Here is a 55148-nt window from a genome sequence, read left to right on the forward strand (position 1 = left end):
GTCGGGACCCGCAGCCGGCCGGGGACCCCGCGGCCAAGGCCGCCGCCCCCGACCGGCTGCGGGTCCCGACGCTGATCGTGCACGGGCCCGACGACGTGGTCGCGCCCTGGGGCGCCTCCCGCCGCCTCGCGGGCCGCCGCCCCGACCTCGTCACCCTGCACACCGTGGCGGGCGCCCCGCACGGCGCCATGTGGAACGCCGACCCCGCCGCCTACGAGGAGGCGCTGCGCCGCTTCCTGACCCCGCTGATGTGAGAGCGCCCCGCGGCCGGACCGCCCGGAGCGGCCGCAAGGGTTCCGTTTAAGGCCGTACCACTGGCCAGAAGGCGCCGCCTCCCCCTCGATCCACCCCGAGCGCCGGCCGGTCCAGCGGCCCGCCGTGGCATTCCGTTTGGGTTTTCGGACCGTCAACCGGAAGACTGCACCCGTGACGTCCCGTATCCCGCGCGACTCCAGGCTTCGACTCGTCCGCCCGCGACCCCTGGCCGCCGCCCCCTCAGCTGTGAACGAGCGGCGCCCGCGCCGCCCCGCACCCCGCCCGCCGGAGGGCACCCCGGCGCCCGCGGAGCTGGCCAGAATGGCGCGCTCCGGACTGGCCGCCGCGGCCCGCGTCGCCCGCTGGGCCGACAATGCCCTCGGCCCCGGCCGAGACGCCGCGACCACCGACGGCAAGGCCACGCTCTCCGAAGCGACCGCGCAGCGGGCTGCCGCCGATCTGGGTCTGACCACCGACCGGATCCGCGCCGACTGGGACACCGCCCGGCTCGCCGGCCTCGTCGAGGTGCACGGCGACAGCGCGCGCCCCGGCTGGCGTCTGCGTGCCTGGAACCGCGACGACAGCGCCGTCCTGCGCGGCTGGGTCGCCCTGTTCGACGCCTGGTCCCTGGCCTCCCCGGAACCGGAGGACCAGGAGCCCGGCGCGGTCGCCGAGGTCGTCTCGGCCATGCCCCAGGTGCTGTCCTTCCTCCAACTGTCCGCCGGGCCCGTCCCCGTCGAGCAGTTGCTGGACCTGCTGCGCCAGCGCGTCACCGAACTGCGCACCGAGCGCTGCGAAGTCCCTTACAGCGCCGGTTCCGAGCCCGTGACGCCGCTCGCCCCGGTCACCTCCGCCGACGTCGAGCCGGCCGAGCCCGCCCAGGACGCCGAACTCGCTCCCCTTCTCGACTGGGCCCTGCACGCCCTCGCCTCCGTGGGCGCCCTCACCTACGGCGACGCACACGCCACCCTCACCCCGCTGGGCAGCTGGGCGGTCTGGGTCAAGCTGGAGCAGATCTGCGTCGCCGCGCAGAGCCCCGCCGGGAACATCGAGCAGTCGGCCGAGGCCATGCTCCGCGGCTGCGCGCAGCTGCGCCCCAACGCGGCCCGCGCCGAGTACCGCGCCTGGCTCGCCGCCCGCACCGTCGGCAGCGCCGTCAGCGAACTGCTGCTGGCCGCCCGCGGGGACGACGCCCTGCTGCGCGGCCTCGCCTTCGAGGCGCTGCGCGTCGTGGGCGCTCCGGCCGAACCCGACGTCCGCGCGGTCGTGGACGAGCCCGCCCTGCGGCCGTACGCCCTGCTGTGGCTCGCCGAGCACGACGGCGTCGACCCCGAGGACGCCCACGAGGTGCTCACCCGGCAGGAGGCCACCTGGCTGTGGGTGGACACCGCCGCGGCCGTCGCCGACCACGGCGAGGCGCCGATGCTCGTACGCCATCTGGAGTCCGCGCTGCAGCCGACCGTGCCGGCGCTGCTGACCGAGGTGCGGGCCGTCGGGCATCCGCGCACCGTGCAGGTGCTGGTGGCGCTGGCCGCCGCGCACCCCGACCCTGCGCTGGCCAAGGCCGTGCGCCGGGCCGCCTTCCAGGTGCACACCGGAGGCAGCTGACCCGGCTGCGGGAGCGGCCGACGGGCGGGGGGACGACGGACGGGCCGGGCGGGGGCCGCTCAGCCCGGTATCTCCGGCGCGTACGTGCCGAAGCTCCAGAGGTTGCCCTCGAGGTCGCGGGCCATGTAGTCCCGCGAGCCGTACTCCTGGTCCGTCGGGGGCATCAGGATCTCCGCGCCGTGCTCCACGGCTCGCCGGTGATGTGCGTCGACGTCGTCCACCACGACGTACACGCCGGTCGGGCCCGCGCCCTTCATCGCCGTGTCGAAGACGCCGCCGCGGCCCTTGGAGCCCAGCATCACCGCGCCGTTGCCCTGGGCCAGCTCGGCGTGCATGACCGAGCCGTCCTCCCCCTCGTACACGGACAGCTCCGTGAAGCCCAGGGCCTCGGTGAGCTGCCGGATCGCCGCCTTCGCGTCGGCGTACAACACCGTCGGGAAGAGGCTGGGACGCCCGCCGTTCGTAGCCGCCATGCCGATCCACTCCCTTGTGATCCGAGCCGGATTCCTGACTCGTCTCCCAGTCTGGCACCCGGCACCGACAACGCCCCCGGACCGGGGACCCGCCGCAGGCGGGGGAGTGCGGGACCGGAGAACGGCGGCGCCTGGGGGCCGCGGAAAACACGGCGACTCGGCGAGATCGAACACCTGGACCCAGAAAAAGTGCTTGCACGGTCCCGTTAGACTGGCGTCATGGCCATTCTCCTCGCGCATTAGACGGCGGGAACGTCCTCAGCCGCCCATCCCGCCAACGACCCCCGCTCTGGAGTCTGTCCGTGATCTCCGCCTCCGGCATCGAGCTGCGCGCCGGTGCCCGCATCCTCATCGAGAACGCCTCCTTCCGTGTGGCCAAGGGCGACCGCATCGGTCTGGTCGGGCGCAACGGCGCCGGCAAGACCACCCTGACCAAGATCCTGGCCGGTGAGGGCATCCCGGCCGCCGGTCAGGTCACCCGCTCCGGCGAGGTCGGCTACCTCCCGCAGGATCCCCGCACCGGCGACCTCGACGTCCTCGCGCGCGACCGCATCCTCTCCGCGCGCGGCCTGGACGTCCTGATCCGCAAGATGCGCGAGAACGAGCAGCGGATCGCCAACGGCTCCGGCGCCACGCGCGACAAGGCGATGCGCCAGTACGAGCGCCAGGAGACGGAGTTCCTCACCAAGGGCGGATACTCCGCCGAGGCCGAGGCCGCCACCATCGCCGCCGCGCTCAACCTGCCCGACCGGGTGCTCGGCCAGCCGCTGCACACGCTCTCCGGCGGTCAGCGCCGCCGCGTGGAGCTCGCCCGCATCCTGTTCTCCGACGCGGACACGCTGCTCCTCGACGAGCCGACCAACCACCTCGACGCCGACTCGATCGTCTGGCTGCGCGACTACCTCAAGACCTACCGCGGCGGCTTCATCGTCATCAGCCACGACGTCGACCTGGTCGAGACGGTCGTCAACAAGGTGTTCTACCTGGACGCCAACCGCTCCCAGATCGACGTCTACAACATGGGCTGGCGCCTCTACCAGCAGCAGCGCGAGTCCGACGAGAAGCGCCGCAAGCGCGAGCGGCAGAACGCCGAGAAGAAGGCCGCCGCACTGCACTCGCAGGCCGACAAGATGCGCGCCAAGGCGACCAAGACGGTCGCCGCGCAGAACATGGCCCGCCGTGCCGACAAGCTGCTGTCCGGCCTGGAGGCGGTCCGCCAGTCCGACAAGGTGGCCAAGCTCCGCTTCCCCGAGCCCGCCCCCTGCGGCAAGACGCCCCTGATGGCCGAGGGCCTGTCGAAGTCCTACGGCTCGCTGGAGATCTTCACCGACGTCGACCTGGCCATCGACAAGGGTTCGCGCGTCGTCATCCTCGGCCTGAACGGCGCCGGCAAGACGACCCTGCTGCGCCTGCTCGGCGGCGCAGAGCAGCCCGACACCGGCGAGGTCATCGAGGGCCACGGCCTCAAGCTCGGCTACTACGCCCAGGAGCACGAGACCCTCGACCCGGAGCGCACCGTCCTGGAGAACATGCGGTCCGCCGCCCCCGACCTGGATCTGGTCGAGGTCCGCAAGACACTCGGCTCGTTCCTGTTCTCCGGTGACGACGTCGACAAGCCCGCCGGCGTCCTGTCCGGCGGCGAGAAGACCCGACTGGCCCTCGCCACCCTCGTGGTCTCCTCGGCCAACGTGCTGCTCCTCGACGAGCCCACCAACAACCTCGACCCGGCCAGCCGCGAGGAGATCCTCGGCGCGCTGCGCACCTACAAGGGCGCGGTCGTCCTCGTCACCCACGACGAGGGCGCGGTGGAGGCGCTGCAGCCGGAGCGGATCATCCTCCTGCCCGACGGCGTCGAGGACCTGTGGGGTTCCGACTACGCGGATCTCGTCGCCCTGGCTTGATCATCGGCGATGGATCATTCGGCCCATCGGTGATCCATCATCTGTGTGAGATCTCCTCGTATCGAGGTGTGTCATACATCGATTTCCCGGCCGATCCCTTTGTCGACAAGGGATCGGCCGTTTCGCGTCTCTGACCTGGCACTTCGCGGAAGAACCCGTTCGGCGGTACGAACGCGTACACCTGGAATCATGGATTCCGCTTGTGGGGGCGCGCTCCTGTCGTCAAAACCGTCTCGCACGGACCTTGCCGAATGGGTGGCCATCGCGTCCCGGAGGGGTGATCATGAGGAGACCAGAGCGCACTTCCCATGAGGAGGCACGGGTGGCCGAGACTCTGAAGAAGGGCAGCCGGGTGACCGGCGCCGCGCGCGACAAGCTCGCGGCAGACCTGAAGAAGAAGTACGACTCCGGTGCGAGCATCCGGGCACTGGCCGAGGAGACCGGCCGCTCGTATGGCTTCGTGCACCGGATGCTCAGCGAGTCGGGCGTCACGCTCCGTGGGCGTGGCGGGGCGACCCGAGGCAAGAAGGCCGCCTCGTCCTGACCCCCGGGCGGCCCATCGGCTTCGACGGTGGCCACCCGGTCGGTGATCCGATCGGCCGGGTGGTTACTGTGCAGTCACTTAGCTGACCGCTAGCTGACCGCACCCACCGGAGGCGCCCCATGGCCACGCCCGACCAGGAACTCGTTCCCCTGCTCGACAAGGACGGCGTACGGCTCACCGTCGACGACGCGCTCGCCACGGTGACGCTGGCCAACCCGGCCAAGCGCAACGCGCAGAGCCCCGCCATGTGGCGGGCCCTAGCCGAAGCCGGGCGGCTGGTGCCGGGCTCCGTCCGCGTGGTCGTGCTGCGCGGCGAGGGCAAGTCCTTCTCCGCCGGACTCGACCGGCAGATGTTCACGCCCGAGGGGATCGAGGGCGAACCGTCCTTCATCGATCTCGCACGCAGTGGTGACGCCGAACTCGACGCCGCCATCGCCGGGTTCCAGGAGGGCTTCACCTGGTGGCGGCGCAACGACATCGTGTCCATCGCCGCCGTCCAGGGCCACGCCATCGGTGCGGGCTTCCAGCTGGCCCTCGCCTGTGACCTGCGCGTCGTCGCCGACGACGTGCAGTTCGCCATGCGCGAGACCAGCCTCGGCCTGGTGCCGGACCTGACGGGCACCCACCCCCTGGTCTCCCTGGTCGGCTACGGCCGCGCGGTGGAGATCTGCCTCACCGGCCGGTTCGTGCCCGCCGAGGAAGCGGTGAGCACCGGCCTGGCCAACCTCGCCGTGCCCGCCACCGACCTCGACACCACCGTCCGTGACCTGGCCGCGGCGATCCTGGCCGCGCCCCGCGAGGCCGTCATCGAGACCAAGGCGCTGCTGCGCGGCGCAGGCGACCGCACCTACGACGAGCAGCGCGCCGCCGAGCGCGCCGCCCAGGGCCGCCGGCTGCGGGACCTGGCCGGCATCGGCGAATAGCCGGTTCCTCGCGGGCTCCGACCGGTCACTCCACGGCCGTGACCAGCACGGTCACCGTCGGGTGATCCCGTAGCGCCTCCGAGACCGCCGCGCGCACCTGCCGGGCCACGTCCAGGGCCCGGTGGTGCGCACTCACCGCGATCTCCACACGGGCGTGGCGGTGCGGCAGGGCGGTCGCATGCTCGCGTTCCTCGAGGCGCACCGCCCTGCCGACGACGTCGGTCAGCCGGGTCACCCCGGCCACGGACAGGGCGGCGACGGTCGCGCGCGCCTCGTCGCCGTGCTGGGCCGCCCCGACCGGCGGCGGCTCGGGCCCGGGGCGTACCGCCTCCGGTTCCCGCTCCTCGTCCAGCAGGGCCGTGACCCGCAGGTCCACCTCCGACACCACCAGGCCGAGACGCTCCGTCGCGGCAATCGCCAGCGCCGAGCGCAGGCGAGAGGCCGTCGCCGGCAGCGGCTCGGACGCGTACACGGCGATGTCCGCCGTCACCCGTACCGGGCCGGGCGGCAGCGCGCCGGGCGGGGGCGGCACGGCGGGCTCGTCCACCCCCGCCGAGTCGGCCGACGCGATCCGCAGCGCGTCCAGCCGGACGCCCTCCATCTGGCGTACCGCCCGCCGCAGCACCGCCCCGGCCGCCGCCTCCGTGATCCACGCACCGTCCCGCGGGCCGCCCAGCGGGAGCAGCCTGCCCAGGCCCAGCTGATGCCGTACCGCGCTCGTCCATCCGTCCGCCGTCATTACTCCAGCGTGCCGCATCCCCGCAGCGAGAACCGGCAACCGCGCTTACCGTGGTCGACAGGGGGCGAAAAGGAACCGGACGTAAGGACGTACGGCGATGACCGAGGCAGTCGAGCAGAACCGGACGCAGACCCCCGACGGCGGCACGGAGCAGCCGCAGAACCGCAAGGCGGCCCGGCGCGGCGGAGGGAACCCGGCGACCCGCGGCCGGACCACCATCGCCGACGGGGTCGTGGAGAAGATCGCGGGTCTCGCGGCCCGGGACGTCGTGGGCGTCCACACCATGGGCAGCGGCCTCAGCCGTACCTTCGGCGCCGTGCGCGACCGGGTGCCCGGCGGCTCGAAGTCCGTCACCCGGGGCGTGAAGGCCGAGGTCGGCGAGGTGCAGACCGCGCTCGACCTGGAGATCGTCGTCGACTACGGCGTGGCCATCGCCGACGTCGCCCAGGCCGTGCGGGAGAACGTGATCGCGGCCGTGGAGCGTATGACGGGCCTGGAGGTCGTCGAGGTCAACATCGCGGTGAGCGACGTCAAACTGCCCGACGAAGAGGACGAGGAGCCGGAAGCGCCCCGGATCCAGTGACTCACGGACGACACGCAGCGGGCCCGGGTGACCGGACCGCCGAGGGGAGAACATCTTGAGCATGGCCGTGGTCGGCATGATCGCCGGCATGGCGCTGGGCTTCGCCGGATACTTCGGCGGGTTCGGGGCCTTCGTGCTGGTGGCGGCACTGGGCGCCATCGGGTTCGTCGTCGGCCGGTTCCTGGAAGGGGACCTGGAGCTCGGCGACCTGTTCCGCACCCGCGACGACCGCCGCAGGTGACCACCGTGAACGAGGGGAGCGGCGGCGCCGGCGGGCGCTCGGCCGTTCCCGCGGGCCGGCGCGGCGCGACCCGCATCGCCGACCGGGTCGTGGCGAAGATCGCCGCCCAGGCCGCGCGCGAGGCGACCGGCCCGCTGCCGCCCGACGCCGGTCCCCCCCATGCCTCCGTCGTCGTCCGCCCGCACGCCGGGCCCCCGGCGTCCGGGGAGCCCCCGGCGGACGCGGCCCACGTCCGGGTCCATCTGGAACTCGGTTATCCGACCGACATCGGGGCCCGTTGTCACGAGGTGCGTCGACATGTCGCCGAGCGGGTAGGCGCGTTGGTGGGAATGGAGGTTCCGGAGGTCGCCGTACACGTGGAACGGCTGCACCTGACTTCGGCCTCCGGCCTGGCACAGGGGAGGACACGATGAGCGAGCCCGAGGGCCCGCGGGGCGGCGCGGTGCCCGTGCTGGACAAGCCCGCACAGGACCACGTCCCCGAACGGGCCGCAGCGCCCGCCGATCACCGGTTCTGGTCGGCGCGCCGGGCGCCGGCCGCCGTTGTCGCGGTGGTGCTGCTGGTCGTGGCGGGCGCTTTCCTCTACGACGTCGCCGCCGTCCGGGCCCACCGGCCCGCCATGGCCTGGCGGCGCGCTCTCGCCCGGCAGCTCGCCGAGCGTCCGCTGGACGACGTCTGGGTGCTGGTCGGCGCCGGCGTCGCGGCCGCGCTCGGCCTGTGGCTGATCGTCCTGGCCGTCACCCCGGGTCTGCGGCACGTCCTGCCCATGAGCCGCCCCCACCCCGACGTCCGCGCCGGCCTGCACCGGGACGCCGCCGGGCTGGCGCTGCGCGACCGGGCCATGGAGATCGCCGGCGTGCAGTCGGCCCGGGTGCGCGTCCGCCGCCGCAGGGCCGACGTCCGCGCGGTCTGCCATTTCCGGGACCTGGACGACGTCCACGCGGACCTCGACACCGTCCTGACCGACGCGATCCGCGGCCTGGGCCTGGCCCGGCCGCCCCGGCTGTCGGTCCATGTGCGCCGCCCCGGGAAGAAGGGGTGAGGACGATGCTCAGGACCGTCAACCGCGTGCTCGTGGGGGTCGTCGGGCTGGCGCTGCTCGCCGTCGGCGGCGCGGTGCTGGCCGTCGGACTGGGCGCCTCCCCGCCCTCCTGGTGGCTCCACGACGGCCGCCACGACGTCCTCCTCACCGCCGCCGAACGCACCCGCTGGCGCGGCGAGGCCTGGTGGTGGCCGACGGTCGTCGCCGGTCTGGCCCTCCTCGTGCTGCTGGCCCTGTGGTGGCTGGTCGCGGTCCTGCGCCGCCGCCGGCTCGGCGAGGTCCTCGTCGACACGGGCGACGGCGCGGGAGCGCTGCTGCGGGCCAGGGCCCTGGAGGGTGTGCTGGCGGGCGAGGCAGGCCGCCTGGACGGCGTCGCGCACGCCCACGCCCATCTGACCGGCCGCCGGGACGCTCCCGAGGCGCACGTCCGGCTGCTCCTGGAACCCCACGTGGACCCGGCGACGACGCTGAACCGCCTGACGACCGAGGCCCTGGCCCACGCGAGGGACTCGGCGGCGCTGCGGGCCCTGCCGGCGACGGTGCGCATGAAGGGCGCCAAGCACAAGGCGGAAAGGGTCAGTTGAGCCGCCCGGCCGCCCCGGGCGCCGTGCCCTCCGGCGTACCCGGGGCCGTGCGGGCGTCCTCGGCGCGCGTCAGAACCCGTGCCGCATCCCGCCGTCGACCGGCAGCATGACCCCCGTCAGATAGGAGGCCGCCGGCGAGAGCAGGAACGCGGCCGCCCTGCCGAACTCCTCCGGAGCGCCGTACCGGCGCAGCGGGATCCGGGACTCGTTCGCCGTCCGGGTCGCCTCGGGATCCGCCGACAGCGCGTCCAGCTCGCGCACCCGGTCGGTGTCGATCCGGGCGGGCAGCAGCCCCACGACCCGGATCCCCCGGGGCCCCAGCTCGTCGGCGAGCGACTTGGCGAACCCGGCGAGCCCCGGCCGCAGGCCGTTGGAGATCGTCAGCCCCGGGATCGGCTCGTGCACCGATCCCGACAGCACGAACCCGATCACTCCGCCCGCCTCCAGCTCGGCCGCCGCGGCCCGCGCCAGCCGGACCGCGCCGAGGAACACCGACCGGAACGCGGCCTCCCACTGCTCGTCCGTGTTGTCCGCGACGAACCCGGGCGGCGGGCCGCCCACGCTCACCAGCACCCCGTCGAACCCGCCGAAGGCGTCCCGCGCCGCCGCGATCAGCCGGGCCGCCGCGTCGGGGTCGGCGTTGTCCACGGCGACGCCGACGGCGTTCGGTCCCAGCGCGGCCGCCGCCTCGGCGACGCGCTTGTCGTCCCGTCCGGTCAGGACGACCTTCGCGCCGTCCGCGACGAGCTCGCGCGCGGTCGCGTTGCCGAGGCCCCGCGTGGCCCCGGTGACGACGTACACCCGGTCCTTCAGTCCAAGATCCATGGCCCCTATCCTGCCTCGTCGCCGCCGAACAGGGCGAGGGCGGTGTTCACCAGGCCGATGTGGCTGAAGGCCTGCGGGAAGTTGCCCAGATGCCGCCCGGCCACCGGGTCGTACTCCTCCGCCAGCAGCCCCACGTCGTTGGCCAGCCCCACCAGCCGCTCGAACAGCTCCCGCGCCGCCTCGGTGCGACCGGTCAGGTGCAGCGCGTCCGCCAGCCAGAACGAGCAGGCCAGGAACGCGCCCTCGTCGCCCGGCAGCCCGTCGACGGGCGCACCGTCCGTGCTGTAGCGGCGCACCAGGCCGCTGTGCCCGAGTTCGTCGCGGATCGCGTCGACGGTCCCGACGATCCGCGGGTCGTCCGGCGGCAGGAAGCCGACGCGCGGGATGAGCAGCAGGGAGGCGTCCAGGTCGGCCGATCCGTAGTACTGGGTGAACGTGTTGCGCCGGGGGTCGTAGCCCTTCTCGCACACCTCGCGGTGCACCTCGTCGCGCAGCGCCCGCCAGCCCTCCAGGTCGCCGCTGAGCTTCGGGTACTCCTCCAGCGCGCGCACGGCCCGGTCGGCGGCCACCCACACCATCACCTTGGAGTGCACGAACTGGCGCCGGCCGCCTCGCACCTCCCACAGCCCCTCGTCCGGCTGCCGCCAGTTCTCGCTCAGCCAGTTCATCAGCGCGCACTGCAGCGACCACATGTGCGGCTTGGGCGACATCCCCGCGGTCCGGGCCAGCGACAGCGAGTCCATGACCTCGCCGTAGACGTCCAGCTGGAGCTGGTCCACGGCGCCGTTGCCGATGCGCACGGGAATGGAGCCGCCGTATCCCGACAGCCACGGCAGCTCGCACTCGGGCAGTCGCCGCTCGCCCGCCAGGCCGTACATGATCTGCAGGTCGGCCGGGTCGCCCGCGACGGCGCGCAGCAGCCAGTTGCGCCACGCCTCGGCCTCCTCCTCGTAACCCGCCGCCAGGAGCGCTCCCAGGGTGAGCGTGGAGTCGCGCAGCCAGCAGTAGCGGTAGTCCCAGTTGCGGACCCCGCCCAGTTCCTCGGGCAGCGAGGTGGTGAGCGCGGCGGCGATGCCGCCGGTCGGGGTGTACGTGAGGGCCTTGAGGGTGATCAGGGAGCGCACCACGGCGTCCCGGTGGGGTCCGTCGTAGCGGCAGCGCGCGGCCCACTCCTGCCAGTCGTCGACGCTGACGCGCAGCGCGTCCCACGGGTCGACGAGCGGCGGGCGGGACTCGTGCGAGGGGTGCCAGGTCAGCACGAAGGCGACCGACTCGCCCTCGGCGACGGTGAACTCGGCGTGTGTGGTGAAGTCCTCGCCCCAGGTGCGCACCTCCGGCTCGCTGCGGAACCAGACGGCGTCGGGCCCGGCGATCGCCACCCGATGCCCGTCGACCCGGCGCATCCACGGGATGACCCAGCCGTAGTCGAACCGCAGCCGCAGGACGCTGCGCACGGTCACCCGGCCGCGCAGTCCCTCGACGATGCGCACCACGTCCGGGGCCCGGTCGCGCTGGGGCATCAGGTCGGTGACCCGGATCGCGCCCCCGGCGGTCTCCCACTCGGTGTCCAGGACGAGCGTGTCCGGCCGGTAGGCGCGCCGGGTGCAGGCGCCCTCCTCGCCCTGGGGGGCGATGCGCCAGTGGCCGTTGTCCTCGTCGCCGAGGAGTCGGGCGAAGCAGGCCCCGGAGTCGAAACGGGGCAGGCAGAGCCAGTCGATCGAACCGTCCGTGCCGACCAGGGCCGCGGTCTGCTCGTCGCCGATCAGGGCGTAGTCCTCGATGCGGGGGTGCACGGGGTTCCGGGTTCCCGGCGGACCCGCACGGCAATCGCAGGTGCGGCCGGCCGGGTGACGGACCGCCCGCACGCCCGGTGAGCCCGTGACCCGCGCGGTGCGCCCGCGCGGGCGCTACACCGGGGCGGGCTCGGTCCGTTCCGCGGTCTGCGCGGCGGCCGCGGCACGGTCGCGGGCCTCGCGCCGGGCCAGGGTCAGCCAGCCGAAGGGGACGCCCGCGGAGAACAGCCACCACTGGATGGCGTACGCGAAGTTCAGGGCCGAGTCCTCGCTGCCGGGCGGCCCGAGCAGCTCCGGGGTGTCGCCCTTGGGCTCGGGCGCCGTCTGCACGATGTAGCCGCCGAGCACCCGGGCGCCCAGGCGTCGTGCCTCCTGCTCGCTGTTGATCAGCATGACCTGCCGGTCCGGCAGCCCTTTGAGGTCCTTGATGCCGCTGGCCGCGGTCGTCTCGTCGGGCATCAGCCGTCCGGTGACGGTGATCCGGCCGTGGGGCGGCGCCGGGATCCGGGGGAAGTCGGTCTGGCTGGCGCCGTTCGCGGGGATCCAGCCCCGGTTGACCAGCAGCACCTTGCCGTCCGTCAGCACGAACGGGGTCAGGACGTGGAAGCCGACCGTCTCGTCGGAGTTGACCCGGCGCCTGACGACGACCTCGTGCCCGGTGTCGAAGGCTCCGGTCGCGGTCACGCTCCGGTACCGCTCGGTGCGGGTGACGTCGTGTCCCGGGGTGGTGAGGGTCTCCACGGGCACCGCGTCGGCGCCCAGCGCGTCGGAGACCAGCTGGTTGCGCGCGGTGCGCTCGTCATAGCGATGCATCTGCCAGAAGCCCAGCCTGATCATCGTGGGGATGAGGAGGAGGGAGACCAGCGTGAGGATCACCCACTGCCGGGACAACAGGAAGCGGTACACCCCACGACCGTACAACTCGGTCGTGGGGTGTACTCGGCCGGGTGCCGGAACCGATCCCTCATCGATCCCTCGGGGAAACGTCTCGGACGGGTTCCGGAGCGGCTCACACCTTGTCGACGATGCCCACCCTGCCCTCCGCGCGGGCGCAGTGCCCGCCGCAGTACCAGTGCCCCTCCACCTCGACGCCCTGGCCGATGATCTGGACCCGGCAGTGCTCGCAGATGGGGGCCATGCGGTGGATCGCACAGGAGAAGCAGTCGAAGACGTGGATCGCGCCCTGCGCGTGCACCTCGAAGGTCATTCCGTAGTCATTGCCGCAAACTTCGCATCTCGCCATGCGCCACAGGGTGAGCCGTCGCCCGCGCGCGGGCGAGCGGGCGACGGGCGAGTCGCGTGGCAATCACCCGTACGCACGGTCACCCGTCGGCGGGCTCGACGTCCCGCAGGAGCTGTCCGAAGGCGGCTTCGTCGACGACGGGCGTCCCGAACTGCCGCGCCTTCACGACCTTCGACGTGCCCGAGTCGGGGTCGTTGGTGACCAGCAGGCTGGTCAGCCGGGACAGACTCGTCGCCACATGAAGCCCGGCCTCGGCGGCTCGGTCCTCCAGCAGCTCGCGCTCGACCGACGTGTCTCCCGAGAAGGCGACCCGCATGCCCTGCTTGAGCCTTTTCCCGTCCTCGTACCGCCCCGGGTTGGGGTGCGGGCATGCGGGCCTCTTGCGCGACGGCCGCCACGTGCCGGGACGGTATGCGCCGTAGCCGCCGAAACCACCGCCCGGACCGCTCGCCTGCTGCCCGATCCGGGGTGCGGCCCGGTCGGTCCACTCCGTCAGCGGACGGCATTCGAGCAGCGGCAGGCGGACGCCGCCCGCCGCCGCGGCTCGCAGGCTCGGCCGGAACGCCTCCGCGAGCACGCGCGCGTCGTCCAGTGCGTGGTGCGCCCGCTGCTGCACGACCCCGAAATGGGCCGCCAGCGACTCCAGCTTGTGGTTGGGCAGCGGCAGGCCCAGCTCCTTGGAGAGCGCGATCGTGCACAGCCGCTGCCGCACCGGCGCCTCGCGCTGGGCGCGCGCGTACTCCCGCGCGATCATCTGCCAGTCGAAGACCGCGTTGTGCGCGACGAGCACCCGCCCGTCGAGCCGCGCGGCGAACTCCTCGGCCACGTCCTGGAAGAGGGGCGCGCCTTCGAGCACGTCGCTCGTCAGGCCGTGTATCCACACCGGGCCCGGATCGCGCTGGGGATTGACCAGCGTGTACCAGTGGTCCTCGACCTCGCCGCGCGCGTCCAGCCGGTAGACGGCGGCGGAGATGATCCGGTCGTCCCGGGCCAGGCCGGTGGTCTCCACGTCAACGACCGCGTACCCCTGGGGGTACGCGGTCGGCCACTCCGTGGGGGACGACGCTGTCGTCGTGTGGTCTTCGAGCATGGTCACTGAGGATACGGGCCCCCACTGACAGCTCGCCGCACCTGCCCCGGAGTGAGGGCGGGACAAGGCGTCCGGGGCGTACGGGAGTTCGTGTGGCGCACACGCGCGTGCGTCCGGCCCCCGGCTGAAGGGTGCTCAACTGCCTTGTGCGGAGGGGCGGTTCGGGCGTCCCTGCCCGGACGCGGCCGAACTCCGCGGGCCTACGGGAGCCTTCGGGCGTGTTCGTGGTGCTTCACCGCTATTCACCGGTCTCCATCATCTTCGCGGGTATCCATGGCTTTTCGTTCCTTTTGTCCTCCAGAGGTGAAGGGGCAGGGGGAGCGTCGGTGCGGGGTCCGCGCCCCCCGGGGTGTCATCCTCCGTCCTGTGACGGAACCAACCCATGACGAGGCCCACGAGGGCTCACTCGGATCCCGGCTGAACTGGCTGCGCGCCGCCGTGCTCGGCGCCAATGACGGCATCGTCTCCACCGCGGGCCTCGTCGTCGGCGTGGCCGGCGCCACCGACGACCGTTCCGCGCTGCTGACGGCCGGCCTCGCCGGTCTACTCGCCGGGTCGATGTCCATGGCGGCGGGGGAGTACGTCTCCGTGTCGACGCAGCGGGACTCCGAGCGGGCCGCCCTCGCGCTGGAACGCCGGGAGCTGCGCGAGCAGCCGGAGGCCGAACTGGACGAGCTGACCGAGCTGTTGCGGGAGCGGGGCCTGTCCCGGGAGGTGGCCAGGGAGGCCGCCGTGCAGCTCACGGAACGCGACGCGCTGAGGGCCCACGCGCGGGTCGAGCTCGGCATCGACCCGGACGACCTCACCAACCCCTGGCACGCGGCCTGGGCGAGCTTCCTCGCCTTCACCGCCGGCGCGCTGCTGCCGCTCCTCGCCATCGTGCTCCCGCCGGTCCACTGGCGACTCCCGGTCACGGTCGCGTCGGTCCTGGTCGCGCTGGCCGGCACCGGCTGGAGCAGCGCCCGGCTGGGGTCGGCGGCGCCGGGCCGGGCGGTGCTGCGCAACATGGGCGGCGGGGCGCTGGCCATGGGGGTCACGTACGCGGTCGGAGCGCTGCTGGGGGCGGCCGGAGTGTGAAGGGAGCGTGAAGCACTCGGCCCCTCCTCCGGCCCGATTGGCGAGGATCACCAACAAGCAAGCGCATACCCCCGGCAATACTTGTCGGTAACAACGTCTAGCCGCAGCCCACCAGCGGTTCTACGTTGCCACCATGCCGAATTTGCCCGATGTCGTGCTGTGGTCGATACCCGCCTTCGTGCTGCTCACCGTGGTCGAGGTGATCAGCGTCCGGCTCCATCCCGACGACGAGGGCGCCGCGGCCGGATACGAGACGAAGGACGCCGTGACGAGCGTCGGCATGGGGCTCGGGAGCCTCGTCTTCGACTTCGTCTGGAAGATCCCGATCCTCGCGATCTACACGGCGGTCTACGAACTCACGCCGCTGCGCGTGCCCGTCCTGTGGTGGACGCTCCCGCTGATGCTGCTCGCGCAGGACTTCTTCTACTACTGGTCCCACCGCGGCCACCACGTGATCCGCGTCCTGTGGGCCTGTCACGTCGTCCACCACTCCAGCGAGAAGTTCAACCTCACCACCGCCCTGCGCCAGCCCTGGACCTCGCTGACCGTCTGGCCGTTCTACGTCCCGCTCGTCGCCGCGGGCGTCCACCCGGCGGCGCTCGCGTTCTGCTCCTCGGCCAACCTCGTCTACCAGTTCTGGATCCACACCGAGCGGATCGACCGGATGCCGCGGTGGTTCGAGTTCGTGTTCAACACGCCCTCCCACCACCGCGTCCACCACGCCTCCCAGGGCGGCTACCTCGACCGCAACTTCGGCGGCATCCTCATCGTCTGGGACCGGCTCTTCGGCTCGTTCGTCCCCGAGGTCGAACGGCCCGTCTACGGGTTGACGAAGAACATCAACACGTTCAACCCGATCAAGGTGGCCACTCATGAATACGTCGCGATCGCCAAGGACGTGAGGGCGGCGTCCGGTTGGCGTGAGCGGGCGGGGCGCGTCTTCGGCGGCCCGGGGTGGCAGCCCGCGTCCTCCGCACCCGCCCCCGGCGCCACCGCGGCCCCGGTCGAGGAGACCACGGCCGCGTGACCCGCTCCCGCCTCCTGCTCGCCCTGTGCGCGCTCGCCACGGCCGTCGACCTGCTGAGCCTCGCGGCCGGCTTCGGCCCCGGACACACCCTCGCCAAGCCGCTGCTCATGCCCCTGCTGGGCGCCTGGGCCGCACGGCGCGGGGCGCCCGGGCTCCTTCTGGCCGCCCTCGCGTGCGGCTGGGGCGGCGACGTCCTGCTGCTCCTCGACGCCGACCCCGCCTTCCTCGGCGGCATGGCGTGCTTCGCCGCCGGACACGTCTGCTACCTGGTGCTGTTCGCCCGCGTCGGCCGCCCCCACGCGCGGGCCGTGGTGCTCGCCCCCTGTTACGCCGTCGTCCTGATCGCCACCGTCGTCCTGCTGTGGCCCGGCCTCCCCCAGGAGCTGCGTGCGCCCGTCGCCGTGTACAGCGCCCTGCTCACGGCCATGGCCTGCGCCGCCGCCGTCAGGATCGGCCCGGTCGCCGGCGCCGGGGGCGTGCTGTTCCTGCTCTCCGACACCCTCATCGCCACCGGCGTGGCCGGCTGGCCGCAGCCCCCGCGCCCCGATCTGTGGATCATGCTCACCTATCTCGCGGCGCAGTTCCTGCTGGTCCGCGGCGTCCTCGCCGTCCTCGGCGGGCGGCGGGAGCCGGCGGCGGCGTACCGTGAAGTGCGCTCGACCACCCCCTGAGCGCCCGCCCTCACGACCTCGCACGAGAAGGACCCTCGACATGCGCGCCACCACCATCCACGCCCCCTTCGACATGCGGGTGGAGGACGTACCCGAGCCCGTGGTGCAGCTGCCCACCGACGCGGTGGTCCGGGTGCTGCGCGCCTGTATCTGCGGCAGCGACCTGTGGGCGTACCGCGGCGAGGCGTCCCGGCAGCCGGGCCAGCGCATCGGGCACGAGTTCCTCGGCGTGGTGGAGGAGACCGGCTCCGACGTCACGACGCTGCGCCGCGGCGACCTCGTGGTCGCGCCCTTCATGTGGTCCGACGGTGTCTGCGACTACTGCCGGGAAGGCCTGACGACGTCCTGCGAGCACGGCGGCTTCTGGGGTTCCGTCGGGTACGACGGCGGCCAGGGCGAGGCCGTGCGCGTGCCGTTCGCCGACGGCACCCTCGTCGGGCTGCCCAAGGAGGCGGCCTCCGACGACCGTCTGCTGGCCGCCCTGCTCACCCTCTCCGACGTGCTGGGCACCGGCCACCACGCGGCCCTCGGCGCGGGGGTCCGGCCCGGTGCCACCGTCGCCGTCGTCGGGGACGGCGCGGTCGGCCTGTGCGCGGTCCTGGCCGCCAAGCGGCTCGGCGCCGAGCGGATCATCGCGCTGGGCCGCCACCGGGCCCGCACCGACATCGCGCGCCGCTTCGGCGCCACCGACGTGGTCGCCGAGCGTGGCGAGGCGGCGGTCGAGGCCGTCCGCGAACTCACCCGCGGCCAGGGCGCGCACGCGGTCGTCGAGGCGGTCGGCACCGAGCAGTCGATGCGGACGGCGCTCGAGGTCAGCCGGGACGGCGGCGCCGTCGGCTTCGTGGGCGTCCCGCACGGCAGCGGCACCGGCCTCGACCTGGGTGTCCTGTTCGACCGCAACATCGCGCTGCGCGGCGGCGTCGCCCCGGTCCGCGCGTACATCCCCGAACTGCTGCCCGACGTCCTGAGCGGCGCGATCGACCCGACGCCCGTCTTCGACCTGACGGTCGGCATCGAAGGCGTTCCCGAGGGATACAAGGCGATGGACGAGCGCACCGCCCTCAAGGTCATGGTGATCAACTGACGGCAGGTGGACGGCGCTCAACAGTTGATTCCCGGCCGCTGACCATCAACCCTTGACGGGCAGCGGCATGGCTGTCAGCAGCCCCGAGACCGCGACCGCCGCACCCAGCGCGACGACCTCCACGCGCGCGGGGGAGCAGGCGGCCAGCGGGTCGGGGGACCGCCGCAGCCGCGTCCGCGCCCACAGGGCGAGCAGGGCGACCGCGCCGACCACGAGCACCTTGGCCAGGAGCACGCGCCCGTACGCCGTGGCGGTCAGCAGGTCGAACACCGACCCCGACGGCATCCGGCGCAGTGAGCTGAGCAGCCCGGTCGCGGTGACGGCGGCGAACAGCCCGGCCGCCACGCGCGCGTACAGCCCGAGCAGCGCGCCGCCCGCCGCGGTCCCGCGCCACCGGCGCAGTGTGCGCAGCACGGTCAGCAGACCGCCCGCCCACACGGCCGAGCACGTCAGATGCACGACCGTCAGACCGGAGCCGATCAGGGGACTGTGCTCGGTCGGCGGATGGGCGCGCAGCGCCTCCGCCAGGACCACCGCCGCCAGCGGCCCCGCCTGACGGCTCGGCCGGTGGGAGAGCGCACAGAGCCCGGCCACCGCGAACGCGATCGCCTCCACCAGCGCGAGCACGCCGGTCCGTGAGCCATGGCCGTGCGGCGCCAGCTCCCCGGCGGCCGCCGCGGCCGCGAACCCCACGACCGCCGCATACGGCGCCCAGCCGCCGGGCCGTTCGGACGGGGCCTTCGGCACCCGCCGGGCGAGGCCGTTCACGAACAGCTCGCCCGCCTGCACGCTCAGCGCCGCGAACAGCGCCGCCCTCAGCAGTGCGACCGCACCGGCGTCCGACGCCGCGCTCTGCCCGGTGCCGTGGGCGGCCACGGACGGTCCGAGCAGCGGGACCAGTGCCCCGAGCCCGACCAGGACGAGCAGGGCCACCGCCCGGCCGAGGCCGGTTCGGGGCGCGGAGTCGGTCGCTGCGGTCGGTCGTATGAGGGCCATGCCAGGATCTTCACCATGCGCCATAAACCGGGGCAAGTTGGGCACGGAGGGGTCTGAGGCGGCCGCTCCGGCCGAGGACGACCGCCGACGGGCTCAGAGCCAGCGCGCCGGATCCGCTCCCCAAGGCCCGGGCGGCCGCGCCCAGTCGTGCGGCCCGCCGTCGAACGACACCGGCGGCAGGGCGTACCGCAGCCGCCCGATCGGGCTCTCGGTCCCGCCGAGCCAGGACTCCGGGCCCACCCGGCCGCCCCCGGCCCGCCCACCGTGCCCCTCGCCACTCTCCTCGCCCTGTCCCCGGCCCCCTCCGGCGGCCGTCTCCTCCTTGGTCGTCCCTTTGCCCTCGTCTTCGCCCATCCGGGCGCCCTCGGTCAGCCAGGCCGCCGTCCGCGCCAGCGCCAGCCGGACGAACCGGCTGCCGCCCTCGTACGACTGCTCGGTCAGCGCGCGCAGGACGGCGCCGGCCAGCAGATAGCCGGTCCCGTGATCCAGGGCCTGCGCCGGCAGCGCGCCGGGCCGCTCGGCCGAGCCCTCCGTCACGGCGATGCCGGTGGCCACCTGCACCAGGCTGTCGAACCCGCGGCGGGTGCTCCACGGCCCGTACGCGCCCCACGCCGAGACCTGCGCCACCACCAGCCCGGGCCGGCGCTCAGCCAGCGCCTCGGGGGAGAGCCCGAACCGGTCCAGGGCGCCCGGCCGATAGCCGGTGACCACGACGTCCGCCGCCGCGAGCAGTTCCTCGAAGGCGCGCCGGTCGGCCGTCAGGTCCAGCAGCGCCGAACGCTTGCCGAATCCCGTGTCCGCGTGCTGGTCGACGAGCTCGGGCAGGCGGGGGGTGTCGACGCGCAGGACGTCCGCGCCCAGCAGGGCGAGGGTGCGGGTGGCGACCGGTCCGGCGAGGACCCGGGTCAGGTCCAGCACGCGCAGCCCCGCGGCGGGCAGCAGCGGGGCGCCGTCGAGCGGCGCGAAGGTACGCGCGCGTGCCGCGTCGAGTCGGCCGCCTTCGACCAGGGGGCGGGCGGCGATCGCGGCGGACTGGGCGTGCGCCGCCCACTCCGCGGGCGTGCGCAGGGCGACCGCCAGGCCGCCGGCCGCGTAAACCGCGTCCTCCACGTCCAGGGCGGCGCACTCGGCGAACACGTTCTCCACGGCGGCCGGATCGGCGTCCGCGGGCAGCCCCAGGGCGTGCAGCAACCGCTCGCGGTGGTGCGGGTAGTTGGCATGGGTCCGCACCCAGCCGTCGGCCGTCCGCCAGAACCGCGAGAGCGGGGCGAACAGGACGGGCGCCCGTCCGTCGACCAGCAGCAGCCGCTCGCTGACGAACGCGCCGGCCACGGCGTGATCGTCCACCCGTACCGCGGGCGTCCGCGCGAGCCCGGCCCGGCGTGCCCCCAGTTCGGCGCCGGCCAGCGCGCACGCCCCCACGCAGGCCCGCGCCAGATCCCGCACGGGAAGACGTGCGGGCAGAGCGCCCTCGTGGACGACGGCCGACACGCGCCCCAGGAGGGCGGGATCGCCGCCGAGTGCCGACCAGGCGAACTTGATATCAGTCATGACTTCATAGTGCAGTATTGATTCAATCAATATATGTGCCCCGGCAGCCACCGCGGGAGGATGGCGCCGCACGCGCGAAGGGCCGGGCGAAATCCGCCCGGCCCTCGAAACGCCCGTCGTTCACCCGTTCCGGGCGGCTACTTCACGGCGCGCAGCGCGTTCACGACGCCGAAGCCGAAGAAGCCGTTGAGGCGCTTGCCGCCCACGCACGTGGCGTCCACGACGCCGTTGCCGTCGCCGTCGTACGGCTCGGTCGGGCAGCTCGTCGCGTCGGCCTGCAGCTTGAGCAGCGCCTGCAGCTGAGCCGGGTTCGCGTACGGGTGCGTCGACTTCAGCAGCGCGGCCACACCGGCCACGTGCGGGGACGCCATCGAGGTGCCCTGCAGGAACCCGTACGCGTTGTTCGGCATCGTCGACAGGATGCGGCCGTTGGCCGACGGCGTGTCCGGGATCTGGAACTTGTCGCCTCCCGGCGCCGCGACGTCGACGACGCCCAGGCCGTAGCTGGAGTAGTACGACTTGGTGCCCTTGACGCCCGTCGCGCTCACCGTGACGACGCCCGGCAGCTGGGTCGGGACGTCGAAGCACTCGTGCGGGTCGACCGTACGCGTCACCGGCGTGGAGTCGTCGGGGCTGGACGCGTCCTCGAGCGCGTGGGAGTCGAGGTCGTGGTTGGAGTTCCCGGCGGAGGCCACATTGAGCGTGCCCTTCCTCTGGGCGTACAGCTGGGCCCTGTTGACCGCGTCCACGATGGCCCGCTGGTCGGGGTCGTCCATGCAGTTGTACAGCCACGGGTCGACGTAGTAGCTGTTGTTCGTGACCTCGACGCCGTGGTCGGCGGCGAACACGAACGCGCAGACGACGTTCTCGGGGTAGAACAGGCCGTCCTTGGGATCGCTCACCTTGATGCCGGCGATCTTGACTCCGGGGGCGACGCCCGCCACGCCGATGCCGTTGCGGGCGGCGGCGATCTCTCCGGCCACATGGGTGCCGTGGTAGTCCTCGGCCGGGTTGTACGGGCGCCACGCGCCGGGGGTGGTGTCCGCGACGCCGCCGACGCAGTTCGCCGACTGGGACGCCGAGAAGTTCGGCGCGAGGTCCGGGTGGGTGTCGTCGACGCCGGTGTCGATGACGGCGACCGTCACCTTCTTGCTGCCCGGGTTGATCGTGGCGGCCTTGTCGGCGCCGATCGCCCGCAGGTCCCACTGGTCGGCCTCGAGCGGCTCGCTCTGGCCGGCCGCGTCGGACGCCTTCTCGATCTTCGCGGCCTCCGCCTTGGAGAGGACCTGGGCCGCTCCCTCGTCGGTGGTCCCGGCGGGGCTCAGCGGCGCCGTACGGGTCGCGCCGGCCGACTGCACGCCGCGGACCGCGCGTATCTTCGCCCCGAAGTCGGGGTTCGCCGAGTGGACGACGAGCACGCCGATCCTGTCGTAGGTCGCGACGACGGTGCCGCCGGCCTCCGCGATCGCCTTCTTCACCTTCCGGATCGTGCCGTGGTCGGCCTTCGTGTTGACGACGTACGCCAGGGTTCCGGCGTCGGCCGCCCGGGCGACGGGCGCCGTGACAGGGGCCGCGGAGGCCGCCGTCGGCAGGAAGCCGAGGGAGGCGGCGGTCAGCGACAGTACGACGGGCACCGCGAGAGCGAGGCGGCGTCTGGAAGGCAGATGAGCCATGGGGTCTCCACATCATCCGGAAACGGGACCTGACCCGGGAACAGGTGCTGCCTGGGCAGGTACATGACGGGTGTTGCTGGCCCTGAAGCTATCTCCCTGACTCGCCGGCCAGCAATGAATTCCCGACGCCGATTTTGCCGACCCATGACTCTGTGCGGCCCGCGCTCGTTGGTCATGACCGGGCGGAAGCCACTTCGACAAACCCGCCCGACGCGTTGAACCCGTCCTCGTGCGGCCCCGTGACCTTGGGCAGGGAGCGAGAGGACACTCGCCTCCGTCCGCCGTCCCACCCGCACCCGCAACGAGGAGACCCTGTGGCCACCGAGACACCGCCCCCCTCGAAAACCCCAGCTCAGCTCCCCTCCACCGAGGAGTTCGTCGCGGTGCAGGAGAGCACGGAGTTCGGTGAACTGCGCGGCGCCTACCGGGGCTTCGCCTTCCCGCTGACCTTCGCCTTCATCGCCTGGTACCTGCTGTACGTCCTGCTCTCCAACTACGCGGGCGACTTCATGGGCACCAAGCTCTTCGGCAACATCAACGTGGCCCTCGCCCTGGGCCTCGCCCAGTTCCTCACCACCTTCCTCATCGCCTGGTGGTACGCACGGACCGCGGCCGCCAGGTTCGACCCCAAGGCCGAGGCCATCAAGTCCCGGATGGAGGCGGGCGAATGAGCCCCGCTCAGCACACCGCCCTGCTCGCCGCCGGTGAGGCCGGCGAGCACCGCACACTGATCATCATCCTGTTCTCGGTGTTCGTCGCCGCGACCCTCGTCATCACCGTCTGGGCCGGCCGGCAGACCAAGGACGCCGCCGACTTCTACGCCGGCGGCCGCCAGTTCACCGGCTTCCAGAACGGCCTCGCCGTCTCCGGCGACTACATGTCCGCCGCGTCCTTCCTGGGCATCGCGGGCGCCATCGCCCTCTTCGGCTACGACGGCTTCCTGTACTCCATCGGCTTCCTGGTGGCCTGGCTGGTCGCCCTGCTCCTGGTCGCCGAACCGCTGCGCAACTCCGGCCGCTACACCATGGGCGACGTCCTGGCGTACCGCATGCGCCAGCGCCCCGTCCGCACGGCCGCCGGAACCTCGACGATCGTGGTGTCGATCTTCTACCTGCTCGCCCAGATGGCGGGCGCGGGCGTCCTGGTCTCGCTCCTCCTCGGCATCACCAGCGACGGCGGCAAGATCGGCATCGTGGCCCTGGTCGGCGTCCTGATGATCGTCTACGTGACGATCGGCGGAATGAAGGGCACCACCTGGGTCCAGATGGTCAAGGCGGTCCTGCTCATCGCGGGCGCCCTTCTGCTCACCTTCCTGGTCCTGCTGAAGTTCGACTTCAACATCTCCGACCTGCTGGGCTCGGCCGCCAGCAACAGCGGCAAGGGCTCGGCGTTCCTGGAACCGGGCCTGAAGTACGGCGCCACGGGCACCACCAAGCTGGACTTCATCTCGCTCGGCATCGCCCTCGTCCTGGGCACCGCCGGCCTGCCGCACATCCTGATCCGCTTCTACACCGTGCCCACCGCCAAGGCCGCCCGTAAGTCGGTTCTGTGGGCCATCGGTCTCATCGGCGCCTTCTACCTGATGACCCTCGCCCTCGGCTTCGGCGCCGCCGCGCTGATCAAGCCGGACGAGATCACCGCGTCCAACAAGGCCGGCAACACCGCGGCGCCCCTGCTCGCCCTCCACCTCGGCGGCGTCGACTCCAACTGGGGCGCGATCCTGCTGGCCACCATCTCGGCGGTCGCCTTCGCGACGATCCTCGCGGTCGTCGCCGGCCTGACCCTGGCCTCGTCCTCCTCGTTCGCCCACGACATCTACGCCAACGTCATCAAGAGGGGCACGGCCACCGAGAAGCAGGAGATGTCCGCGGCCCGGTACGCGACCGTCGGCATCGGCGCCGTCTCCATCCTCCTGGGCGCCCTCGCCCGCGACCTGAACGTCGCCGGCCTGGTCGCCCTGGCCTTCGCCGTCGCCGCCTCCGCCAACCTGCCGACGATCCTCTACAGCCTCTTCTGGAAGCGGTTCACCACCGCCGGGGCCCTGTGGTCGATCTACGGCGGCCTGGTCACCGCGGTCGGCCTCGTGCTGTTCTCGCCGGTCGTCTCGGGCAAGCCCTCCTCGATGTTCCCGGACGTCGACTTCCACTGGTTCCCGCTGGAGAACCCCGGCATCATCTCCATCCCGGTCGGCTTCCTCCTGGGCGTCGTCGGCACCCTGCTGTCGAAGGAGGAGCCCGACAAGGCCAAGTACGCCGAGCTGGAGGTCCGCTCCCTGACCGGCACCGGAGCCCACTGACCGGAGCGGAGCGCGCGGACCCGACGTGACCCCGCTGACCGGCGACGCTGCGCTCCGACCGGCTCGGGCGTGGCCGCCGGACACCCCGCGGCCCACGCCCGCAGCGTGGCCGCGTCGTAGATCCCTACGACGCGGCCGCGTCCCGTCTCGTGGGATCGGGCACTGTCGATGTCAGCGGGGTCACGTAGGCTCACAAGTGACGCACCAGGAAACCGATCCACCACGAGGGAGGGGGCCCACGTGCTCATCGACACCTACGGCCGAGTGGCCACCGACCTGAGGGTCTCGCTCACCGACCGGTGCAACCTGCGCTGTACGTACTGCATGCCCGAGGAGGGCCTGCAGTGGCTGGCGAAGCCCGACCTCCTCTCGGACGACGAGATCGTCCGCCTGATCGGCATCGCGGTCACCACGCTCGGCATCGAGGAGGTCCGCTTCACGGGCGGCGAGCCGCTGCTGCGCCCGGGCCTGGTCGGCATCGTCGAGCGGGTCGCGGCCCTCGACCCGCGCCCCAGGATGTCGCTGACGACGAACGGCATCGGCCTGCGTCGCACCGCCACGGCCCTGAAGGCGGCGGGCCTGGACCGGGTCAACGTCTCCCTCGACACCCTGCGCCCCGACGTCTTCAAGACCCTCACCCGCCGGGACCGCCACAAGGACGTCCTCGAAGGCCTCGAAGCCGCCCGAGAGGCAGGCCTGACGCCGGTGAAGGTGAACACCGTCCTCATGCCGGGCCTGAACGAGGACGAAGCCCCGGACCTGCTGTCCTGGGCCGTCGACCACGGCTACGAGCTGCGCTTCATCGAGCAGATGCCGCTGGACGCGCAGCACGGCTGGAAGCGCGAGGGCATGGTCACGGCCGGGGACATCCTGGCCTCGCTGCGCACCCGCTTCGACCTCACCCCCGAAGGCCAGGACGAACGCGGTTCCGCCCCGGCCGAGCGCTGGCTGGTGGACGGCGGACCTCACCGCGTCGGTGTCATCGCCTCGGTCACCCGCCCGTTCTGCGCCGCCTGCGACCGCACCCGCCTCACGGCCGACGGTCAGGTCCGCACCTGCCTCTTCGCCCGGGAGGAGACCGACCTGCGAGCCGCCCTGCGCTCCGACGCCCCCGACGAGGAGATAGCCCGCATCTGGCGGCTGGCGATGTGGGGCAAGAAGGCCGGCTCGGGCCTGGACGACCCGAGCTTCCTGCAGCCGGACCGCCCGATGTCGGCGATCGGGGGCTAGCCCCACGACCTCCGGGCTACGAAGTCCGCGCGGACTCCCACTCGGTCAGCGGGACGACGTCCTTGAGGAAGCCGCGCACCCCGAGGAACTGCGACAGATGCTCGCGGTGCTCCTCGCAGGCCAGCCATGTCTTGCGCCGCTCGGGCGTGTGGAGCTTCGGGTTGTTCCACGCCAGCACCCACACCGCGTCCACACGGCAGCCCTTGGCGGAACAGACAGGGGTCTCGTCACTCACTGATTCGTCTCACCCACACGCACACAAAGGCGACGCCGAGCAGCCACGGGGGGAGCTGCCCGGCGTCGGTCCGTCGCTCCGACGGGGGATGCGGAGCGCGTACGAAGTATGTCACGGCCGACCGTCCGCACGGGACTGGAACAACATGATTGATCTGAGCTTTTCTTGAGCTTCGGCGCACAGCCGGTTCACTGCTCGGGCACCGCCCGCTCACGGCCGTCGCTCGCCCGAATCGGCCGCGGTTTCCTCCCGCCCGGCTTCCCGAGCGCCGTCTTTCTGCGGGTCGGATTCCGCTTGCGCGGTGGACCCCGAGGGCTCGCCGTCCGCGTCGGTCCGGGCGATCATCGGCCGGACCGGCGCGGCGAGGAAGGTCGAGGGGAGCGAGGGCACGTTCTCCCGCCCCGCGTTGGCGATCACCACCGCGACGTAGGGGAGCACCAACCCCAGGACCAACGCCACGACGGCCACATGCCGTTCCACGTTCCACAGGGTCGCCGCGAGGATCACCGCCACCGTACGGACCGACATCGAGATGATGTACCGACGCTGTCGGCCCCGCACGTCGTCCTGGAGACCCTGCCGTGCTCCGGTGATCCGGAACACCTCGACGTTCCCGCCACCACCTTGCTTCCGCATCACATTCCACCGTCCGCCCGCCTCGGCCTCTCACCGACTTCCACGGTACGCCGCGCCTCGGCCCTCGCCGAGGCCGGGGCGTCCCCCGCCCGAGCGGACGTTCTGCGCCGTCCCGCGTACGGCCGTACCCGACATGCGCCGTACGGCGGGCGGCTCGACACTGAGGGCAATGCTCACGTAGGGCCGTACGAGGAGGCGTCAATGGGCTGGTTGTGGGCGATCATCGTGGGATTCGTGCTGGGCCTGATCGCCAAGGCGATCATCCCGGGCAAGCAACACAGCCCACTCTGGCTGACCACCATCTTCGGCATGCTGGGCGCGATCGCGGGCAACGCGATCGCCCGTGCGGTGGGGGTCGAGTCCACGCCCGGCATCGACTGGACCCGCCATGTGTTCCAGCTGATCGCCGCGATCATCATCGTCGCCCTGGGCGACATGCTGTACATGGCGACGCTGGGCAAGAGGAAGCAGCGGGTCTGAAGTGCCGGAGCCCGAAGCGTCCGCGCCCGAGCCCGAAGCGCCCGAGCCCGATGCGTCCGGATCCGGGTGTGCAGGCCGAAGGGGCGGCCCCTTGCGGGAAGCCGCCCCCTCGTGCGTCGCAGGCCGGTCGGTCGACGGCCTCTCCGGTCAGCCGGTGACCTCCACCGCGGCCAGGTTCTTCTTCCCACGGCGCAGCACCAGCCACCGCCCGTGCAGAAGGTCCTCCCGCGCGGGAACCGCGTCCTCGGCCGTGACCTTGACGTTGTTCACGTAGGCCCCGCCCTCCTTCACCGTCCGCCGGGCGGCCGACTTGCTCGCCACGAGGCCGACCTCGGCGAACAGGTCCACGACCGGTCCCGGCTCGGCGACCTGGGTGTGCGGCACCTCGGAGAGGGCCGCGGCCAGCGTCCGCTCGTCGAGCTCGCCCAGTTCGCCCTGGCCGAAGAGGGCCTTGGACGCGGCGATCACCGCGGCCGTCTGGTCGGCGCCGTGCACCAGCGTCGTCAGCTCCTCGGCCAGCGCACGCTGGGCGGCACGCGCCTGCGGACGCTCCTCGGTCTGCCGCTCCAGCTCCTCCAGCTCCTCGCGGGACCGGAAGGACAGGATCCGTGAGTACGTCGAGATGTCCCGGTCGTCCACGTTCAGCCAGAACTGGTAGAACGCGTACGGGGTCGTCAGCTCCGGGTCGAGCCAGACGGCGCCGCCCTCGGTCTTGCCGAACTTGGTGCCGTCCGCCTTGACCATCAGCGGCGTCGCCAGACAGTGCGCCTCGGCCTCGGGCTCCAGCCTGTGGATCAGGTCCAGGCCGGCCGTGAGGTTGCCCCACTGGTCGCTGCCGCCCTGCTGGAGCGTGCAGCCGTAGCGGCGGTACAGCTCCAGGAAGTCCATGCCCTGAAGCAGCTGGTAGCTGAACTCCGTGTAGCTGATGCCCTCCTGGGACTCCAGCCGCCGGGCGACCGAGTCCTTGGTCAGCATCTTGTTGACGCGGAAGTGCTTGCCGATGTCACGCAGGAACTCGATGGCCGACATGCCGGCCGTCCAGTCCAGGTTGTTCACCATCACCGCGGCGTTGTCGCCCTCGAAGGACAGGAACGGCTCGATCTGCGCGCGCAGCCGCGTCACCCAGTTCGCGACAGTCTCCGGGTCGTTCAGCGTGCGCTCCGCCGTGGGGCGGGGGTCGCCGATCTGACCGGTCGCCCCGCCCACCAGGGCCAGCGGACGCAGGCCCGCCTGCTGGAGCCGGCGCATGGTGAGAACCTGCACCAGGTGACCGACGTGGAGGCTGGCCGCGGTGGGGTCGAAACCGCAATAGAACGTGACGGGACCGTCCGCGAGCGCCTTGCGCAAAGCGTCCTCGTCAGTGGACAGGGCCCACAGGCCGCGCCACTTCAGCTCGTCGACGATGTCCGTCACGGTTCTCGTATCTCCTCGATGATCTTCTTGGATCTTCTCGATGCTCTGCGGGCGGTCCGAGCCGGTCGGCCGCACGACTGCCGGCTACGAGGTTATACGCCCTGGCTGACAGAGCTCATATTGAAGTCCGGCACCCGCAGTGCGGGCATCGCAGCCCTAGTGAACCAGTCGCTCCACTCCCGGGGCAGCGTCTTTTCCGTGCGCCCCGCCTCCGAGGCGCGGCCCAGCAGGCCGACCGGCGACTCGTTGAAGCGGAAGTTGTTCACCTCGCCGACGACCTCGCCGTCCTCGACGAGGTACACGCCGTCCCGGGTCAGGCCGGTCAGCAGCAGGGTCGCCGGGTCGACCTCGCGGATGTACCACAGGCAGGTCAGCAGCAGCCCCCGGCGGGTGCTCGCGACCATCTCCTCCAGGGAGCGGTCCTCACCGCCGTCCAGGATCAGGTTGTCGCCCGCCGGAGCCGCGGGGAGCCCGGTCAGCGCCGCGCTGTGCCGGGTGGTCGTCAGGTGCTTCAGCTCGCCCGCGTCGATCCACTCGGTGGAGTGCAGCGGCAGCCCGTTGTCGAACACCGACTGGTCGCCGCCCGAGGAGTGCGCGATGACGAACGGCGCCGACTCCAGGCCGGGTTCGTTCGGGTCGCTGCGCAGCGTCAGCGGCAGATCGGTCAGCTTCTCGCCGAGCCGGGTGCCGCCGCCGGGCTTGGAGAACACCGTCCGGCCCTCGGTCGCGTCCCGGCCCGACGCCGACCACAGCTGGTAGATCAGCAGGTCGGCCACCGCGGTCGGCGGCAGCAGCGTCTCGTACCGCCCGGCGGGCAGTTCGACCCGTCGCCGCGCCCAGCCCAGCCGCACGGCCAGCTCGGCGTCGAGCGCCCCCGGGTCGACGTCCTTGAAGTCCCGGGTGGAGCGCCCCGCCCACGCCGAGCGCGTCCGGTCCGGGGACTTGGCGTTCAGCTCCAGCGTCCCGTTCGGCTGGTCGTGCCGCAGCCGCAGCCCGGTCGAGGTGCCCAGGTACGTCGAGACGAGTTCGTGGTTGGCGAACCCGTACAGCTCGCGGCCGCCGGCCCGCGCGCGGGCGAACGCCTCGCCCAGCGCCGGGGCGAAGTCGGCGAACACCGCCGACGAGGTCTCCGCGGGCGCCTCGGTGAACTCGGGGGACTGCGCGACGCCCGTGACCAGTGGCTGCGCGTCCTCGGCGGGGCCCGCCCCGCGCGCGGCGGCCTCGGCGGCCCGCACCAGGGGCTCCAGCTCGTCCGCGGTCACCGCGGCCCGGGAGACGACGCCCGAGGCGGTGCCCTCCTTGCCGTCGACCGTGGCGATGACGGTGAGCGTGCGCCCGCGCGTGACGCCGTTGGTCGTCAGCGTGTTGCCGGCCCAGCGCAGGTTCGCCGTCGACTGCTCGTCGGCGATGACGACGCAGCCGTCCGCCCGCGACAGCTCGAGGGCGCGCTCGACGACCTCGTGCGGCTTGTTGCTACGGGCGCTCATCGGCCGGCCTCCTGCGTGGTGTTCAAAATGTTGACGCCCTTGAACAGGGCCGACGGGCAGCCGTGCGACACCGCCGCGACCTGGCCGGGCTGGGCCTTTCCGCAGTTGAACGCGCCGCCGAGGACGTAGGTCTGCGGGCCGCCCACCGCCGCCATCGAGCCCCAGAAGTCCGTCGTCGTCGCCTGGTAGGCCACGTCGCGCAGCTGTCCGGTGATCCGCCCGTTCTCGATCCGGAAGAACCGCTGTCCGGTGAACTGGAAGTTGTAGCGCTGCATGTCGATGGACCACGAGCGGTCGCCGACGACGTAGATCCCGCGGTCGACGCTGCCGATGAGGTCGTCGGTCGACATCCCGGCGGGGTCCGGCCGCAGCGACACGTTGGCCATGCGCTGCACGGGCACGTGGCCGGGGGAGTCGGCGAAGGCGCAGCCGTTGGACCGGTCGAACCCGGTGAGCTTCGCGATCCGCCGGTCCAGCTGGTAGCCGACGAGCGTGCCGTCCTTCACCAGGTCCCAGGAGCGGCCCTCGACGCCCTCGTCGTCGTAGCCGACGGTCGCCAGGCCGTGCTCGGCGGTGCGGTCGCCGGTGACGTTCATCAGCTCGGAGCCATACTTCAGCTTCCCGAGCTGGTCGAAGGTGGCGAAGGAGGTGCCGGCGTACGCGGCCTCGTAGCCGAGGGCACGGTCCAGCTCGGTGGCGTGACCGATGGACTCGTGGATGGTCAGCCACAGGTTGGACGGGTCCACGACCAGGTCGTACAGCCCCGGATCCACGCTGGGCGCGCGCATCTTCTCGGCGAGCAGCTCCGGGATCCGGGCCAGTTCGTCGTCCCAGTCCCAGCCGGTCCCGGTGAGGTACTCCCAGCCGCGTCCGACGGGCGGCGCGATCGTGCGCATCGAGTCGAACTCGCCGCTGGACTCGTCGACCGACACCGCGTTCAGTGCGGGGTGCAGCCGCACCCGCTGCTGGGTGGTCACCGTGCCGGCCGTGTCGGCGTAGAACTTGTTCTCGTGGACGGTGAGCAGCGAGGCGTCCACGTGGTTGATCCCGTTCGCGGCGAGCAGCCGCGCACTCCAGTCCGCGAGGAGCGCCGCCTTCTCCTCGTCCGGCACGGTGAACGGGTCGATCTCGTACGACGACACCCACGTCTTGTCGGCGTGCACCGGCTCGTCGGCGAGCTCGACCCTTTCGTCCGACCCCGCGGCCTTGATCACCTGCGCGGACAGCTTGGCCATCGCCACGGCCTGCGAGGCGACCCGGGCCGCCGCGTCCATCGTCAGATCCACGCCGGACGCGAAGCCCCACGTCCCGCCGTGCACGACGCGCACCGCGTACCCGAGGTCGGTCGTGTCGGACGAACCGGCGGGCTTGGCGTCCCGCAGCCGCCAGGACGCACTGCGCACCCGTTCGAACCGGAAGTCCGCGTGCTCCGCCCCGAGCGCCCGCGCCCGCGCGAGAGCGGCGTCGGCGAGGGCGCGTAGGGGTAGGGCCGTGAAACTTTCATCGATGCTATGAGGCACCTACGTCTCTCCCTGGTGTCGTCGCGTGTGAAGACCTCGATCATGTCGCGCCCGGCGGCCGGTGGACCACACCTTCCGCGGCGCTACCGCAAACTTTCTGTAGGGACCCCACAGCCAGCTCCGTGTGCCACTGTCGGTGCCCGAATGTCCGCGAGCCGAAGCGGACCGATAGGTTTCGAGGGAAGCCGCCTGCCGTCCAGAGTGCGGGCGGGCGCGTCAGACCCCAATCGAAAGGGTGATCCGTTGAGCCGCTCGGTTCTCGTCACCGGAGGAAACCGGGGCATCGGCCTCGCCATCGCCCACGCGTTCGCCGACGCCGGCGACAAGGTCGCGATCACGTACCGCTCGGGCGAGCCGCCGGCCGCCCTGACGGAACTGGGCTGCCTCGCCGTCAGGTGCGACATCACCGACCCCGAGCAGGTGGAGCAGGCCTACAAGGAGATCGAGGCGCAGCACGGCCCCGTCGAGATCCTGATCGCCAACGCCGGCATCACCAAGGACCAGCTCCTGATGCGCATGAGCGAGGAGGACTTCACCTCGGTCATCGACACCAACCTGACCGGCACCTTCCGCGTGGTCAAGCGCGCCAACCGCGGCATGCTGCGCGCCAAGAAGGGCCGCGTCGTGCTCATCTCCTCGGTCGTCGGGCTGTACGGCTCGCCGGGGCAGGCGAACTACGCCGCCTCCAAGGCCGCCCTGGTCGGCTTCGCGCGCTCCCTCGCCCGTGAGCTGGGATCCCGCAACATCACTTTCAACGTCGTCGCGCCCGGCTTCGTCGACACCGACATGACCAAGGCGCTCACCGACGAGCAGCGCGCGGGCATCGTCTCGCAGGTCCCGCTCGGCCGGTACGCGCAGCCGGAGGAGATCGCCGCGACGGTGCGGTTCCTCGCCTCGGACGACGCCTCGTACATCACTGGAGCCGTCATCCCCGTTGACGGCGGACTGGGAATGGGTCACTGATCATCATGAGCGGAATTCTCGAGGGCAAGCGCGTCCTGATCACCGGTGTGCTGACGGAGTCCTCCATCGCCTTCCACACCGCGAAACTCGCCCAGGAGCAGGGCGCGGAGATCATCCTCACCGCGTTCCCGCGGCCGACGCTGACCGAGCGCATCGCCAAGAAGCTCCCCAAGCCCACCAAGGTCATCGAGCTCGACGTCACGAACGACGAGCACCTCGGCCGCCTCGCGGACATCGTCGGCGAGGAGCTCGGCGGCCTCGACGGCGTCGTCCACTCCATCGGCTTCGCCCCGCAGGACGCGCTCGGCGGCAACTTCCTCAACACGCCGTTCGAGTCGGTCGCCACGGCCATGCACGTCTCGGCGTTCTCCCTGAAGTCGCTGACCATGGCCTGCCTGCCGCTGATGCAGAACGGCGGCTCTGTCGTCGGCCTCACCTTCGACGCCTCGTTCGCCTGGCCGCAGTACGACTGGATGGGTCCCGCCAAGGCCGCCCTGGAGGCCACCAGCCGCTACATGGCGCGTGACCTGGGCAAGCAGAACATCCGCTGCAACCTCGTCTCGGCCGGCCCGCTGGGCTCCATGGCCGCCAAGTCCATCCCGGGCTTCGGCGAGCTGGCCTCCGTGTGGGACAGCCGCTCCCCCCTGGAGTGGGACCTCAAGGACCCCGAGCCGGCCGGCCGCGGCGTCGTCGCGCTGCTCAGCGACTGGTTCCCGAAGACCACGGGCGAGATCGTCCACGTGGACGGCGGTCTGCACGCCATCGGCGCGTGACCTGCCGCTGAGACGCCGCTGACGGCGAGGGCCCGCGTCCCCCAGGACGCGGGCCCTCACCCGTCACTCCTTCGGCCCATCCGGCCAGGCGCCCGACACCGCCGACCAGGCACTCTTAAGTGCGTGTTCCCCTCACGCGCTTCCCTCCCCAGCTCTGCCGAGGAGGTTCCCTTGTGCGCCTGTTCCGCAGTGTCGCTCCAGTGATCGCCGCGGTCGCCCTGGTGCTCTGTCCGCCGTACGGCGCGCACGGCCACGCGCGCGTGGCGCGTCCGGAGCCGTTCGGCGCGGAGTGCCGGATCGAGGTCGGCGGCTCCCGCGTCGTCGCCCGCTGTCACAACCCCTACGCCGACACCGACCGGGTCAGCCTGCACATCGAGTGCGAGCGCTGGTGGGACGTGGACACCGACGGCACCCCCACCGACGTCGGCCCCGCCCGGTCCGTGCGCCTCACCGGCCGTTGCTGGAAGGAGGTCGGGTCGGCCTGGGTCAGCCATCAGAAGCGGTGAACCGCCCGGGCCGGCACAGCAGCGGGTAGGTGGCCGCCTCGACGGCGGCCGTCTCCGCGGCGCCCGCGCGGATCGCGTCCACCAGCCGGGAGTGGTCCATGTGCGTCTCGGGCGTCAGCACCTCGCCGACGTCCTCGCGCAGCCAGTCCCGCAGCACCTCGCCCAGGTCCGCGTACATCGCCGTCAGGACGTCGTTGTGCGAGGCCGCCACCACCGCCAGGTGGAAGGTGGTGTCCGCCGCCACGAAGGCCTCCGCGTCGCCCGACTCCCACGCCTCCTCACGCCGCAGCAGCAGCGCTTCCAGTTGCTTGAGGTCCTTCTCCGTGCGCCGCTCGGCCGCGAGCCTGGCCGCGCTCGACTCCAGCGCGGCGCGCAGTTCGGCGATGTGTCCGGGGTCGGCGTCGGCGAAGCGGCGGTGCATCACGCCCGCCAGCTCGCTGGTCGCCACGACGTAGGTGCCCGAGCCCTGCCGGATGTCCAGCAGACCGTTGTGCGCCAGGGCGCGGACCGCCTCGCGGACGGTGTTGCGCGCGACGCCCAGTTGCTCGACCAGCTCGGGCTCGGTGGGGATGCGGGAGCCCACCGGCCACTCGCCCGAGGTGATCTGGGTGCGCAGCGCGGCGATGACCTGTTCGGACAGCGCCGAGCGGCGGGGATGGCTCAGGGGCATGGCACACCTTCGCACGGCCCGGGGCGCCGAGGGCAACTCGGGCATGGACAACCAATCATCCTATGATTCTATGATGTACGGCATGGCAAGCGAGCAGACCCGTACGACGTCCCACTCGTCCCTTCGCGCCCCCGCGGAGGACGAGCCGCTGTCTCGCCTCGCCCCGCGCGCGTGGACGACACGACTGCTCGTCGTGGGCATCGTCCTGGCCGCCCTCAACCTCCGCCCCGCCATCACCAGCCTCGGCGCGCTCCTCGAAGAGGTCCGCGACGGGCTCGGCATGAGCGGCAGCGTGGCCGGACTGCTCACCTCCGTGCCTCCGCTCTGCTTCGCGGCCTTCGGCGTCATGGCCCCCCGCCTCGCCCGTCGCTTCGGGCCGGGCGCGGTGGTGTGCGCGGGCATGGCCGCCATCGCCGCCGGACTGCTCGTCCGCCCCTACCTCGGAGGCGCCGCCGGCTTCCTCGCCGCCAGCGCCCTCGCCCTGATGGGCATCGCCGTCAGCAACGTCCTGATGCCCGTCATCGTCAAGCGGCACTTCCCCGACCGGGTCGGTTCGATGACCGGCCTGTACTCGATGGCCCTCGCCCTGGGCACCTCCACCGCCGCCGCGGTCACCGTGCCCATGACCGAGGCGCTGGGCGGCAGTTGGCGCACCGGGCTCGCGGTGTGGGCGGGGCTGGCGGCCGCGGCCGTCCTGCCGTGGCTGCCGCTGGTGCGTGACCGGGGGACGGAACCGGGCGGCGGCACGACGACGGGCGCCGCGCGGTCTGCCCGGGAGCCGCGGGAGCACCGGGCGGTCCAGGGGCCGGGGGAGCGGCCGACCGGGCAGGGGCCGAAGGCGCGGGGAGCACGGTCGCCGCAGCGGGCGCGCGTGCCTCGCCCCTCAGCGGACGAGCCCGCGCACGACCGCGAGGACGAGCCCGCGCACGACCACGCGCGCGGTGGCCGACCTCCCGTCGCCGCGCTGCGCGTCACCCGCAGCCGGACGGCCTGGGCGCTGGCCGTCTTCTTCGGCCTCCAGGCCACCGCCGCCTACATCACCATGGGCTGGATGCCGCAGATCTTCCGGGACGCGGGCGTGTCCGCGAGCACGGCCGGAGTGCTCCTCGCCGTGACCATGGCGATGGGCGTCCCGCTGGCCTTCGTCATCCCGCGGGTCGCGACCAGGCTGGCGCACCAGGGCCCGATCGTGGTCGCGCTCGGCGCCTGCGGCCTCGTCGGATACGCCGGCCTCTACCTCGCCCCCGCCGCCGGAGCCTGGGCCTGGGCCGTGCTGCTCGGCATCGCCAACTGCGCCTTCCCGCTGGCCCTCACGATGGTCGGGATGCGGGCCAGGACCGGCGCGGGCGTCGCCCAGCTGTCGGCCTTCGCGCAGTGCACCGGCTACCTGATCTCCATACCGGGCCCGCTCCTGGTGGGAGTGCTCTACCAGCACAGCGGCGGCTGGGGCCTGCCCCTCGCGCTCATGGCGGCCCTGATGGTCCCCCAGACGGTCGCGGGCGTCCTGGCGGGCCGGAACCGCACCGTGGAGGACGAGGCCGGCCGCTGACCCCCGGCGCGGCCGCCGCGAGCCGGGGGTGCGAGACTGGCGGCATGCCAGTGCTCGACCCGAATCCGCAGAACGGCCAGAAGAAGATGCTGCTCGTCTTCGGCTCGTTCTTGGCCATCTTCGTGATCATCGCCGTCATCGCGACCCTCGCCTCGCCCTGACGTCCCGCCCCCGGCCGCGGCCTCCCGCCGCCTGCCGCCCCGCGGCGTCGCCCCGCCCGGCCCTTCGGCAGGGCGCGGACGCCGGCGGGCTCGGGCGTGTGGGCCCGCGCGGGAGTGGGGTTAACCCCCCGTCCCCTAGGGGGTGAGGGTCAGGGTCAAGTGGGTGGATCACCGGATGGGTTGAAGGCCGCCGGGTCCGTACCTTCGAAGTGTGACCGCGGACAGCGATCACCTCCACGGTTCGGGGACCACGGTCCACGGACCCTTCGAGGACAGCGGAGGCACCCATGTCGGCCCCAACGCACACCCGGCCCCGTCCGGCTGCCTCGGGCGGCGTCGAGACCCGGCTTCCCTGGTGGGCCCTCGCCCTCCCCACGCTCGCCTTCGCCACCCTGCTCCTGCTGATACTGAACCCGGCCGACGCCCACGCGGCCGGCAGCGACCCGGTGATCACCCATCTCGTCGAGCGCGTGCAGATGCTGATCGCCCGCTGAGGCAGCCGCCGCGGGCCGCGCCTTCCTGCCCGAGGCCGTGCAGTCCTCGGCGAGGGGCGGCGCCGTACCGGCAAAGCTCCTTCGAACGGCTTCCGAGCGCTGGTGAAGACCCCTGTCAACTCCCTGCGCCCGCTGGCCTGTTTCATGCGAAGCTGGGACTCATGAGCGTCGAAGAACCCCGCAGGATCGTCCTCTTCCGCCATGCGAAAGCCGACTGGCCGGAGGTGACCGACCATGAGCGCCCGCTCGCTGAGCGGGGCCGTAGGGACGCGGCCGTCGCCGGACGCAGGCTGACCGACACCGGCATCCACGTGGACCTGGCCCTGTGCTCCACCTCGACCCGCACCCGGGAGACGTGGAAACTCGCGGTCCACGAGTTCCCGCAGCGGCCGAAAACCGTCTACGAGGAGCGGATCTACGAGGCCTCCCCGGGCGAGCTGATCGCCCTGCTCAACGAAAGCCCCGACGACGTGCGCAACATCGTCATGGTCGGCCACAACCCCGGGATCCAGGGACTCGCCGACATCCTGTCCGGGCGGTCCGACGGCGACGCGGGCGAGCGCATGCGCCGTCGCGGCTTCCCGGCCGCCGCTTTCGCCGTCGTCTCCTTCGACGGCCCCTGGAAGGCCCTGGAGCCGGGGGCGGGCACGCTGATCGACTACTGGGCCCCCGAAGAGTGACCTGACCGGCACACACGAGAGCCCGGCGCCGCAGCGACGCCGGGCTCTCCTCGTCCACGTTCGCCGCGAGCGCGTTCGCGTCACGCGGTCACCCGGCAGCCCGTGGGCGCCCGCCCCCACCGATCCCCGGGTCCCTGCCGCAGCCTCGCAGGTCCACGCCCTGCGCCCGCCCCCGCACGTGCCCCGTACGGCCCGGTCCCCTGCGGGCCCGGGAGGCGGGGCTATCGCTCGTCGTGCGTCTCCGCGGCCTCGACCTCTTCGCGGGTGATGCCCAGCAGGTAGAGGACGGTGTCCAGGAACGGCACGTTCACCGCCGTGTGCGCCGCCTCGCGCACCACCGGCTTGGCGTTGAAGGCGACCCCGAGACCGGCCGCGTTGAGCATGTCGAGGTCGTTGGCGCCGTCGCCGATCGCGACGGTCTGGGAGAGGGGAACGCCCGCCTCGGCGGCGAACCGACGCAGCAGCCGCGCCTTGCCCGCGCGGTCCACGATCTCGCCGGTGACCCGGCCGGTCAGCCTGCCGTCGACGATCTCCAGCGTGTTGGCCTGCGCGAAGTCCAGCCCGAGCCGCTCCTGCAGATCGTCGGTGACCTGGGTGAAACCGCCGGAGACGACGCCCACCTGGTAGCCGAGCCGCTTCAGCGTCCGGATCAGTGTGCGCGCCCCCGGAGTCAGCCGCACCTCGGCGCGCACCTTGTCCACGACCGAGGCGTCCAGCCCTTCCAGCAGCGCCACGCGCGCGTGCAGCGACTGTTCGAAGTCCAGCTCCCCGCGCATCGCGGCCGCCGTCACCTCGGCGACCTGGTCCTCGCAGCCGGCGTGCGCGGCGAAGAGCTCGATCACCTCGTCCTGGATGAGGGTCGAGTCGACGTCCATGACGACGAGCCGCTGGGCGCGGCGGTAGAGCCCCGCGTCCACCACGGCGACGTCCACGCCGAGCACCCCGGCGTCCTTGACCAGCGCGGTGCGCAGCGGCCCGGTCTCCGCACCGGAGACGGCGAACTCGACGGCGGTGACGGGGTACTTGGCCAGCCGGAAGATACGGTCGATGTTGCCGCCGGCCTTGGTGATCTTCGCGGCGATCGCAGCGGTGGCCTCCGCGGTGAGCGGGTGCCCGAGCACGGTGACCAGCGACCGCCCGAGGCCGCGCGGCCGGTTGTCGCCGAGGCCGGAGATGATCTCGGCCTGCATCTTCATCGACTCGGCCCAGCTGTGGACCGTCGACCGCAGGTCGCCCTCCAGGCCGGCCGGCGGCTCGGTCACGAGCGCGCACAGCACCATCCGGCCTCGCGTGACGACCTGCTCGATGTCGACCACGTCGACGGAGTAGGCGGCGAGGGTGTCGAAGAGGCCGGCCGTGATGCCCGGCCTGTCCTTGCCGAAGATCTTGACAAGGAGTGTGGGGACGTCGGAGGACGAGGTCTGCGAAGCGCTCATGGTGTACCCACCGTATCCGGCACCCAGTGCCGTTCGCCGCCGCGGTCCGCCTGACGGACAGGTAACAGTGGATGTCGGAGAGGTGGCGTGGGCCTCGACGGACGGTTGCCGACTCCTCGATTCTGCTTCCCGGCCTCCTTCACCGCGATCCGCGCGGCGTCCTCGGCCCCCTGGGCGGCAGCGGAGGAGGCGGAGGGGGCGGTGGCGGCCCGTCGTCCGGGCCCAACGGCGGCCGTCCTCGTGGGGTGCGCGGCGGCGGCCCGATCGGACGGACCACGGTCGGCGCCCCGTAGACGTCGTCCGGTCCGGGCGGCGGGGCCTCGTTCCGGCGCGAGCTCTCGTGGGACCGCGACCGCTCGGTCGTGCCATCGTGCCCCTGCTGCCCCTGCTGCCCCTGCTGCCCCTGCTGCCCCTGCTGCCCCTGCTGCCCCTGCTGCCCCTGCTGCCCCTGCTGCCCCTGCCCGGCCCCCGGTTTCGGTGCCCTGCCCGGCCCGGCGTCCCGTGCGCCGCGCAGGTCGTCCGGGAGGTGCAGATACGGGTTGGTCGCCGGGTTGGGCGGCCGGTACGAGGGCGCACCCGGAGCGTACGGCCCGACCAGGTCGTCCGTGAGCCGCGAAGGCGCCGGAGGTCCGCCGGGTCCCGGACGCCCCGCACCCCCGCCGGGGGTCGCCGCGCCATCGACCGCGTCACCGCGTGCCAACGGCGCGGCCCGTCGTCCCGCGGCCCCCGTGGCCCAGGCCAGCGACGCACCGACGAACCCCGCACCCGCTCCCCACAGGGCGCCCAGGAGCAACGCCGGTCCGAGGCGTCCGTGCAGCTCGATCCCGGCCCCGAAGGCGTCGAAGCCCAGTACGGAGAGCGACGCGTTGACGGACACGTCCGTCAGCCAGGCCGCCGACGGCAACGCCAGCGCGGTCGCGACCCCCAGCCGGACGGCGCACCACCCGGCGAACGTGCCGAAGCGACGTCCGCCCCGCCCGGGTCCGGCTGCCGCCGCCCCCTGCCCGGTTCGCGGGTTCTCCGCCCGTAAAGGCGTCCGCACCGCCGTCAGCACGCCCGCCAGCAGCATCAGCAGCGCTGCCGCCACCGCCAGCAGCCACACCCGTCCGTCGAGTTCGGCCAGGCGGCCCAGCGTCACCGGCCGCCGGGCGCCCGCGCCCAGCAGATCGTCCAGCGGGTCGGGGAGGACGGAGGCCAGGGCGCCCGTCGCCTGCCCGTCCCACGGGACGAACAGGCCGATCGGGATGCCCAGCCAGACCCCGTTCGGAGCGCCGAGCAGCGCCGCCCCCGCGAGCCGCCGGGGGTGGGCGTCGCCGATCGCCGCGTACGCCGCCGCGGCGAGCCCGGCCGCCACCGCCGCCAGGGCCACCGTGACGACGGCGGACGCCGCCGGGCGCACCACGCGGTGCACCGCCTGCCAGCCGCGGGGCAGCGGTGTGCGGCGCGAGGCAGCCAGGGCGATCAGCAGGATGCCGAGCGACCAGCCGAGACCGCCGAGGAGCGTGGGCGCGGTGTCCACGGTGAAGCCGACCGCGGCCTTCGCGTGGACGAGGTCGCCGAGCCGGTCGGGCAGCAGCCCGCCGACGTCCCCGAGCCCGGGGATCTCCAGGCCGCCCCCGCCGCCGCCCCCGCCGCCGGGCAGGTCGTCGAGGCCCAGCGAGCTCCCGTCGAGCGTGATGACGTCGTGCCCCGCCCAGGCGAGTCCGCCGAGCATCGCCACGAACAGCGCGACCACCGCCCCTGCGCGCGCGAGGAGTTCGGCGGGGGCGATCACCCCTCCGGCCGCGCGCAGGGACCGGAGGAAGAACCACGACAGGAGCAGCGCGCCGACCAGGCTCACCCCCAGTGGCGTGATCTCGATGGCGGTGTCCGCCTCCGCGCCGGTCAGCCCGAAGGCGGACACATCACCGGACGGAGTCACCGAGCCGCCCGCTCCCAGGGCCACCACCGCGGCCGTCATCGTGCCCAACGAGCCCGCCGTGTCCGCCTTCAGCAGATGCAGCCCGAGCGCCGCGGTCCCCGCCATCCCGATCAACGCCCAGCTCACCGCGGCAACGGCGGCCAGCAGCACGTCCGTCCACGGCACGCCCCTGCCGCGCACCGTGCTCCCGCCGCCTTCGACAACCGTGCCGGCACTCATGCAGACCCCCCGATCCGCGGTGGGGAACGGCGAAGATCGCCGCTTCCGTCCCCCTCGCGTGCCTTTACCACTCTCCGGGCCGTTTTCAACCCCGTCAACGGGAACGGCCGACACGCGTGTGCGGGCTCTTCACAAGGCCCGACTTTCGGTCAGGGGGCCGCTACTGAAATAGTTCCCCCCGATGTTCGACATCCCTAGACTCCCCGTCGTTGGGGTTAACTCGGGGGACAACTCAGTGGGGCTGGAGTGCCGGAACTCGTACTGGAATTGAACGGACGCACCTGGACGCTCGATCCGTCCAGGTCTTACACCCTCGGACGTGATCCGCAGGGCGACATCGTCCTCGACGACGCCAGGGTCTCCTGGCGACACGCCACGGTCAGCCACAACGGCCGCAGTTGGGTCGTCGAGGACCACGGCAGCACCAACGGCACGTTCGCGCAGGGGCAGCGGATCCAGCAGCTGGAGATCGGTCCCGGCTCGGCGCTGCACCTGGGCAACGCGACCGACGGACCGCGCGTGAGCGTCTCGGGCGCGCAGGCGCCCGCCGCGCAGCCCCGGCAACAGCCGTACGCCGCGCAGGCCGCGAACCCGGGCTGGGCCCAGGGCGCGCCGCAGCAGCAGTCCGGGCAGTCGCCGCAGGCCGGCTGGCAGCAGCCGCAGCAGGCGCCGCCGCACGTGCCGCAGCAGCAGGGCGCGGGCGAGCCGTATGTGCAGCAGGTGCCCGGTGGTGGCGCGGGGGCGCCGCCGGTCTACGGCGACCGCAGCCCCACCACGTTCCATCAGTTCTCCCTCGGCCGCGTGATGCGCATCGGCCGCGCGCTGGAGAACGAGCTCGTCGTCTCGGACCTCCAGGTCTCCCGTCACCACGCCGAGTTCCACTCGACGCCCGACGGCCGGATGGAGATCCGCGACCTCGGCTCGCACAACGGCACCTATGTCAACGGCCAGCCGATCCCCAAGGGCGGCTCGGTCCAGCTCGGGCCGGCCGACGTCGTCGGCGTCGGCCACTCGACGTTCCGGATCGTCGGCGACCGGCTCGAGGAGTTCGTCGACACCGGCGAGGTCTCCTTCTCGGCCCGCCACCTGACGGTGACGGTCGACGGCGGCAAGCAGATCCTCAAGGACGTCTCCTTCGGCGTCCCGGAGAAGTCGCTGATCGCGGTCATCGGACCGTCCGGTTCCGGCAAGTCGACGCTCCTCAAGGCGCTGACCGGCTACCGGCCCGCCAACCAGGGCGATGTCCTCTACGACAACCGCAACCTCTACAAGCAGTTCGCCGAGCTGCGTCAGCGCATCGGTCTGGTCCCGCAGGACGACATCCTGCACAAGGAACTGACCGTCAAGAAGGCCCTCAAGTACGCGGCCAAGCTCCGCTTCCCGGCCGACACCACCGCCGCCGAGCGTGACGCCCGCATAGACGAGGTGCTGCGCGAGCTGAAGCTGGACATCCACAAGGAGAAGAAGGTCACCTCCCTCTCCGGCGGCCAGCGCAAGCGCGTCTCGGTGGCTCTGGAGCTCCTCACCAAGCCGTCGCTGATCTTCCTGGACGAGCCGACCTCCGGTCTCGACCCGGGCATGGACCGCGACGTGATGCAGCTGCTGCGCGGCCTGGCCGACGACGGCCGCACGGTCCTGGTCGTCACGCACTCGGTGGCCGAACTGGCGATCTGCGACAAGCTGCTCGTGATGGCGCCGGGCGGGGCCGTGGCCTACTTCGGGCCGCCCGAGGAGGCGCTGAACTTCTTCGGCTACGACACCTGGGCCGACGTCTTCTCCGCCTTCGAGAACTACCGCGACTACGACTGGGCGGGCCGCTGGAAGGGTTCGCAGCACTACCAGATGTACGCCGCGGACATCGACGCCGTCGCGCCGCAGTCCGTACAGATGCCGCCGATGCAGGCGATGAAGCCGCCGAAGCCGCAGGGCTGGATGTCCCAGTTCGTCACGCTGGTGCGCCGCTATGTGTCGGTGATCGCCTCCGACAAGGGCTTCCTGGCCCTGACGGTGATCCTGCCGGCCGTCCTCGGCGCGGTGAGCCTGCTGATCGACTCGGGCAACAGCCTGCTGCCCAACCCGGTCAACCCGAAGAGCGGGCGGATCATCCCCAACGGCACGGCCACCACCGTCCTGCTGATCCTCGCGGTGGGCGCCTGCTTCGCGGGTGCGGCGAACTCCGTCCGTGAGCTGATCAAGGAACGGGTCATCTACGAGCGGGAACGGGCGACGGGCCTGTCGCGGTCCGCGTACCTGATGTCCAAGGTGTTCGTGCTCGGCGTGGTCACCGTGCTGCAGGGCCTGCTGGTCGGCGTCATCGGCTTCGCGAGCCGGGAGATCCCGAAGGAGGGCCTGGTCCTCGGCGGCGCCACCATGTTCGAGCTGTCCATCCCGATCATGGCGCTGGGCTTCACCTCGATGATGTTCGGTCTGGTCATCTCGTCGCTGGTGAAGACGGCCGAGAAGACCATGCCGCTGCTGGTCATGTTCGCGATCATCCAGGTCGTGTTCACCGGCTGTCTGTTCACCCTGAACGGCGCGGTGGGCGTCAACGAGTTCTCGTACCTGATGCCCTCGCGCTGGGCCGTCGCGGCCGCGGGCGCCACGCTGGACTTCAACAAGATCAGCCCGCCCAAGGACGGCGGCGGCACGGACCCGCTGTGGGAGCACACCGTCGGCGCCTGGAGTCTGGACATGATCGCGCTGATCGTCCTCGGTGTGATCTGCGGCTTCTTCGTGGCACGCTTCCTGCGCCGCCACGAGCCCGAGGTCATGCGCAAGTAGTTCGTCCGGACAACGCCGAAGGGCGGCGTCTCCCGACCGGGGAGACGCCGCCCTTCGGCGTGTGTGTGTGGGGGGTCAGTACGCGCTGTTCACGTTGTCGATCGAGCCGTACTTGTCGGCCGCGTAGTTCGCGGCGGCCGTGATGTTGGCGATCGGGTCGTAGATGTTCCAGGAGGTGCCCGAGACGTGGTACGCCGTGAACGTCGGCGGGATCACCTGCAGCAGACCCTTGGACGGGATGCCGTTGATGGCGTTGATGTCCCAGTCGTTGATCGCGTTCGGGTTGCCCGAGGACTCCCGCATGATGTTCTTGTGCAGCCCGTGGTAGCTGCCCGGGATGCCCTTGGACTTCATGATGTCCAGGGAGTGCTTGATCCAGCCGTCAAGGTTGTTGGCGTAGTGCCGGACGGTGGCCTTCTTGATCGCGGCGCGCTTGGCGGACCGGTTCGCGGCCTCCTTGGCCTTGTGCGAGGCGGCGGCCTTGGCGGCGGCCTTCCGCTTGGCGGCGGCCCTGGCGGCCGCCTTCTTCTTCGCGGCCACGGCCTTCGCGGCTGCGGCCTTCTTCTTGGCGGCCGCGGCCTCGGCGGCCTTCTTCTTGGCCTGGATGGCGTCGACCTTCACGCTCGTCGCGGCCAGCTGGTCGGTCACACTGGTCTTGACGTCCTGCACCGGCTGGGAGCTGTAGGCGACCCGGGCCGAGGAGACGGCGTCCGTAGTGGTCGTCTGCGCGTCGGCCGGCACCACCGAGAAGGCGAGGGCGGCGGCACCGAGGGTGGCCGCACCGGCGATCGCGATCTTGTGAGTGTTCTTGGGCATGCGGAAGGACCTCTTCGAATAGCGCGGAGGTCGCTCACTTCGTCCGACGGCGGACAGCGGGTGCTTGAGGCACGAGCGCCGCGGGCTGAACCCACGGCGCTGAGCGACGAGAGCAATTCTTAGCGGCCGCAAAATGCCCAGGCAAAGGTGTGACGTACGATCCCCGGTAGTGGAGCGGGGAAGGGCAAATCGGGACAGATAGAACCATCTGCCCCGTTCACCGGGTGCCCCTTTGTCTCCTAATGGCCCTAGTACGTGATGTGCGCCCTATGTGCGGCCTCACATGCCTCTTAGATCGTTCTCACAGCTAGTTGCCAAAGCAATGCAATGTGTCAGGGCTCTCCTCCGGCAGGATGAGATGCAGGTCCCCGAACTCGTGCCACAGGTAGCGCGCGTCCAGCGCCTCGTCGTAGCCGCGTTCGATCGCGGCCCGCCCCGCCACCGCCTCCAGCATCAGCAGATGCGAGGCCTCCGGCTCGTGCAGCCCGGTCAGCAGCCCGTCCACCACCCGCACCCCGCGCGCGGGAGTGACGACGAGATCCGTCCACCCCGCACGCGCGCGGACGACCCCGTCGGCGTCGGCCGCCGACTCCACCGCCCGCACGGCGGTCGTGCCGACGGCGATCACCCGACCGCCCCCGGTCCGCACGGCGCCGATCAGCAGGGCCGACGCCTCGGGCACCGCGAACCGCTCCGGATACGGCGGCTCGTGGACCTCCGCCGAGGCGACCCCGGTGTGCAGCGTGACCGGCGCGAACTGCACCCCGCGGCTCACCAGCTCCGTCACCAGGGCCGACGTGAAGGGCCGCGCCGCACTGGGCATCTCCGCACTGCCCGACCCGTCCCCCGACGGCAGCGCGAACACCGTCTGGTAGACGGACAGCGGCTGGTCCCGCTCCGTGTAGGAGTAACGGATGGGCCGCCCGTACTCCCGCAGCAGCCCGGGAACGACCCCGCCGGGGGAGACCCGGGCCCACCACAGCCGCCCGCCGCCCCGAACCAGCGGCTCCTCCAGCGTCATCCGGACACCCCCGGGCAGCCGCACCCGGGAACCCGCCGGACCGCCCGCCCGCGCGCGGGACGTGCCCGCGCCGTCCGGCTCGCGCAGCTCGACCGCCCACCGCCCGTCGTCCCCGCGCGTGGAGAAGTGCACCGCCACGCGCGCGTGCCCGACCCGCCCGTCGACGGCCGCCGCCAGCGTCGGCGAGGTGTTCACCACCAGCACGTCACCGGCCCGCAGCAGGCCCGGCAGCTCCCGGAACGCGTGATGCGCCACCGCCGTGCCCCGCGACACCAGCAGCCTGACGTCGTCCCGGCCCCGCCCCGGCCCGCGCTGCTCGGCCGGCACCCGCGCCGACAACCCCTCGGGCACCTTCCGCCACCCTCGGACGGGCTCGCGCGGGACCCCCGCCGTCAGCGTCATCGCCGCGCCTCCAGAAGTGCCGGAGCCCCGTACCGCCCGCTCGGCGGGCGCTCGTCCAGCAACCGAAGGAAGGCCGGCGCCACCGCGGCCGGATCGGGGCGGGGGCCGTCGTCCTCGGGGACCGCCGCCGCGTACAGGTCCGTGGCCATGTCACCGGGGTCCACCGCCCACACCCGCAGCCCCGGCTCCTCCTCGCCGAGCACCGCCGCGAGCTGGTCCAGCGCCGCCTTGGACGCCCCGTAGCCGCCCCACGTCCCGTACGCCTCGGCGGCCGCGTCCGAGCTGACGGTGATCACCGCGCCCGCCCGAGCGCCACGCAGCAGCGGCAACGCCTCCTGGACCAGGCCCAGGGCCGCCACCACGTTCACCTCCAGCGCCCGCCGCAGCCCGTCCAGGGGCAACGCCTCCAGCCGTACCAGCGGTTCCGCGCCCAGCGCGCTCGCGTTGTTCACCAGCAGGTCGCAGCCCCCGAGCCGCCGGGCGGCCGCCACAAGCCCGGCCCGGTGCCCCGGATCGGTGACATCCCCGGCGCGGGCCTCGACCCGGGTCCCGTACGACGCCACGGAGGCCGCCGCCGCCTTCAGCACCTCCGCCGTCCTGGCGTCGAGCACCAGGTCCCAGCCCCGGGCCGCCAGCGCCTCGGCCAACGCCCGCCCCAGCCCCTTCGACGCCCCTGTGATGATCGCTACCGGCATGACAACCGTCCCCTCGTCGCGGCGGACCGCCTCCGACCCGGCGGTGACCCCAACCTAGGAACCGGCCCGCCGCCCCCGCCTCGGACGCGGGACGCAGACGGAAGGGGCCCTTCGTCGTACGTCCCGACGCCTCGTCCGCACGGCGTAGGCCGATGCGCCCGGGACCTCTGCCCTAGGTCTCCCGTCCCGCCCACGGCCGCCACAGGCCCGATCCACGCCGTCGGACCCCGCCGGTACCGTGAGGACATGAGTCAAGGCCCCCGGTCCGGCCTCGCCGCGGTGAGCTCCGCGCTGCTGGCCATGAGCAGGCACCTGGAGGTGCGCGACGTCCTCAAGACGATCGTTGCCTCCGCCCGTGAACTGCTGAACGCGCAGTACGCCGCCCTGGGCGTCCCCGACGATCACGGAGGCTTCGCCCAGTTCGTCGTGGACGGCGTCAGCGACGAGCAGTGGAAGGCCATCGGCCCCCTGCCCCGCCAGCACGGCATCCTGGCGGCGATGCTGCACGAGGCCAGGCCCGAGCGCCTCGCCGACGTCCGCAAGGACGCGCGCTTCGAGGGCTGGCCCTCCGCCCACCCCGAGATGTCCGACTTCCTGGGCCTGCCCGTCCGCGACGGCGACGAGGTCATCGGCGCCCTGTTCCTCGCCAACAAGAACTGCGTCAAGCCCGAGGGCGGCTGCGGCTTCACCGAGGACGACGAGGAACTGCTGTCGATCCTCGCCCAGCACGCCGCGATAGCACTCACCAACGCCCGCCTGTACGAACGCAGTCGCGAGCTGACGATCGCCGAGGAACGCTCCCGGCTGGCCCACGAGTTGCACGACGCCGTCAGCCAGAAGCTGTTCTCCCTGCGCCTGACGGCCCAGGCGGCCGCGGCCCTCGTCGACCGCGATCCCGTACGCGCGAAGGGCGAACTGCAGCAGGTCGCCGCCCTGGCCGCCGAAGCCGCCGACGAACTGCGCGCCGCCGTGGTCGAGTTGAGGCCGGCCGCGCTCGACGAGGACGGCCTGGTCGCCACCCTGCGCACCCACATCCAGGTCCTCGACCGCGCGCACAGCGCCCGCGTGACCTTCACCAGCACCGGTGTCCGGGCACTGCCCGCCGCCCAGGAGGAGGCCCTCCTGCGGGTCGCCCAGGAAGCCCTGCACAACGCCCTGCGCCACTCCGGCGCGGACCAGGTGGCAGTCACCCTGCACAAGCGCGGCCAGGACACGGTCCTGCGCGTCACGGACGACGGCAGCGGCTTCGACCCGTCGACGGTCCGCAGGGCGGGCCGTCACTTGGGCCTGGTGTCGATGCGGGACCGGGCGAGCGGCGTCGGCGGCACACTCACGGTGGAATCGGCGCCCGGCAGGGGCACCGCGATCGAGATGGAGGCTCCCGGTGGCTGACGCAATCAAGGTGCTGCTCGTGGACGACCACCAGGTCGTCCGCCGGGGGCTGCGCACCTTCCTGGAGGTGCAGGACGACATCGAGGTCGTCGGCGAGGCCGCCGACGGGGCCGCAGGAGTGGCCCTCGCCGAGGAACTGCGCCCCGACGTGGTCCTGATGGACGTCAAGATGCCCGGCATGGACGGCGTCGACGCCCTGCGCAGGCTCCGCGAACTGGCCAACCCCGCGCGCGTGCTGATCGTCACCAGCTTCACCGAACAGCGCACGGTCGTCCCGGCCCTGCGCGCCGGCGCCGCCGGATACGTCTACAAGGACGTGGACCCCGACGCCCTGGCCGGCGCCATCCGCTCGGTCCACGCCGGCCACATCCTGCTCCAGCCGGAGGTCGCCGGCGCGCTCCTGTCCCAGGACGAGGCCAACTCGGGCCAGGGCCGCGGGGGTTCGCTCACCGAACGGGAGCGCGAAGTCCTCGGCCTGATAGCGGACGGCCGCTCGAACCGCGAGATCGCCCGCGCCCTGGTCCTCTCCGAGAAGACCGTCAAGACGCACGTCTCGAACATCCTGATGAAACTCGATCTCGCGGACCGCACCCAGGCCGCCCTGTGGGCCGTGCGCCACGGCGTGGCCGGCTGAAACGAGCCGACGGGCTGCTCCGCGCCGGGCAGCTGGGAGGGTTACCTTCCGATCCGAGATTCATACCGTCGTGGGAATGTCCCCCGGATGGCGCATCCTTCGACGGTCTCCGCCGTTCTCCCTGCGTGCCGCGGCGACTGCCGCGGCGATCGCGAGGAGGGCTCAGAAGTGAAGAACCTGAAGAAGGCCGCGGCTGTGACGATGGTGGCCGGCGGCCTGGTGGCCGCAGGCGCCGGTCTGGCCTCCGCCGCCGACGGCGCCACCGCCCTCGGCGAGGCCAAGAGCTCGCCGGGCGTCGTCTCGGGCAACCTCGTCCAGGCCCCGGTCAGCGTTCCGGTCAACGTGGTCGGCAACAGCGTCAACGTGATCGGCGTGCTGAACCCGGCCTTCGGCAACCTGGGCCTCAACCACTGAACCGCTGAGGTCCTTCCGGACCCGTGGTGATCTTCGGCCTCTCCCGGCCCCCACCGGGAGAGGCCGGTCTGTTTGTCGTCCCGTAGCTCTGTAGTCCCAATGGCCCGAACGGGCCTTTCCGGCCCCGGCGACCGCACCGTTCCCGATCATCCCCACGTTGGACAGCGCACGGCCCTCGGCCGGGTCGGACACGCAACCGCAGGAGGAACCCTTTCCATGAACATCGCCAAGAAGACCGCTGTGGCCCTCACCGTCGCCGGCATCGCCGCCGGCGCCTCGGCCGGAGCGGCCGTCGCCGACGCGGGCGCCGAAGGCGCGGCCGTGAAGTCGCCGGGCGTCGTCTCGGGCAACCTCGTCCAGGTCCCGGTCAACGTTCCGGTCGACGTGGTCGGCAACAGCGTCAACGTGATCGGCCTGCTGAACCCGGCCTTCGGCAACACGGGCGTCAACGGCTGACCTCGCAGCCGAGGCCGCGCAGAGGCCCACGCGTCGACGACGACGCACGGGCCCCTGCGCGTACCCCGCACAGGACGACGCGCCTTCGGCACAGCCCGAAGCCGCGCCCACCGACTCGAGGGCAGTCCGTCCGCCCACGCTCACCGAACCCCGCGCTCCCGCTCCTCCACAACGGAGTTGTAGGCGGCGACCAGCGCCCGCCGAGCCGTCCGCTCCACCGGCCGCAACGCCTCGGAGCGAGCCGCCATCTCCGCGGAGCTGACCGCACCCCCGTGCCCGTTCTCCTGGGCGAGCGACACCAGCAGCTGCACTCGCTGCGCCAGCTCCAGCACCCGCACCGCCCGCGGCGGATACCCCGGCGCCAGCACCTCCCGCCCCTGCTCCGACCGCGCCCGGTACGCGTCGATCGCCGCCTCGGCCACCGGCCCCGACCCGGCCACGTCCAGCCGCGACAGCACCGCCGTGGCGTCCCGCAGCGCCTCCGCCAGCTCCCGCTCCGCCTCGCCCAGCGACGGCACGTCCGCCGGCGGGGCCTCCCGCACCGGCAGGCAGTGCCAGACCACCTCGACGTGCATGTCCCCGGCCGGACCGGCCTCGGACACCTCGGGCACCAGCCCGTGACCGGCGCCGTGACAGACCACCGCCTCCCGCGCGTCCAGCGCCCGCGCGTTGAACTCCGGCGGCCCGCTCAGCCCCAGCGGATGGCCCGAGACGGGCAGCGCGAGCCGCAGCCCGGTCACCCCCAGCGCCCGCAGCCGGCCCAGCGCCAGCGTGAGCCCGACGGGCGCGGACTCGCCCGGCAGCCCTTCCACCCGATGGACGGCGTCCTCCCCGACGATGGCGAGCACGGCGTCGTCCGGCGAGACGAATCCGGCCAACAGGGCATTTCCCCAAGCGGCAAGGCGACCAGAGCGCGGTTCCGAAAGCATGCCCCCAGCCTAAGGACCGGACCGATGGAACGGGCCGCCCGACCGGTGGCGTAGATTTTCCCGGAGGGGCCGCGCCACCCACGCGCGGCGGTCCGAGCCACAGGCGCCCGCGACAACCGACCGGCCACACTGCAAGGGGAGACAACCCGCTCATGAGCGATGTTCTGGAGCTTCAGGACGTAACCGTGGTCCGTGAGGGCCGGGCTCTCGTGGACCAGGTCTCCTGGTCGGTCAAGGAAGGCGAGCGCTGGGTCATCCTCGGTCCCAACGGGGCCGGCAAGACGACCCTCCTGAACATCGCGTCCACCTACCTCTTCCCGAGCTCCGGCGACGTCTCCGTCCTCGGCGAGCCCCTCGGCAAGCCCGGCACCGACGTCTTCGAGCTGCGCCCGCGCGTGGGCATGGCCGGCATCGCCCTCGCCGACAAGCTCCCCAAGCGCCAGACCGTCCTGCAGACCGTGCTGACCGCCGCGTACGGCATGACGGCCGGCTGGCAGGAGGAGTACGAGGACGTCGACGAGCAGCGCGCCCGCGCCTTCCTCGACCGCCTCGGCATGAGCGACTACCTCGACCGGAAGTTCGGCACCCTCTCCGAGGGCGAGCGCAAGCGGACCCTCATCGCCCGCGCCCTGATGACCGACCCCGAGCTGCTGCTCCTCGACGAGCCGGCCGCCGGCCTCGACCTCGGCGGCCGCGAGGACCTCGTACGCCGTCTCGGTCGCCTCGCCCGCGACCCCATCGCCCCCTCGATGATCATGGTCACGCACCACGTCGAGGAGATCGCTCCCGGCTTCACCCACGTCCTCATGATCCGCCAGGGCAAGGTCCTCGCCGCGGGCCCCGTCGAACTCGAACTCACCTCCCGCAACCTCTCCCTCTGCTTCGGCCTCCCGCTCGTCGTGGAACAGGTCGGCGAACGCTGGACCGCCCAGGGCCTGCCCCTGTCCTGACCCCGTGCCGCCCCCCTCGCGCCCTGTCCGCGACGGGACCCCGGCCCTACCATGACCCTGTGAACGACATCGACGCGTGGGTGTGGTGGCTGGTCGGTGCGGCAGCGCTCGGTATCCCGCTCGTGGTGACCGCGATGCCCGAGTTCGGCATGCTCGCGGTCGGCGCCGTGGCCGCCGCAGTCGCCGCGGGGCTCGGCCTGGGCGTCGTCGCCCAAGTGCTCGTCTTCATCGTCGTCTCGGTCGCGCTGATCGCCGTCGTCCGTCCCATCGCGACCCGGCACAGCAGGCAGCGCCCCCAACTCGCGACCGGCATCGACGCGTTGAAGGGCAAGCAGGCCGTCGTCCTGGAACGCGTCGACGGCGCGGGCGGACGCATCAAGCTCGCCGGAGAGATCTGGTCGGCGCGTTCACTCGACGGCGACCGCGCCTACGACGTCGGGCAGCAGGTCGACGTCGTGGACATCGAGGGGGCCACGGCGATCGTCATCTGACCTTGCCCAACTCCCGCACGACGTAAGTCGACCGAACACCTCGCGAGCCGCACGACGGTCTGTCAGACTCGACCAGCAAGATCTTCAACAGGCATAAGATCTTCCGAAACGCCGAGGCGGAGAAGGGTAGGGGGATCCGACGATGGAACCGGTCATCATCGTCCTGATCATTCTGGTGGTGTTGGTCTTCATCGCCCTGATCAAGACGATCCAAGTCATCCCGCAGGCCAGCGCCGCCATCGTGGAGCGCTTCGGGCGCTACACGCGCACGCTGAACGCCGGCCTCAACATCGTCGTCCCGTTCATCGACACCATCCGCAACCGCATCGACCTGCGCGAACAGGTCGTGCCCTTCCCGCCCCAGCCGGTGATCACCCAGGACAACCTGGTCGTCAACATCGACACGGTCATCTACTACCAGGTGACCGACGCCCGGGCCGCCACCTACGAGGTCGCCAGCTACATCCAGGCGATCGAGCAGCTCACCGTCACCACCCTGCGCAACATCATCGGCGGCATGGACCTGGAGCGGACCCTCACCTCCCGCGAGGAGATCAACGCGGCCCTGCGCGGCGTCCTCGACGAGGCCACCGGCAAGTGGGGCATCCGCGTCAACCGCGTCGAGCTCAAGGCGATCGAACCGCCCACCTCCATCCAGGACTCGATGGAGAAGCAGATGCGCGCCGACCGTGACAAGCGCGCCGCCATCCTCACCGCCGAGGGCACGCGCCAGGCCGCCATCCTCACCGCCGAGGGCGAGAAGCAGTCCCAGATCCTGCGCGCCGAGGGCGAGGCCAAGGCGGCCGCCCTGCGCGCCGAGGGCGAGGCCCAGGCCGTGCGCACGGTCTTCGAGGCCATCCACGCCGGCGACCCCGACCAGAAGCTCCTGTCCTACCAGTACCTCCAGATGCTCCCGAAGATCGCCGAGGGCGACGCCAACAAACTCTGGATCGTCCCCAGCGAGATCGGCGACGCCCTGAAGGGCCTGTCCGGCGCCATGGGCAACTTCGGCCCGTTCGGCGGCGGTTCGGGCGGCAACAACTCCGGCAACGGAGGCGGCAACGGCGGTGGCGGCAACGAACGCCGCGAGAAGCCGTCCATCGACTGACCGCCGACGCACCGACCGCGCAACGCGACCGGGGCCCGCCTTCCCCGAGAAGGCGGGCCCCGGCCACGTACGGATGCGGACTACGCGGCGTCCAGCGTCAGCCACTCCGGCAGCGCGGCCAAGTCGTCCTGGCCCAGCGCCAGCAGCATCGCGTCCGCCGGCGTCGGCTCGAAGGGCCGGCGCAGCAAGGGCATCTCCGCCTGCTCCGGAGTCCGGTCCGCCTTGCGGTGGTTGTCCTCCGCACACGAGGCGACGGTGTTCAGCCACGAGTCCTGACCACCCTGCGCCCTCGGCACCACGTGGTCCACGGTCGTCGCCCGACGACCGCAGTACGCGCACCGGTGCCGGTCCCTGATCAGCACCCCCCGCCTCGACCACGGAGCTTGTCTTCGGAAGGGCACCCGCACGTACCTGCACAGCCTGATGACCCGGGGCGCGGGGATGTCGACCTCCGCTCCACGCATCCGCAGTTCGGGGTGGGCCTGCTCGACGACGGCCTTGTCCTGCAGCACCAGAACGACGGCTCGGTTCAACGTCACCGTCGACAGCGGCTCGAAGCTCGCGTTCAGCACCAGCGTGTCCCGCATACCAGCCCACCTCCTGTGTGCACCGGCCCACCCCCTGGCGGGCTGGGATCAACTCTGGCCGGGCACGCCGAGATGGACAACGCAATATCTGCTGCTCCACGGGAGGTGACCCCCGCGACCCCCGGCAACAAAAATGCCCGCCTCTGATCACTTCCAAGACCAGAGGCGGGCAAACGTTCCGTGAACGATGAGCTGACTCATCCCTCCTTGGGATGTTCGTACTCACCGATCAACTGCGCGCGGCCGATCGCATGGAAGCGCAGGTTGAACCCGACGACGGCCGGCGAGGCGTCGGCGTCCGGGCCGAGCTTCTCCTGGTCCACCGCGTAGACCGTGAACACATACCGGTGCGGTCCGTCCCCCGGCGGCGGTGCGGCCCCGCCGAAGTCCTTGCTGCCGTAGTCGTTGCGCGCGTGCACGGCGCCCTCCGGCAGCCCCTCGAACCCCTTGCTGCCCGCACCCGCGGGCAGCTCGGTCACCGAGGCGGGGATGTCGAACAGGACCCAGTGCCAGAACCCGCTGCCCGTGGGGGCGTCGGGGTCGTAGCAGGTCACGGCGAAGCTCTTGGTCCCGGCCGGGAAGCCCTCCCAGCGCAGGTGCGGCGAGGTGTTCCCCGCGGACTGGACCTGTGCGTCCTCGAGGACCGCCCCTTCCTTCACGTTCTCGCTCGTGACCGTGAACGACGGCACCGGCGGATGGAAATCGTGGGGCAGCGGCCGCCTCTTCAGCTCGGTCACCTCGACACCTCCTGATAGATCGGAAAGGCATTCCCTTCGGAGCCTACGACCTCCGTACCCCGCACGGGCCCGAGCACGGCCCGAGCGAGCCGAGTACAGCGCGGAGGGCCCGGAACGCCGTACGGCACTCCGGGCCCTCCGTCCGTACCGTCCTGCTCCGGGAGCGTCCGGAACGTCCTAGAACCAGTTGCGCTTGCTGCCGACCTCGGACAGCCACTGGTTCAGGTACGCCGGCCAGTCGGTGCCCTGGTAGTCGTTCAGGCCCACCTGGAACGAGCGGAAGGTGTCACTGCCCTCGCTGAACAGACCGGGCTTCTTGTCCATCTCCAGTACGACGTCCATCGCGTACTCGTCGGCGACGAAGCTCAGCTCGACCTGGTTCAGCCCCCGGTACTGCGACGGCGGGAAGAACTCGATCTCCTGGTAGAACGGCAGCTTCTGCCGCGTGCCCCGGATGTGCCCGCGCTCCAGGTCCGCGTTCTTGAAGCGGAAGCCCAGCTGGATGAAGGCGTCCAGAATGGCCTTCTGCGCCGGCAGCGGATGCACGTTGACCGCGTCCAGGTCACCGGAGTCCACGGCTCGCGCGATCTCCAGCTCCGTGGTCACGCCGACGTTCATCCCGCGCAACGCCTGCCCGTCGATCATCGTGACCGGCGTCTCCCACGGGATCTCCAGCCCGAACGGCACCGCGTGCACGGCACCCGCCTGGAGCTCGAAGGCGCCCCCGAGGCGCTGCTTCGTGAACTCGATGTCCTGCTTGTACTCCTGGTCGCCGCTCTCGACCTCGACCTTGGCCTGCAGCCCGACCGACAGCCCCTCGATCTGCTGGTTGACGGACCCGCCCTGGATCCGCACCTCGCCCTGGACGACACCGCCCGGAACGACGTTGACCTCGGTCAGCACCGTCTCGACCGAAGCCCCGCCGGCCCCCAGACTCGCGAGCAGCTTCTTGAACGCCATGATTCTCCCTCTACGACCTTCTTCGGACGGGATCCCTCGATCCCTACAAACGCGATCCCGACGTGGCCGGTTCCGCCGCCCCACACCCTGACAAGTCGACCGCCCCGCTGACCACCCCGACGCACCCACGGGTCTGCACTACGCTCGGAGGGCATGATCGCGACCACCGACCGTACGCCGCTG

The 55148-nt window shown here is 72.2% G+C and carries 58 protein-coding genes and 1 pseudogene (1 of these 59 running past the window's edge); 34 read left to right on the forward strand and 25 right to left on the reverse strand.

The genetic code is table 11. From position 1 onward, the window contains the following. Positions 1 to 254: pseudogene (locus BG482_RS33200) on the forward strand (hypothetical protein); the annotation flags it as partial. Positions 255 to 426: 172 nt separating this feature from the next. Beyond that, complete coding sequence (locus tag BG482_RS33205; protein ID WP_176741536.1) at positions 427 to 1863, forward strand: hypothetical protein; 1437 nt, start codon at positions 427 to 429, stop codon at positions 1861 to 1863. Positions 1864 to 1922: 59 nt separating this feature from the next. On the opposite strand, the gene BG482_RS33210 is transcribed toward BG482_RS33205, so the two are convergent. Beyond that, positions 1923 to 2336, reverse strand: coding sequence for a VOC family protein (locus BG482_RS33210; protein WP_069772913.1), 414 nt, complete (start codon positions 2334 to 2336; stop codon positions 1923 to 1925). 302 nt (positions 2337 to 2638) lie between these two features. Here BG482_RS33210 and abc-f point away from each other — a divergent pair, with 302 nt between their 5' ends. From abc-f to BG482_RS33225, 3 genes are all read left to right on the forward strand, one after another. After that, positions 2639 to 4237 carry a ribosomal protection-like ABC-F family protein gene (gene abc-f, locus BG482_RS33215; RefSeq protein ID WP_069772914.1) on the forward strand — a complete coding sequence of 533 codons (1599 nt, stop codon included), beginning with the start codon at positions 2639 to 2641 and terminating at the stop codon, positions 4235 to 4237. Positions 4238 to 4559: 322 nt separating this feature from the next. Beyond that, complete coding sequence (locus tag BG482_RS33220) at positions 4560 to 4781, forward strand: helix-turn-helix domain-containing protein (protein WP_004002281.1); 222 nt, start codon at positions 4560 to 4562, stop codon at positions 4779 to 4781. Positions 4782 to 4900: 119 nt separating this feature from the next. Next, entirely contained in the window at positions 4901 to 5704 is an 804-nt protein-coding gene (locus BG482_RS33225; RefSeq protein WP_069772915.1) for an enoyl-CoA hydratase/isomerase family protein, read from the forward strand. Between the two features lie 25 nt (positions 5705 to 5729). Here the strand turns inward: BG482_RS33225 and BG482_RS33230 are convergent, their stop codons facing one another. After that, entirely contained in the window at positions 5730 to 6443 is a 714-nt protein-coding gene (locus BG482_RS33230; RefSeq protein ID WP_069772916.1) for a nucleopolyhedrovirus P10 family protein, read from the reverse strand. 97 nt (positions 6444 to 6540) lie between these two features. Between BG482_RS33230 and BG482_RS33235 the strand changes: the two genes are divergently transcribed. The 5 genes from BG482_RS33235 to amaP are packed head-to-tail and all read left to right on the forward strand — an operon-like array spanning position 6541 to position 8893. Next, a complete protein-coding gene (locus tag BG482_RS33235; protein ID WP_069772917.1) occupies positions 6541 to 7026 on the forward strand; it encodes an Asp23/Gls24 family envelope stress response protein in 486 nt (161 codons plus the stop codon). A gap of 55 nt (positions 7027 to 7081) precedes the next feature. Then, complete coding sequence (locus BG482_RS33240) at positions 7082 to 7267, forward strand: hypothetical protein (RefSeq protein ID WP_069772918.1); 186 nt, start codon at positions 7082 to 7084, stop codon at positions 7265 to 7267. Then, a complete protein-coding gene (locus BG482_RS33245; RefSeq protein ID WP_069772919.1) occupies positions 7264 to 7680 on the forward strand; it encodes an Asp23/Gls24 family envelope stress response protein in 417 nt (138 codons plus the stop codon). The genes BG482_RS33240 and BG482_RS33245 overlap by 4 nt, the downstream gene beginning before the upstream one ends. Next, entirely contained in the window at positions 7677 to 8309 is a 633-nt protein-coding gene (locus tag BG482_RS33250; protein ID WP_069772920.1) for a DUF6286 domain-containing protein, read from the forward strand. Before BG482_RS33245 ends, BG482_RS33250 begins: the two co-directional genes overlap by 4 nt. A 5-nt stretch (positions 8310 to 8314) precedes the next feature. Beyond that, positions 8315 to 8893 (forward strand): alkaline shock response membrane anchor protein AmaP, encoded by a 579-nt coding sequence (gene amaP, locus BG482_RS33255; RefSeq protein ID WP_069772966.1) that lies wholly within the window; start codon positions 8315 to 8317, stop codon positions 8891 to 8893. A gap of 69 nt (positions 8894 to 8962) precedes the next feature. Here the strand turns inward: amaP and BG482_RS33260 are convergent, their stop codons facing one another. The 5 genes from BG482_RS33260 to BG482_RS33280 all read right to left on the reverse strand — a co-directional run bounded on the left by BG482_RS33260 (position 8963) and on the right by BG482_RS33280 (position 13844). Further along, entirely contained in the window at positions 8963 to 9718 is a 756-nt protein-coding gene (locus BG482_RS33260) for an SDR family oxidoreductase (protein WP_069772921.1), read from the reverse strand. A gap of 5 nt (positions 9719 to 9723) precedes the next feature. After that, a complete protein-coding gene (locus BG482_RS33265) occupies positions 9724 to 11511 on the reverse strand; it encodes a glycoside hydrolase family 15 protein (RefSeq protein WP_069772922.1) in 1788 nt (595 codons plus the stop codon). A gap of 114 nt (positions 11512 to 11625) precedes the next feature. Continuing rightward, positions 11626 to 12417, reverse strand: a complete 792-nt coding sequence (locus tag BG482_RS33270) for an SURF1 family protein (protein WP_069772923.1) — start codon at positions 12415 to 12417, stop codon at positions 11626 to 11628. Between the two features lie 103 nt (positions 12418 to 12520). Beyond that, on the reverse strand, positions 12521 to 12754 hold the full coding sequence (locus BG482_RS33275) for a hypothetical protein (protein WP_079142445.1): 234 nt from the start codon (positions 12752 to 12754) through the stop codon (positions 12521 to 12523). A 79-nt stretch (positions 12755 to 12833) separates the two neighbouring features. Then, positions 12834 to 13844, reverse strand: coding sequence for a DEDDh family exonuclease (locus BG482_RS33280; RefSeq protein WP_069772967.1), 1011 nt, complete (start codon positions 13842 to 13844; stop codon positions 12834 to 12836). Positions 13845 to 14210: 366 nt separating this feature from the next. On the opposite strand from BG482_RS33280, the gene BG482_RS33285 reads away from it, so the two are divergent. The 4 genes from BG482_RS33285 to BG482_RS33300 all read left to right on the forward strand — a co-directional run bounded on the left by BG482_RS33285 (position 14211) and on the right by BG482_RS33300 (position 17703). Further along, positions 14211 to 14921: a VIT family protein gene (locus BG482_RS33285; protein ID WP_069772925.1), complete on the forward strand. Its 711-nt coding sequence runs from the start codon at positions 14211 to 14213 to the stop codon at positions 14919 to 14921. Positions 14922 to 15054: 133 nt separating this feature from the next. Continuing rightward, positions 15055 to 15948, forward strand: a complete 894-nt coding sequence (locus tag BG482_RS33290; protein ID WP_069772926.1) for a sterol desaturase family protein — start codon at positions 15055 to 15057, stop codon at positions 15946 to 15948. Beyond that, entirely contained in the window at positions 15945 to 16619 is a 675-nt protein-coding gene (locus BG482_RS33295) for a lysoplasmalogenase (RefSeq protein WP_069772927.1), read from the forward strand. The genes BG482_RS33290 and BG482_RS33295 overlap by 4 nt, the downstream gene beginning before the upstream one ends. 40 nt (positions 16620 to 16659) lie before the next feature. Continuing rightward, positions 16660 to 17703, forward strand: a complete 1044-nt coding sequence (locus BG482_RS33300) for a zinc-dependent alcohol dehydrogenase family protein (RefSeq protein ID WP_069772928.1) — start codon at positions 16660 to 16662, stop codon at positions 17701 to 17703. Between the two features lie 45 nt (positions 17704 to 17748). Here the strand turns inward: BG482_RS33300 and BG482_RS33305 are convergent, their stop codons facing one another. The 3 genes from BG482_RS33305 to BG482_RS33315 all read right to left on the reverse strand — a co-directional run bounded on the left by BG482_RS33305 (position 17749) and on the right by BG482_RS33315 (position 21923). Next, positions 17749 to 18699 carry a copper resistance D family protein gene (locus BG482_RS33305; protein WP_069772929.1) on the reverse strand — a complete coding sequence of 317 codons (951 nt, stop codon included), beginning with the start codon at positions 18697 to 18699 and terminating at the stop codon, positions 17749 to 17751. Between the two features lie 93 nt (positions 18700 to 18792). Next, entirely contained in the window at positions 18793 to 20250 is a 1458-nt protein-coding gene (locus tag BG482_RS33310; RefSeq protein ID WP_069772930.1) for a CoA transferase, read from the reverse strand. A gap of 137 nt (positions 20251 to 20387) precedes the next feature. Further along, positions 20388 to 21923 carry a S8 family serine peptidase gene (locus tag BG482_RS33315; protein WP_069772931.1) on the reverse strand — a complete coding sequence of 512 codons (1536 nt, stop codon included), beginning with the start codon at positions 21921 to 21923 and terminating at the stop codon, positions 20388 to 20390. 314 nt (positions 21924 to 22237) lie between these two features. On the opposite strand from BG482_RS33315, the gene BG482_RS33320 reads away from it, so the two are divergent. From BG482_RS33320 to moaA, 3 genes are all read left to right on the forward strand, one after another. Beyond that, positions 22238 to 22594, forward strand: coding sequence for a DUF485 domain-containing protein (locus BG482_RS33320; protein ID WP_069772932.1), 357 nt, complete (start codon positions 22238 to 22240; stop codon positions 22592 to 22594). Further along, positions 22591 to 24219 carry a cation acetate symporter gene (locus BG482_RS33325; protein ID WP_069772933.1) on the forward strand — a complete coding sequence of 543 codons (1629 nt, stop codon included), beginning with the start codon at positions 22591 to 22593 and terminating at the stop codon, positions 24217 to 24219. The genes BG482_RS33320 and BG482_RS33325 overlap by 4 nt, the downstream gene beginning before the upstream one ends. Before the next feature lie 240 nt (positions 24220 to 24459). Beyond that, positions 24460 to 25449, forward strand: a complete 990-nt coding sequence (gene moaA, locus BG482_RS33330) for a GTP 3',8-cyclase MoaA (protein ID WP_069772934.1) — start codon at positions 24460 to 24462, stop codon at positions 25447 to 25449. A gap of 16 nt (positions 25450 to 25465) precedes the next feature. On the opposite strand, the gene BG482_RS33335 is transcribed toward moaA, so the two are convergent. Then, complete coding sequence (locus tag BG482_RS33335) at positions 25466 to 25684, reverse strand: hypothetical protein (protein WP_069772935.1); 219 nt, start codon at positions 25682 to 25684, stop codon at positions 25466 to 25468. 210 nt (positions 25685 to 25894) lie between these two features. Further along, entirely contained in the window at positions 25895 to 26320 is a 426-nt protein-coding gene (locus BG482_RS33340; RefSeq protein WP_069772936.1) for a DUF3099 domain-containing protein, read from the reverse strand. A 201-nt stretch (positions 26321 to 26521) separates the two neighbouring features. Here BG482_RS33340 and BG482_RS33345 point away from each other — a divergent pair, with 201 nt between their 5' ends. Next, positions 26522 to 26800 carry a GlsB/YeaQ/YmgE family stress response membrane protein gene (locus BG482_RS33345; protein WP_069772937.1) on the forward strand — a complete coding sequence of 93 codons (279 nt, stop codon included), beginning with the start codon at positions 26522 to 26524 and terminating at the stop codon, positions 26798 to 26800. A gap of 147 nt (positions 26801 to 26947) precedes the next feature. Here BG482_RS33345 and tyrS read toward each other — a convergent pair whose 3' ends face one another. The 3 genes from tyrS to BG482_RS33360 form a co-directional block, all read right to left on the reverse strand. Further along, entirely contained in the window at positions 26948 to 28213 is a 1266-nt protein-coding gene (gene tyrS / locus BG482_RS33350) for a tyrosine--tRNA ligase (RefSeq protein WP_069772938.1), read from the reverse strand. A 92-nt stretch (positions 28214 to 28305) separates the two neighbouring features. Next, positions 28306 to 29700, reverse strand: a complete 1395-nt coding sequence (locus tag BG482_RS33355) for a metallopeptidase TldD-related protein (RefSeq protein WP_069772939.1) — start codon at positions 29698 to 29700, stop codon at positions 28306 to 28308. Then, positions 29697 to 31220 carry a TldD/PmbA family protein gene (locus BG482_RS33360; protein WP_069772940.1) on the reverse strand — a complete coding sequence of 508 codons (1524 nt, stop codon included), beginning with the start codon at positions 31218 to 31220 and terminating at the stop codon, positions 29697 to 29699. The genes BG482_RS33355 and BG482_RS33360 overlap by 4 nt, the downstream gene beginning before the upstream one ends. A 243-nt stretch (positions 31221 to 31463) precedes the next feature. On the opposite strand from BG482_RS33360, the gene fabG reads away from it, so the two are divergent. From fabG to BG482_RS33375, 3 genes are all read left to right on the forward strand, one after another. Continuing rightward, on the forward strand, positions 31464 to 32183 hold the full coding sequence (gene fabG / locus BG482_RS33365) for a 3-oxoacyl-[acyl-carrier-protein] reductase (RefSeq protein ID WP_069772941.1): 720 nt from the start codon (positions 31464 to 31466) through the stop codon (positions 32181 to 32183). A gap of 5 nt (positions 32184 to 32188) precedes the next feature. Next, positions 32189 to 32956: an enoyl-ACP reductase FabI gene (fabI, locus tag BG482_RS33370; protein ID WP_069772942.1), complete on the forward strand. Its 768-nt coding sequence runs from the start codon at positions 32189 to 32191 to the stop codon at positions 32954 to 32956. A gap of 173 nt (positions 32957 to 33129) precedes the next feature. Continuing rightward, on the forward strand, positions 33130 to 33462 hold the full coding sequence (locus BG482_RS33375; RefSeq protein ID WP_069772943.1) for a hypothetical protein: 333 nt from the start codon (positions 33130 to 33132) through the stop codon (positions 33460 to 33462). On the opposite strand, the gene BG482_RS33380 is transcribed toward BG482_RS33375, so the two are convergent. After that, positions 33443 to 34132, reverse strand: a complete 690-nt coding sequence (locus BG482_RS33380) for a FadR/GntR family transcriptional regulator (RefSeq protein ID WP_069772944.1) — start codon at positions 34130 to 34132, stop codon at positions 33443 to 33445. The genes BG482_RS33375 and BG482_RS33380 overlap by 20 nt on opposite strands. Positions 34133 to 34202: 70 nt before the next feature. Between BG482_RS33380 and BG482_RS33385 the strand changes: the two genes are divergently transcribed. The 4 genes from BG482_RS33385 to BG482_RS33395 all read left to right on the forward strand — a co-directional run bounded on the left by BG482_RS33385 (position 34203) and on the right by BG482_RS33395 (position 37016). Further along, positions 34203 to 35681 carry an MFS transporter gene (locus tag BG482_RS33385; RefSeq protein ID WP_069772945.1) on the forward strand — a complete coding sequence of 493 codons (1479 nt, stop codon included), beginning with the start codon at positions 34203 to 34205 and terminating at the stop codon, positions 35679 to 35681. Between the two features lie 44 nt (positions 35682 to 35725). Beyond that, the gene (locus BG482_RS45525) at positions 35726 to 35842 is read left to right on the forward strand and encodes an SGM_5486 family transporter-associated protein (protein ID WP_107450844.1); all 117 of its coding nucleotides are present in this window, start codon (positions 35726 to 35728) and stop codon (positions 35840 to 35842) included. A 287-nt stretch (positions 35843 to 36129) separates the two neighbouring features. Further along, positions 36130 to 36336, forward strand: a complete 207-nt coding sequence (locus BG482_RS33390) for a hypothetical protein (protein WP_069772946.1) — start codon at positions 36130 to 36132, stop codon at positions 36334 to 36336. A gap of 161 nt (positions 36337 to 36497) precedes the next feature. Beyond that, the gene (locus tag BG482_RS33395; protein WP_069772947.1) at positions 36498 to 37016 is read left to right on the forward strand and encodes a histidine phosphatase family protein; all 519 of its coding nucleotides are present in this window, start codon (positions 36498 to 36500) and stop codon (positions 37014 to 37016) included. A gap of 221 nt (positions 37017 to 37237) precedes the next feature. On the opposite strand, the gene serB is transcribed toward BG482_RS33395, so the two are convergent. Together serB and BG482_RS33405 are read right to left on the reverse strand one after the other, a co-directional pair. Further along, complete coding sequence (serB, locus tag BG482_RS33400) at positions 37238 to 38452, reverse strand: phosphoserine phosphatase SerB (RefSeq protein WP_069772948.1); 1215 nt, start codon at positions 38450 to 38452, stop codon at positions 37238 to 37240. Positions 38453 to 38591: 139 nt separating this feature from the next. Further along, a complete protein-coding gene (locus tag BG482_RS33405; RefSeq protein WP_069772949.1) occupies positions 38592 to 40592 on the reverse strand; it encodes a streptophobe family protein in 2001 nt (666 codons plus the stop codon). A gap of 246 nt (positions 40593 to 40838) precedes the next feature. On the opposite strand from BG482_RS33405, the gene BG482_RS33410 reads away from it, so the two are divergent. Further along, positions 40839 to 43373, forward strand: a complete 2535-nt coding sequence (locus tag BG482_RS33410; RefSeq protein WP_069772950.1) for an FHA domain-containing protein — start codon at positions 40839 to 40841, stop codon at positions 43371 to 43373. Positions 43374 to 43448: 75 nt separating this feature from the next. On the opposite strand, the gene BG482_RS33415 is transcribed toward BG482_RS33410, so the two are convergent. The 3 genes from BG482_RS33415 to BG482_RS33425 form a co-directional block, all read right to left on the reverse strand. Beyond that, complete coding sequence (locus BG482_RS33415; protein ID WP_069772951.1) at positions 43449 to 44189, reverse strand: transglycosylase SLT domain-containing protein; 741 nt, start codon at positions 44187 to 44189, stop codon at positions 43449 to 43451. 307 nt (positions 44190 to 44496) lie between these two features. Continuing rightward, positions 44497 to 45612 carry an S-adenosylmethionine:tRNA ribosyltransferase-isomerase gene (locus tag BG482_RS33420; RefSeq protein ID WP_069772952.1) on the reverse strand — a complete coding sequence of 372 codons (1116 nt, stop codon included), beginning with the start codon at positions 45610 to 45612 and terminating at the stop codon, positions 44497 to 44499. Next, positions 45609 to 46307, reverse strand: a complete 699-nt coding sequence (locus BG482_RS33425; RefSeq protein WP_069772953.1) for an SDR family oxidoreductase — start codon at positions 46305 to 46307, stop codon at positions 45609 to 45611. The genes BG482_RS33420 and BG482_RS33425 overlap by 4 nt, the downstream gene beginning before the upstream one ends. 246 nt (positions 46308 to 46553) lie before the next feature. Between BG482_RS33425 and BG482_RS33430 the strand changes: the two genes are divergently transcribed. The 4 genes from BG482_RS33430 to BG482_RS33445 all read left to right on the forward strand — a co-directional run bounded on the left by BG482_RS33430 (position 46554) and on the right by BG482_RS33445 (position 49203). Next, complete coding sequence (locus tag BG482_RS33430) at positions 46554 to 47699, forward strand: GAF domain-containing sensor histidine kinase (RefSeq protein WP_069772954.1); 1146 nt, start codon at positions 46554 to 46556, stop codon at positions 47697 to 47699. Continuing rightward, on the forward strand, positions 47692 to 48333 hold the full coding sequence (locus tag BG482_RS33435; RefSeq protein WP_069772955.1) for a response regulator transcription factor: 642 nt from the start codon (positions 47692 to 47694) through the stop codon (positions 48331 to 48333). The genes BG482_RS33430 and BG482_RS33435 overlap by 8 nt, the downstream gene beginning before the upstream one ends. Before the next feature lie 168 nt (positions 48334 to 48501). Continuing rightward, on the forward strand, positions 48502 to 48747 hold the full coding sequence (locus BG482_RS33440; RefSeq protein WP_069772956.1) for a chaplin: 246 nt from the start codon (positions 48502 to 48504) through the stop codon (positions 48745 to 48747). A 216-nt stretch (positions 48748 to 48963) separates the two neighbouring features. Beyond that, on the forward strand, positions 48964 to 49203 hold the full coding sequence (locus tag BG482_RS33445; protein WP_069772957.1) for a chaplin: 240 nt from the start codon (positions 48964 to 48966) through the stop codon (positions 49201 to 49203). A gap of 140 nt (positions 49204 to 49343) precedes the next feature. On the opposite strand, the gene BG482_RS33450 is transcribed toward BG482_RS33445, so the two are convergent. Continuing rightward, positions 49344 to 50132, reverse strand: a complete 789-nt coding sequence (locus tag BG482_RS33450) for a hypothetical protein (protein WP_079142449.1) — start codon at positions 50130 to 50132, stop codon at positions 49344 to 49346. 152 nt (positions 50133 to 50284) lie between these two features. Here BG482_RS33450 and BG482_RS33455 point away from each other — a divergent pair, with 152 nt between their 5' ends. From BG482_RS33455 to BG482_RS33465, 3 genes are all read left to right on the forward strand, one after another. Next, positions 50285 to 51082 carry an ABC transporter ATP-binding protein gene (locus tag BG482_RS33455; protein ID WP_069772959.1) on the forward strand — a complete coding sequence of 266 codons (798 nt, stop codon included), beginning with the start codon at positions 50285 to 50287 and terminating at the stop codon, positions 51080 to 51082. A gap of 59 nt (positions 51083 to 51141) precedes the next feature. Continuing rightward, positions 51142 to 51573 carry an NfeD family protein gene (locus BG482_RS33460; protein ID WP_069772960.1) on the forward strand — a complete coding sequence of 144 codons (432 nt, stop codon included), beginning with the start codon at positions 51142 to 51144 and terminating at the stop codon, positions 51571 to 51573. Between the two features lie 142 nt (positions 51574 to 51715). Then, positions 51716 to 52681 carry an SPFH domain-containing protein gene (locus tag BG482_RS33465; protein ID WP_069772961.1) on the forward strand — a complete coding sequence of 322 codons (966 nt, stop codon included), beginning with the start codon at positions 51716 to 51718 and terminating at the stop codon, positions 52679 to 52681. Positions 52682 to 52761: 80 nt separating this feature from the next. On the opposite strand, the gene BG482_RS33470 is transcribed toward BG482_RS33465, so the two are convergent. The 3 genes from BG482_RS33470 to BG482_RS33480 form a co-directional block, all read right to left on the reverse strand. After that, positions 52762 to 53268: an HNH endonuclease gene (locus tag BG482_RS33470; RefSeq protein ID WP_069772962.1), complete on the reverse strand. Its 507-nt coding sequence runs from the start codon at positions 53266 to 53268 to the stop codon at positions 52762 to 52764. Between the two features lie 197 nt (positions 53269 to 53465). Beyond that, entirely contained in the window at positions 53466 to 54005 is a 540-nt protein-coding gene (locus BG482_RS33475) for a YbhB/YbcL family Raf kinase inhibitor-like protein (protein ID WP_069772963.1), read from the reverse strand. A 177-nt stretch (positions 54006 to 54182) separates the two neighbouring features. Continuing rightward, a complete protein-coding gene (locus BG482_RS33480; RefSeq protein WP_069772964.1) occupies positions 54183 to 54965 on the reverse strand; it encodes a sporulation protein in 783 nt (260 codons plus the stop codon). Between the two features lie 153 nt (positions 54966 to 55118). On the opposite strand from BG482_RS33480, the gene BG482_RS33485 reads away from it, so the two are divergent. Further along, a protein-coding gene (locus BG482_RS33485) for a DNA-3-methyladenine glycosylase (RefSeq protein WP_069772965.1) crosses the window boundary here: on the forward strand, positions 55119 to 55148 show its start. It continues 612 nt past the right edge of the window; only the first 30 of its 642 coding nucleotides appear in the window; it begins with the start codon at positions 55119 to 55121; its stop codon lies beyond the right edge, outside the window.

It is taken from the genome of Streptomyces sp. LUP30 (assembly GCF_001746365.1).
GTDB lineage: Bacteria > Actinomycetota > Actinomycetes > Streptomycetales > Streptomycetaceae > Streptomyces.

Bases quoted from the DNA above. Each gene is read 5' to 3' on its own strand.
- BG482_RS33325 (WP_069772933.1), top strand. From the start codon at position 22,591: ATGAGCCCCGCTCAGCACACCGCCCTGCTCGCCGCCGGTGAGGCCGGC.
- BG482_RS33345 (WP_069772937.1), top strand. From the start codon at position 26,522: ATGGGCTGGTTGTGGGCGATCATCGTGGGATTCGTGCTGGGCCTGATC.
- fabI (WP_069772942.1), top strand. From the start codon at position 32,189: ATGAGCGGAATTCTCGAGGGCAAGCGCGTCCTGATCACCGGTGTGCTG.
- BG482_RS33380 (WP_069772944.1), bottom strand. From the start codon at position 34,132: ATGCCCCTGAGCCATCCCCGCCGCTCGGCGCTGTCCGAACAGGTCATC.
- BG482_RS33280 (WP_069772967.1), bottom strand. From the start codon at position 13,844: ATGCTCGAAGACCACACGACGACAGCGTCGTCCCCCACGGAGTGGCCG.
- BG482_RS33465 (WP_069772961.1), top strand. From the start codon at position 51,716: ATGGAACCGGTCATCATCGTCCTGATCATTCTGGTGGTGTTGGTCTTC.
- BG482_RS33225 (WP_069772915.1), top strand. From the start codon at position 4,901: ATGGCCACGCCCGACCAGGAACTCGTTCCCCTGCTCGACAAGGACGGC.
- BG482_RS33340 (WP_069772936.1), bottom strand. From the start codon at position 26,320: ATGCGGAAGCAAGGTGGTGGCGGGAACGTCGAGGTGTTCCGGATCACC.
- BG482_RS33385 (WP_069772945.1), top strand. From the start codon at position 34,203: ATGATGTACGGCATGGCAAGCGAGCAGACCCGTACGACGTCCCACTCG.
- BG482_RS33430 (WP_069772954.1), top strand. From the start codon at position 46,554: ATGAGTCAAGGCCCCCGGTCCGGCCTCGCCGCGGTGAGCTCCGCGCTG.
- BG482_RS33455 (WP_069772959.1), top strand. From the start codon at position 50,285: ATGAGCGATGTTCTGGAGCTTCAGGACGTAACCGTGGTCCGTGAGGGC.
- BG482_RS33390 (WP_069772946.1), top strand. From the start codon at position 36,130: ATGTCGGCCCCAACGCACACCCGGCCCCGTCCGGCTGCCTCGGGCGGC.
- BG482_RS33355 (WP_069772939.1), bottom strand. From the start codon at position 29,700: ATGAGCGCCCGTAGCAACAAGCCGCACGAGGTCGTCGAGCGCGCCCTC.
- BG482_RS33415 (WP_069772951.1), bottom strand. From the start codon at position 44,189: ATGCCCAAGAACACTCACAAGATCGCGATCGCCGGTGCGGCCACCCTC.
- BG482_RS33480 (WP_069772964.1), bottom strand. From the start codon at position 54,965: ATGGCGTTCAAGAAGCTGCTCGCGAGTCTGGGGGCCGGCGGGGCTTCG.
- BG482_RS33305 (WP_069772929.1), bottom strand. From the start codon at position 18,699: ATGGCCCTCATACGACCGACCGCAGCGACCGACTCCGCGCCCCGAACC.
- serB (WP_069772948.1), bottom strand. From the start codon at position 38,452: ATGAGCGCTTCGCAGACCTCGTCCTCCGACGTCCCCACACTCCTTGTC.
- amaP (WP_069772966.1), top strand. From the start codon at position 8,315: ATGCTCAGGACCGTCAACCGCGTGCTCGTGGGGGTCGTCGGGCTGGCG.
- BG482_RS33445 (WP_069772957.1), top strand. From the start codon at position 48,964: ATGAACATCGCCAAGAAGACCGCTGTGGCCCTCACCGTCGCCGGCATC.
- BG482_RS45525 (WP_107450844.1), top strand. From the start codon at position 35,726: ATGCCAGTGCTCGACCCGAATCCGCAGAACGGCCAGAAGAAGATGCTG.
- BG482_RS33405 (WP_069772949.1), bottom strand. From the start codon at position 40,592: ATGAGTGCCGGCACGGTTGTCGAAGGCGGCGGGAGCACGGTGCGCGGC.
- BG482_RS33290 (WP_069772926.1), top strand. From the start codon at position 15,055: ATGCCGAATTTGCCCGATGTCGTGCTGTGGTCGATACCCGCCTTCGTG.
- BG482_RS33395 (WP_069772947.1), top strand. From the start codon at position 36,498: ATGAGCGTCGAAGAACCCCGCAGGATCGTCCTCTTCCGCCATGCGAAA.
- BG482_RS33450 (WP_079142449.1), bottom strand. From the start codon at position 50,132: ATGCTTTCGGAACCGCGCTCTGGTCGCCTTGCCGCTTGGGGAAATGCC.
- BG482_RS33300 (WP_069772928.1), top strand. From the start codon at position 16,660: ATGCGCGCCACCACCATCCACGCCCCCTTCGACATGCGGGTGGAGGAC.
- BG482_RS33420 (WP_069772952.1), bottom strand. From the start codon at position 45,612: ATGACGCTGACGGCGGGGGTCCCGCGCGAGCCCGTCCGAGGGTGGCGG.
- BG482_RS33470 (WP_069772962.1), bottom strand. From the start codon at position 53,268: ATGCGGGACACGCTGGTGCTGAACGCGAGCTTCGAGCCGCTGTCGACG.
- BG482_RS33310 (WP_069772930.1), bottom strand. From the start codon at position 20,250: ATGACTGATATCAAGTTCGCCTGGTCGGCACTCGGCGGCGATCCCGCC.
- BG482_RS33260 (WP_069772921.1), bottom strand. From the start codon at position 9,718: ATGGATCTTGGACTGAAGGACCGGGTGTACGTCGTCACCGGGGCCACG.
- BG482_RS33230 (WP_069772916.1), bottom strand. From the start codon at position 6,443: ATGACGGCGGACGGATGGACGAGCGCGGTACGGCATCAGCTGGGCCTG.
- BG482_RS33315 (WP_069772931.1), bottom strand. From the start codon at position 21,923: ATGGCTCATCTGCCTTCCAGACGCCGCCTCGCTCTCGCGGTGCCCGTC.
- BG482_RS33275 (WP_079142445.1), bottom strand. From the start codon at position 12,754: ATGGCGAGATGCGAAGTTTGCGGCAATGACTACGGAATGACCTTCGAG.
- BG482_RS33235 (WP_069772917.1), top strand. From the start codon at position 6,541: ATGACCGAGGCAGTCGAGCAGAACCGGACGCAGACCCCCGACGGCGGC.
- BG482_RS33425 (WP_069772953.1), bottom strand. From the start codon at position 46,307: ATGCCGGTAGCGATCATCACAGGGGCGTCGAAGGGGCTGGGGCGGGCG.
- BG482_RS33210 (WP_069772913.1), bottom strand. From the start codon at position 2,336: ATGGCGGCTACGAACGGCGGGCGTCCCAGCCTCTTCCCGACGGTGTTG.
- BG482_RS33250 (WP_069772920.1), top strand. From the start codon at position 7,677: ATGAGCGAGCCCGAGGGCCCGCGGGGCGGCGCGGTGCCCGTGCTGGAC.